The organism is Novosphingobium sp. Sphag1I (assembly GCF_056279125.1).
This window is the reverse complement of record NZ_JBWBQS010000009.1, coordinates 57200-114090: the sequence shown is the minus strand read 5'-3', so window position 1 is coordinate 114090 and position 56891 is coordinate 57200. Positions and strand designations below refer to the sequence as shown.

The 56891-nt window shown below is 62.2% G+C and carries 54 protein-coding genes (2 of these 54 running past the window's edge); 33 read left to right on the top strand and 21 right to left on the bottom strand.

The annotated features are described in order from the left end of the window. Window positions 1-715: the 5' portion of a 4-hydroxy-tetrahydrodipicolinate reductase gene (gene dapB, locus ACZ9HU_RS12220; RefSeq protein ID WP_476105287.1), read on the bottom strand. The gene continues 14 nt to the left of window position 1, outside the view; the window shows 715 of its 729 coding nt (coding positions 1-715); its start codon is at window positions 713-715; its stop codon lies beyond the left edge, outside the window. 66 nt (window positions 716-781) lie between these two features. Next, entirely contained in the window at window positions 782-1669 is an 888-nt protein-coding gene (locus tag ACZ9HU_RS12215; protein ID WP_476105286.1) for a bestrophin family protein, read from the bottom strand. Window positions 1670-2176: 507 nt separating this feature from the next. Between ACZ9HU_RS12215 and ACZ9HU_RS12210 the strand changes: the two genes are divergently transcribed. The 3 genes from ACZ9HU_RS12210 to ACZ9HU_RS12200 are packed head-to-tail and all read left to right on the top strand — an operon-like array spanning window position 2177 to window position 4406. Continuing rightward, window positions 2177-2884 (top strand): NAD-dependent deacylase, encoded by a 708-nt coding sequence (locus ACZ9HU_RS12210; protein WP_476105284.1) that lies wholly within the window; start codon window positions 2177-2179, stop codon window positions 2882-2884. Continuing rightward, on the top strand, window positions 2884-3543 hold the full coding sequence (locus ACZ9HU_RS12205; RefSeq protein WP_476105282.1) for an N-6 DNA methylase: 660 nt from the start codon (window positions 2884-2886) through the stop codon (window positions 3541-3543). The genes ACZ9HU_RS12210 and ACZ9HU_RS12205 overlap by 1 nt, the downstream gene beginning before the upstream one ends. Beyond that, on the top strand, window positions 3540-4406 hold the full coding sequence (locus ACZ9HU_RS12200; protein ID WP_476105281.1) for a hypothetical protein: 867 nt from the start codon (window positions 3540-3542) through the stop codon (window positions 4404-4406). The genes ACZ9HU_RS12205 and ACZ9HU_RS12200 overlap by 4 nt, the downstream gene beginning before the upstream one ends. Here ACZ9HU_RS12200 and ACZ9HU_RS12195 read toward each other — a convergent pair. Then, window positions 4403-6868, bottom strand: coding sequence for a zinc-dependent metalloprotease (locus ACZ9HU_RS12195; protein ID WP_476105279.1), 2466 nt, complete (start codon window positions 6866-6868; stop codon window positions 4403-4405). The two genes, ACZ9HU_RS12200 and ACZ9HU_RS12195, sit on opposite strands and share 4 nt — an antisense overlap. Before the next feature lie 126 nt (window positions 6869-6994). Here ACZ9HU_RS12195 and ACZ9HU_RS12190 point away from each other — a divergent pair, with 126 nt between their 5' ends. The 3 genes from ACZ9HU_RS12190 to ACZ9HU_RS12180 all read left to right on the top strand — a co-directional run bounded on the left by ACZ9HU_RS12190 (window position 6995) and on the right by ACZ9HU_RS12180 (window position 12464). Then, on the top strand, window positions 6995-7489 hold the full coding sequence (locus ACZ9HU_RS12190; protein ID WP_476105277.1) for an Lrp/AsnC family transcriptional regulator: 495 nt from the start codon (window positions 6995-6997) through the stop codon (window positions 7487-7489). 430 nt (window positions 7490-7919) lie between these two features. Next, window positions 7920-10859: a TonB-dependent receptor domain-containing protein gene (locus ACZ9HU_RS12185; RefSeq protein ID WP_476105275.1), complete on the top strand. Its 2940-nt coding sequence runs from the start codon at window positions 7920-7922 to the stop codon at window positions 10857-10859. 18 nt (window positions 10860-10877) lie between these two features. Beyond that, on the top strand, window positions 10878-12464 hold the full coding sequence (locus ACZ9HU_RS12180) for an amidohydrolase (RefSeq protein ID WP_476105274.1): 1587 nt from the start codon (window positions 10878-10880) through the stop codon (window positions 12462-12464). 114 nt (window positions 12465-12578) lie between these two features. On the opposite strand, the gene ACZ9HU_RS12175 is transcribed toward ACZ9HU_RS12180, so the two are convergent. The 5 genes from ACZ9HU_RS12175 to ACZ9HU_RS12155 form a co-directional block, all read right to left on the bottom strand. Further along, the gene (locus ACZ9HU_RS12175; RefSeq protein ID WP_476105272.1) at window positions 12579-13343 is read right to left on the bottom strand and encodes a HesA/MoeB/ThiF family protein; all 765 of its coding nucleotides are present in this window, start codon (window positions 13341-13343) and stop codon (window positions 12579-12581) included. Between the two features lie 305 nt (window positions 13344-13648). Continuing rightward, complete coding sequence (gene dnaA, locus ACZ9HU_RS12170) at window positions 13649-15076, bottom strand: chromosomal replication initiator protein DnaA (RefSeq protein WP_476105435.1); 1428 nt, start codon at window positions 15074-15076, stop codon at window positions 13649-13651. A 537-nt stretch (window positions 15077-15613) separates the two neighbouring features. After that, a complete protein-coding gene (gene rpsT, locus ACZ9HU_RS12165; protein ID WP_172341756.1) occupies window positions 15614-15874 on the bottom strand; it encodes a 30S ribosomal protein S20 in 261 nt (86 codons plus the stop codon). Window positions 15875-16095: 221 nt separating this feature from the next. After that, on the bottom strand, window positions 16096-16911 hold the full coding sequence (gene mutM / locus ACZ9HU_RS12160; protein WP_476105270.1) for a bifunctional DNA-formamidopyrimidine glycosylase/DNA-(apurinic or apyrimidinic site) lyase: 816 nt from the start codon (window positions 16909-16911) through the stop codon (window positions 16096-16098). Window positions 16912-16964: 53 nt separating this feature from the next. Next, window positions 16965-17585 (bottom strand): glutathione S-transferase family protein, encoded by a 621-nt coding sequence (locus ACZ9HU_RS12155; RefSeq protein WP_476105268.1) that lies wholly within the window; start codon window positions 17583-17585, stop codon window positions 16965-16967. A 181-nt stretch (window positions 17586-17766) separates the two neighbouring features. Here ACZ9HU_RS12155 and ACZ9HU_RS12150 point away from each other — a divergent pair, with 181 nt between their 5' ends. The 6 genes from ACZ9HU_RS12150 (at window position 17767) to ACZ9HU_RS12125 (ending at window position 23803) form a co-directional block, all read left to right on the top strand. After that, a complete protein-coding gene (locus tag ACZ9HU_RS12150; RefSeq protein ID WP_476105266.1) occupies window positions 17767-18516 on the top strand; it encodes a class I SAM-dependent methyltransferase in 750 nt (249 codons plus the stop codon). A 5-nt stretch (window positions 18517-18521) separates the two neighbouring features. Then, a complete protein-coding gene (gene ubiB / locus ACZ9HU_RS12145) occupies window positions 18522-20078 on the top strand; it encodes a 2-polyprenylphenol 6-hydroxylase (RefSeq protein ID WP_476105264.1) in 1557 nt (518 codons plus the stop codon). Then, on the top strand, window positions 20045-21205 hold the full coding sequence (locus tag ACZ9HU_RS12140; protein WP_476105262.1) for a hypothetical protein: 1161 nt from the start codon (window positions 20045-20047) through the stop codon (window positions 21203-21205). The genes ubiB and ACZ9HU_RS12140 overlap by 34 nt, the downstream gene beginning before the upstream one ends. A 253-nt stretch (window positions 21206-21458) precedes the next feature. Continuing rightward, window positions 21459-22646 (top strand): bifunctional phosphopantothenoylcysteine decarboxylase/phosphopantothenate--cysteine ligase CoaBC, encoded by a 1188-nt coding sequence (coaBC, locus tag ACZ9HU_RS12135; protein WP_476105260.1) that lies wholly within the window; start codon window positions 21459-21461, stop codon window positions 22644-22646. Continuing rightward, a complete protein-coding gene (gene dut / locus ACZ9HU_RS12130) occupies window positions 22633-23103 on the top strand; it encodes a dUTP diphosphatase (protein WP_476105259.1) in 471 nt (156 codons plus the stop codon). The genes coaBC and dut overlap by 14 nt, the downstream gene beginning before the upstream one ends. Window positions 23104-23107: 4 nt before the next feature. After that, window positions 23108-23803 (top strand): thermonuclease family protein, encoded by a 696-nt coding sequence (locus tag ACZ9HU_RS12125; protein WP_476105258.1) that lies wholly within the window; start codon window positions 23108-23110, stop codon window positions 23801-23803. Between the two features lie 82 nt (window positions 23804-23885). Here ACZ9HU_RS12125 and ACZ9HU_RS12120 read toward each other — a convergent pair whose 3' ends face one another. The 4 genes from ACZ9HU_RS12120 to secB all read right to left on the bottom strand — a co-directional run bounded on the left by ACZ9HU_RS12120 (window position 23886) and on the right by secB (window position 27952). Next, window positions 23886-24599: a DUF4136 domain-containing protein gene (locus ACZ9HU_RS12120; protein ID WP_476105256.1), complete on the bottom strand. Its 714-nt coding sequence runs from the start codon at window positions 24597-24599 to the stop codon at window positions 23886-23888. 162 nt (window positions 24600-24761) lie between these two features. After that, complete coding sequence (gene trpS, locus ACZ9HU_RS12115) at window positions 24762-25778, bottom strand: tryptophan--tRNA ligase (RefSeq protein ID WP_476105254.1); 1017 nt, start codon at window positions 25776-25778, stop codon at window positions 24762-24764. Between the two features lie 5 nt (window positions 25779-25783). Further along, window positions 25784-27361, bottom strand: a complete 1578-nt coding sequence (murJ, locus tag ACZ9HU_RS12110; protein ID WP_476105252.1) for a murein biosynthesis integral membrane protein MurJ — start codon at window positions 27359-27361, stop codon at window positions 25784-25786. Between the two features lie 72 nt (window positions 27362-27433). Beyond that, window positions 27434-27952, bottom strand: a complete 519-nt coding sequence (gene secB / locus ACZ9HU_RS12105) for a protein-export chaperone SecB (protein ID WP_476105250.1) — start codon at window positions 27950-27952, stop codon at window positions 27434-27436. 250 nt (window positions 27953-28202) lie between these two features. On the opposite strand from secB, the gene ACZ9HU_RS12100 reads away from it, so the two are divergent. The 3 genes from ACZ9HU_RS12100 (at window position 28203) to ACZ9HU_RS12090 (ending at window position 30787) form a co-directional block, all read left to right on the top strand. After that, window positions 28203-28874, top strand: coding sequence for a Tim44/TimA family putative adaptor protein (locus ACZ9HU_RS12100; protein WP_476105248.1), 672 nt, complete (start codon window positions 28203-28205; stop codon window positions 28872-28874). 78 nt (window positions 28875-28952) lie between these two features. Then, the gene (gene mltA / locus ACZ9HU_RS12095; RefSeq protein WP_476105246.1) at window positions 28953-30203 is read left to right on the top strand and encodes a murein transglycosylase A; all 1251 of its coding nucleotides are present in this window, start codon (window positions 28953-28955) and stop codon (window positions 30201-30203) included. After that, window positions 30200-30787: a Smr/MutS family protein gene (locus ACZ9HU_RS12090; RefSeq protein ID WP_476105244.1), complete on the top strand. Its 588-nt coding sequence runs from the start codon at window positions 30200-30202 to the stop codon at window positions 30785-30787. Before mltA ends, ACZ9HU_RS12090 begins: the two co-directional genes overlap by 4 nt. A gap of 245 nt (window positions 30788-31032) precedes the next feature. Here ACZ9HU_RS12090 and ahpF read toward each other — a convergent pair whose 3' ends face one another. From ahpF to aroC, 3 genes are all read right to left on the bottom strand, one after another. Further along, complete coding sequence (gene ahpF, locus ACZ9HU_RS12085; protein ID WP_476105241.1) at window positions 31033-32616, bottom strand: alkyl hydroperoxide reductase subunit F; 1584 nt, start codon at window positions 32614-32616, stop codon at window positions 31033-31035. Window positions 32617-32803: 187 nt separating this feature from the next. After that, window positions 32804-33367 (bottom strand): alkyl hydroperoxide reductase subunit C, encoded by a 564-nt coding sequence (ahpC, locus tag ACZ9HU_RS12080; RefSeq protein ID WP_168605044.1) that lies wholly within the window; start codon window positions 33365-33367, stop codon window positions 32804-32806. A 272-nt stretch (window positions 33368-33639) separates the two neighbouring features. Continuing rightward, entirely contained in the window at window positions 33640-34722 is a 1083-nt protein-coding gene (aroC, locus tag ACZ9HU_RS12075) for a chorismate synthase (RefSeq protein WP_476105238.1), read from the bottom strand. A gap of 60 nt (window positions 34723-34782) precedes the next feature. Between aroC and ACZ9HU_RS12070 the strand changes: the two genes are divergently transcribed. The 4 genes from ACZ9HU_RS12070 to ACZ9HU_RS12055 all read left to right on the top strand — a co-directional run bounded on the left by ACZ9HU_RS12070 (window position 34783) and on the right by ACZ9HU_RS12055 (window position 36627). Next, entirely contained in the window at window positions 34783-35076 is a 294-nt protein-coding gene (locus ACZ9HU_RS12070) for an antibiotic biosynthesis monooxygenase family protein (RefSeq protein ID WP_476105236.1), read from the top strand. Window positions 35077-35164: 88 nt separating this feature from the next. Then, window positions 35165-35512 carry an arsenate reductase gene (locus tag ACZ9HU_RS12065; RefSeq protein ID WP_476105234.1) on the top strand — a complete coding sequence of 116 codons (348 nt, stop codon included), beginning with the start codon at window positions 35165-35167 and terminating at the stop codon, window positions 35510-35512. Window positions 35513-35530: 18 nt separating this feature from the next. Further along, complete coding sequence (gene pnuC, locus ACZ9HU_RS12060; RefSeq protein ID WP_476105233.1) at window positions 35531-36103, top strand: nicotinamide riboside transporter PnuC; 573 nt, start codon at window positions 35531-35533, stop codon at window positions 36101-36103. Then, window positions 36100-36627 (top strand): AAA family ATPase, encoded by a 528-nt coding sequence (locus ACZ9HU_RS12055; protein WP_476105231.1) that lies wholly within the window; start codon window positions 36100-36102, stop codon window positions 36625-36627. The genes pnuC and ACZ9HU_RS12055 overlap by 4 nt, the downstream gene beginning before the upstream one ends. Before the next feature lie 185 nt (window positions 36628-36812). Here ACZ9HU_RS12055 and ubiG read toward each other — a convergent pair whose 3' ends face one another. Further along, the gene (gene ubiG, locus ACZ9HU_RS12050; protein WP_476105230.1) at window positions 36813-37538 is read right to left on the bottom strand and encodes a bifunctional 2-polyprenyl-6-hydroxyphenol methylase/3-demethylubiquinol 3-O-methyltransferase UbiG; all 726 of its coding nucleotides are present in this window, start codon (window positions 37536-37538) and stop codon (window positions 36813-36815) included. A 79-nt stretch (window positions 37539-37617) separates the two neighbouring features. Between ubiG and ACZ9HU_RS12045 the strand changes: the two genes are divergently transcribed. Further along, on the top strand, window positions 37618-38871 hold the full coding sequence (locus ACZ9HU_RS12045; protein ID WP_476105228.1) for an aspartate kinase: 1254 nt from the start codon (window positions 37618-37620) through the stop codon (window positions 38869-38871). 245 nt (window positions 38872-39116) lie between these two features. Here the strand turns inward: ACZ9HU_RS12045 and rnhA are convergent, their stop codons facing one another. The 3 genes from rnhA to ispH are packed head-to-tail and all read right to left on the bottom strand — an operon-like array spanning window position 39117 to window position 41518. Next, a complete protein-coding gene (gene rnhA, locus ACZ9HU_RS12040; RefSeq protein WP_476105226.1) occupies window positions 39117-39560 on the bottom strand; it encodes a ribonuclease HI in 444 nt (147 codons plus the stop codon). After that, window positions 39557-40531 carry a homoserine kinase gene (thrB, locus tag ACZ9HU_RS12035; RefSeq protein ID WP_476105224.1) on the bottom strand — a complete coding sequence of 325 codons (975 nt, stop codon included), beginning with the start codon at window positions 40529-40531 and terminating at the stop codon, window positions 39557-39559. Before thrB ends, rnhA begins: the two co-directional genes overlap by 4 nt. A gap of 12 nt (window positions 40532-40543) precedes the next feature. Next, window positions 40544-41518 carry a 4-hydroxy-3-methylbut-2-enyl diphosphate reductase gene (gene ispH, locus ACZ9HU_RS12030; protein ID WP_476105223.1) on the bottom strand — a complete coding sequence of 325 codons (975 nt, stop codon included), beginning with the start codon at window positions 41516-41518 and terminating at the stop codon, window positions 40544-40546. A gap of 94 nt (window positions 41519-41612) precedes the next feature. On the opposite strand from ispH, the gene ACZ9HU_RS12025 reads away from it, so the two are divergent. The 9 genes from ACZ9HU_RS12025 (at window position 41613) to tatC (ending at window position 49258) form a co-directional block, all read left to right on the top strand. Further along, window positions 41613-42266, top strand: a complete 654-nt coding sequence (locus tag ACZ9HU_RS12025) for a hypothetical protein (protein WP_476105221.1) — start codon at window positions 41613-41615, stop codon at window positions 42264-42266. 63 nt (window positions 42267-42329) lie between these two features. After that, window positions 42330-44102: an arginine--tRNA ligase gene (argS, locus tag ACZ9HU_RS12020; protein ID WP_476105219.1), complete on the top strand. Its 1773-nt coding sequence runs from the start codon at window positions 42330-42332 to the stop codon at window positions 44100-44102. 3 nt (window positions 44103-44105) lie between these two features. Then, window positions 44106-45164: a hypothetical protein gene (locus ACZ9HU_RS12015; RefSeq protein ID WP_476105217.1), complete on the top strand. Its 1059-nt coding sequence runs from the start codon at window positions 44106-44108 to the stop codon at window positions 45162-45164. A gap of 44 nt (window positions 45165-45208) precedes the next feature. Continuing rightward, complete coding sequence (gene nagZ, locus ACZ9HU_RS12010; RefSeq protein WP_476105215.1) at window positions 45209-46225, top strand: beta-N-acetylhexosaminidase; 1017 nt, start codon at window positions 45209-45211, stop codon at window positions 46223-46225. Window positions 46226-46274: 49 nt separating this feature from the next. Then, window positions 46275-47045, top strand: a complete 771-nt coding sequence (locus ACZ9HU_RS12005; protein WP_476105434.1) for a segregation and condensation protein A — start codon at window positions 46275-46277, stop codon at window positions 47043-47045. Continuing rightward, window positions 47042-47671 (top strand): SMC-Scp complex subunit ScpB, encoded by a 630-nt coding sequence (scpB, locus tag ACZ9HU_RS12000; RefSeq protein WP_476105213.1) that lies wholly within the window; start codon window positions 47042-47044, stop codon window positions 47669-47671. The genes ACZ9HU_RS12005 and scpB overlap by 4 nt, the downstream gene beginning before the upstream one ends. Window positions 47672-47737: 66 nt before the next feature. Next, window positions 47738-47971 carry a twin-arginine translocase TatA/TatE family subunit gene (locus ACZ9HU_RS11995; RefSeq protein WP_476105211.1) on the top strand — a complete coding sequence of 78 codons (234 nt, stop codon included), beginning with the start codon at window positions 47738-47740 and terminating at the stop codon, window positions 47969-47971. A 43-nt stretch (window positions 47972-48014) separates the two neighbouring features. Further along, entirely contained in the window at window positions 48015-48452 is a 438-nt protein-coding gene (gene tatB / locus ACZ9HU_RS11990) for a Sec-independent protein translocase protein TatB (protein WP_476105209.1), read from the top strand. Window positions 48453-48454: 2 nt separating this feature from the next. Next, a complete protein-coding gene (gene tatC / locus ACZ9HU_RS11985; RefSeq protein ID WP_476105207.1) occupies window positions 48455-49258 on the top strand; it encodes a twin-arginine translocase subunit TatC in 804 nt (267 codons plus the stop codon). Window positions 49259-49496: 238 nt separating this feature from the next. Here tatC and ACZ9HU_RS11980 read toward each other — a convergent pair whose 3' ends face one another. Further along, entirely contained in the window at window positions 49497-51203 is a 1707-nt protein-coding gene (locus ACZ9HU_RS11980; RefSeq protein WP_476105205.1) for an amidohydrolase, read from the bottom strand. After that, window positions 51200-52108: an NAD(P)-dependent oxidoreductase gene (locus ACZ9HU_RS11975; RefSeq protein ID WP_476105204.1), complete on the bottom strand. Its 909-nt coding sequence runs from the start codon at window positions 52106-52108 to the stop codon at window positions 51200-51202. The genes ACZ9HU_RS11980 and ACZ9HU_RS11975 overlap by 4 nt, the downstream gene beginning before the upstream one ends. 140 nt (window positions 52109-52248) lie before the next feature. Here ACZ9HU_RS11975 and ACZ9HU_RS11970 point away from each other — a divergent pair, with 140 nt between their 5' ends. From ACZ9HU_RS11970 to ACZ9HU_RS11955, 4 genes are all read left to right on the top strand, one after another. Continuing rightward, window positions 52249-53499: a threonine ammonia-lyase gene (locus ACZ9HU_RS11970; RefSeq protein ID WP_476105202.1), complete on the top strand. Its 1251-nt coding sequence runs from the start codon at window positions 52249-52251 to the stop codon at window positions 53497-53499. A 215-nt stretch (window positions 53500-53714) separates the two neighbouring features. Next, window positions 53715-54575 carry an arginyltransferase gene (locus tag ACZ9HU_RS11965; protein WP_476105201.1) on the top strand — a complete coding sequence of 287 codons (861 nt, stop codon included), beginning with the start codon at window positions 53715-53717 and terminating at the stop codon, window positions 54573-54575. Then, window positions 54535-56871: an autotransporter assembly complex protein TamA gene (locus ACZ9HU_RS11960; protein WP_476105199.1), complete on the top strand. Its 2337-nt coding sequence runs from the start codon at window positions 54535-54537 to the stop codon at window positions 56869-56871. The genes ACZ9HU_RS11965 and ACZ9HU_RS11960 overlap by 41 nt, the downstream gene beginning before the upstream one ends. Beyond that, a protein-coding gene (locus tag ACZ9HU_RS11955) for a translocation/assembly module TamB domain-containing protein (RefSeq protein ID WP_476105197.1) crosses the window boundary here: on the top strand, window positions 56871-56891 show its beginning. The gene runs 4185 nt beyond the window's last position; only the first 21 of its 4206 coding nucleotides appear in the window; the start codon lies at window positions 56871-56873; the stop codon falls past the right edge of the window. The genes ACZ9HU_RS11960 and ACZ9HU_RS11955 overlap by 1 nt, the downstream gene beginning before the upstream one ends.

Sequence of the window (56891 nt, the reverse complement as noted above, 5' to 3'; positions counted from 1 at the left end):
CTTCCCGCATCCCATACCGCCCCGCAGGCTTGCCCACGAGCCAGAGCGCGCCCTTGACCGCCCCGCGTGCAAAGATGCCGCGATTTTCGGCAATATGGCTGAGCGACAGACGTTCGTTATCGGCGAGGAAGTGGACCGTGTGATCTCCCGCCACGCTGCCCCCGCGCAGAGCTGCGAAACCGATGGTGCCGGATTCGCGCGCGCCGGTGATGCCATCGCGCCCGCGTACGGCGACGTTCGACAGGCCCACTTCGCGTCCCCGCGCCGCCGCTTCGCCCAGCAGGAGGGCGGTGCCGGAGGGGGCGTCGACCTTCATCCGGTGGTGGGTTTCGACGATCTCGATGTCCCAGTCCTCGCCAAGGCGCTTGGCCGCTTCCTCGACAAGGAAGGCCAGCATGTTGACGCCCAGCGACGTGTTGCCGGTTTGCAGGACGGGGATTTTGTCGGCGGCCTGATCCAGCAGCCAGTGGTGGCGTTCCTCAAGCCCGGTGGTGCCGACAAGGATGGGGACGCCAGCGGCAACCGCCGCATCCAGATTGCCTTCGAGCGCGGCGGGCGAGGAGAAGTCGATCAGCACATCGGACGCCGCCACCAGTGGCGAGACATCCTCGTCCCGATCCACGCCGCCGGCCAGTTCGTGGCCCGCATCCGTGATGGCTTGGGCAATGGCGCGACCCATGCGTCCGCCGCTGCCGATAATTCCCAGTCTGGTCATGGGGTAATTCCTTTCGGCGGGCTTCATGGGCGAGGCCCGCACAAATCGCAATCACCCAAATCGCATTTACCAGAGCACGCCATCCTCATCGACGGTGATTGCGCTCGGCGCGCTTTCACCCAGCCCTTGCAGCAGGTCGATTTCGATGGTCCGGCACATCGTGTCCAGCGGCAGGTCGTGGCGCGTATTGGCAAACGGATCGACCAGATCATCGCCAATGGCCAGCACCGCCATGAACATCATGCCCGCCACGGTCGAACCCAGCGGGGTTGCCGGGCCAAGCGCCTCGACCAGACCGAAGGGCAGCAGGACACAGAACAGATGCGTAAAATAGGTGGGAAACAGCCGGAATTGTGACGGCAGGGGCGTGTTCTTCAACCGCTCCATCCCGCCTTGTGAATTGGCGATATCGACCAGAATCTGTTCGATCTGGGTCTGCTGAATCGTATCGATGATGCCTTGTTCACGGGCCTGCGCCACCTGCGCGCCGGTGGCGTCCAACAGCGCATTGGCCGTGTTGGTCCGGCCCAGCGCCACTTCCGCCTCGGCGGTTGGAATATAGGGCAGGCTGTCGCTGGTCATCGGGACGCGGCGCAACTGATGGTTCAGCGCGTTGACATAGGCGATCTGGCGCAAAACGATGGCGCGGGCCATGGATTGCCCTTGCGCGCCGGTCATGAAATTGCGCGATGCGCGCGCCAGGTTGCGGCTTGCGTTGATCATCAGGCCCCACAGCCCGCGCCCTTCCCACCAGCGTTGATAGGCCGATGTGGAGCGGAAACCCAAAATCAGCGCCAGAACGCTGCCGAACAGGGTCAGCGGCAGGCCGGGAGCCGGAAAGGGCACCACATAATAGGTGATCGTGACGATCACGTCCCAGATAAAGAGCAATACCAAAGGCGTCTTGATCGCGCGGGCAATGCTGCGAAGGGTATGCGGTGTGTGGACGATCATAGGCTGGATCAGTTCCCTGGGGTTTTGGGGGCTGCGGTTTGCGATGCGTTATACATGGCCACCGACGAGCCTGTGGCGGGCCGCAATTCAAACCATTCGGGCCGCCCGATGGCTATCATAAATACCAGGAGCGCCAAGCAAAAGGCGACCAGTTCAAAGCGGCCGCGAAATTCGTTGCGCTGATTGGTGGGGGTGGTGCGTTTTTCGGCCGCAATAGGGCGATGACGGAGCGGGCGGTGTGTGGTGGTCGCGCGCTGGGCGTGGCGACGCATGGGGTTTGAGGAAGGCATGGTAACTCCTAAATCCATGATTCGGAAATTGGTTGCCTCAACAATCTGTTTTCGCCGCCTATCTGTTGAATGGCCGTTTCGTTACAAATCTTTGCTGCGTTGCAATATGTCGTTGTGCGGTGCGTCATCCGCGATGGGCAGAGTTTTTTTGGGGCCCAGTATTTTGGGGCTGAGCCTTTGGCTTGGCGTTGCGCCCGCTTTACGGCATAGGGATGTCATGGATTTGACTGGCAATATCGTGATCCTGACCGGGGCAGGATGCAGCGCGGAAAGCGGCATAGACACATTTCGTGATGGCGGCGGATTGTGGGAACAGCACCGCGTCGAAGATGTCGCCACGCCCGAAGCGTTTGAGCGCGATCCCGATCTGGTCCATCGTTTCTATGACATGCGCCGCGCCGCGATCCAGACCAAGGCGCCCAATGCGGCCCATTATGCTCTGGCCCGGTTGGAGCGGGAATGGGACCATGGCCATGTGACGCTGGTGACGCAGAATGTCGATGATCTGCACGACCGGGCCGGGTCGAAAAACCTGATCCATATGCATGGTGAACATCTTTCGGTGTGGTGCACCGATTGCGACACACGGATGGGGTGGACGGACGGCTTGATTCATCGCCCCGCGTGCCCGTCCTGCGGCAGCCCCGCCTTGCGCCCCGACATCGTGTGGTTCGGCGAAATGCCCTATCGCATGGACGAGATCCACGATGCGCTGCGTCAATGCGATATCTTTGTGTCGATCGGCACATCGGGTGCGGTCTATCCGGCGGCGGGTTTTGTCCGTCTGGCGCGGGAAATGGGCGCGCATTGCCTCGAACTCAATCTGGAACGCAGCCAGGGTTCGGCATGGTTCCATGAAACGCGGCTCGGCCCGGCGGGAGAGATCGTTCCGGCCTGGGTGGAGGAACTTGTCGGGCCGGATTGATGGCGGCCCTGATCCCTGATGGCCGGGCCGAGGCTGACTATGCGGCGCAGGCTTTGCCGCAACATCGCAAGGCTTTGGGACAATTCTTTACACCTCCGCGATTGGCCGCCTTGATGGCCGATTGGGTGGCGGGGGCTGATCCGGCGCTGATCCTTGATCCGGCAATGGGGGCGGGCGTGTTGACGCGGGCGGCGCAGGCGCGTTGTCCGGCGGCGCGGGTCATCGCCTATGAACGGGACGAGGCGATCCTGCGCCATGCCGATGCGGGCGGGGCCGATGTGCGGCATGCGGATTTTCTGAGCGCGGATTGGGAAATGGTCGATGGTGTGGTGATGAACCCGCCCTATATCCGCCACCGCGAATTGCGCGATCACGCCGATCTGCGGGCCGCGATCAGCGCGCGGGCGGGCTTTGTCATTCCAAAATCGGCCAATCTTTATGTCGATTTCGTGGTCAAGGCGGCGTGCCAATTGCGTCCCGGCGGACGAGGAGCCTTCCTGATTCCAGGCGAATGGATGAATGCCAATTTCGCGCGTGGGTTGAAGCAATTCCTGCTGGGCGCGGGGGGATTGCAACAGGTGGTGATGTTTTCCGGCGGGCCGGTGTTTGACGATGCGCTGACCACGGCTTCGATCCTCCTGCTGGAGAAAGGCGCATGATCAACGGATGGAATTGGCAGGGAGAGGGCGATTGGCCCGCCTCGATGGAGGAATTGGAAGCGGGCGGCAATCGGGTCGATCTGCCCCGCGCCACTTTGGCCAAGGAGGCGAAATGGGAGCCTTTGCTGCGCGGGCAGAGGCGCGAGGATCGCCCCGGCTTTGTGCCTCTGTCGCAATTGGCGCGGTTTCGGCGGGGGATCGCGACGGGGGCGAATGAATTTTTCCTGCTCTCTGCGGACAGGCTTGCGGAATTGGGGATCGATCCGGCGCGCTGCCTGCCCTGTGTCGGGCGGGCGACGATGGTGCGGGGGCTGATTTGGCGCGGGAATGGGGATGGGCTTCTGCTCAACCTTTCCGATCCATTGACCCCGGCGGAGGCCGCCTATGTCGCCCAAGGGGCGGCGCAGGGGTTGCCGTCCCGCTATATCCTGGCCCATCGCAGCCCGTGGTATGGGATGGAGCAGCGGCCGGTCGCGCCTATCTGGGGCGCGGTCTTTGCGCGCGGGGATCTGCGTTTCATCCATAATGCCGCGGGGTGGAGCAGCCTCACCTGTTTCCACGGCATCTATCCCTTTTCGGATGATCCGCTGCTGCATCAGGCGCTGGTGCTTTGCCTGAACAGCCCGTCTGTGCGGGCGGCCTCGCGCCTGCATGGGCGGGTCTATGGCGGGGGCCTCAATAAATTTGAGCCCAATGATTTGAAGGGATTGTCCGTGCCCGACCTGTCGCGGGTGGGCGTCGATCTGATCGCGGACATGGCGGCTTTTCTGCCGCTTCTCGACGCCGCGCCCGATGATGAGGCGCGGCGCCGGAAGGCTGATGATCTGTGCCGCCTCGCGGGCGAAGCGGCGGTCAGCGGTTAATTGTCGAACCAGCCGGTGTCGCCACCGATCGGCATACCCGGCGGGATGACGGGCTCCTTGCGGCCCATTTTGCCGATTTCCGTTTCCAGCGCCGCGCCATTCTTGAGCAGCGCCGCCACGGTTTTGCCCCAGCCCGAGCCTTCGGCAAGTTTGGCCGCAGCCAAATCGAGCTTTTCCTGCAAGACAGCCGCGACATCGACCGGGGTGGCCGTATCACGCCGCGCCTTTGCCACGGACAGCAGCGCGCGCAGCGCAATGCGGCGTTCCACCGGGGTGGCATTATGCTCCCATGTTGCCGCGCCGATCGCGTCGATCATTTCGCCAAGGCCCAATTGCCCCGTATCGCGCGCCTGCTGAATATAGACGCGGGTCAGGCGCGTGGGGGCCAGCAGGCTGTCGAGCGTAACCTGTGCCGCAACATCGGTGGCGACCAGCGGGTCAAAGGCCGCCGCGCCCGCATTGTTGAACACTTCGGTGTCGAATTGCGCGTCATTGCGCCCGTTCACGCCCGACGACAGCCAGCCCACCAGATTGTCCGGCACGGTCAGTTCCGCAGGCGACAGCGTCTTGAGCATGGCGGCCAGAGCAGCACGCTGCTTGGCGGCGGCGACGGGCAGGGCGGGTTTGTTGGCGTCGCCCGCCACGGCATAGGCATAATCGACGCCCCCTACCCACTTGCCGGTGGCCGCCACTTCATAACGGGCCAAGAGCCAGACCGGCACGAATTTGCGGCGCAGGTCCGACAAAGCCTCACCCTTGCGCAGAACGCCGGGGCCAAAATTGTTCAACGCCACGCGGCGCACGGCCAACATATGGGCCAGTTCAGCAGGCTTGTCCTCGCCATTGTCCCACATGCTGTCATGCGGGGCGGGGCCATCGTCGGCGCGACCGTCAATGTCGGTCATGTAACGCGTGCCCTTGGCAAATTCCGCGTCGGCCAGAGCAAAGGCCCATTTGTCCGCGTCCACCCCCGGCTTGGGCTGGCCATAGAGCCATTGCACGGTGAATTTGTCCCACGATCCGATGCCCTTGGCATAGGCGTCGGACAGGTCGATCTTACCACCCTTCAGCCCGATCAGCGGACCGGGGTAATCCATGACCGAGGTGCGCCCCTGGGTCGATCCGGCGAAATTGTGAACAAATCCGATGGCGTGGCCCACCTCATGCGCGCCCAACTGGCTGATGCGGTCAAGCGAGACCTTGACCGGATCATTGCCGGTGCCGGTGTTGTCCTGCGCCGCCCCGACCAGCGCTTCGAAAATCTGCATGTCCTGTCGCACGCGCAGCGCGCCCAGCACGACATTGCCCTTGATGATTTCGCCCGTGCGCGGGTCGATGATGCCTCCGCCATAGGACCAGCTGCGCGTCAGGCGGTCGCCCCAATTGACGATGGAATAGCGCGCGTCCTGCGGATCGATATCGGGGGTCAGGGTTTTGACCTGAAACGCGTCAATATAGCCTGCGCTCTCGAACGCCTGATTCCACCACGCCACGCCCTTGGCCAAAGCGCCGCGGATCGGTTCGGGGGCGGCATTGTCGATATAGAAGACAATCGGCTTCTTCACCTTCGACTTGGCCGCATTGGGATCGACCTTGTCGAGGCGGAAATGGTTGGCGAGCTGATATTGCACATCTTCGCCCAGAGGGGTGCCAAAGTCATAGACCTGCGAACCGTGGCTGCCCGAACGAATGTCGAATTTGCGGACGTTAAATCCGGGGCCGGGCAGGCGGATCAACGAATGGCGAATCGTAAAGCTGATCTGGCGTCCGTCGGCGGCAATATTGCCCACTTCGCGGCCCGGCGTTTCCGAGGTGAAGGTCTGAACCGCGTCCATTTCGATGTTGTCGGGGAACACCTTGACCGAAGTCGGGTCGGCGGCGGAGAGATTATCCGACAGGCGGAACCCCTTGGCTTCCTGATTCAACGCATCGGCAAGGCGCATCGTGTCGCGGGTCAGGAAGGGGCTGATATCGACCACCGTGCCTTTGGCGTCGGATGAAACCACATCGAGCATGGCGATGGTGCTGAAGGGAAAGCTGGTCTTGGCGCCGTTCTGGACTGCGGCTTCGCCCGTGGCGCGGAAACGGGGGTTTTCGTAAACCACGGCCACCTTTTTGCCGATGCGGCGGAAGGCAAGAATCTGCGTCGGGCCAAGCATGCCGCGGTCAATGCGGATTGGCGCGGAACCAAGCCCGCTGCGGATGGCGGTCGAATAGAGGAAGCGGCCCATCGTGCCGTCGGCATCGGCTTTGGGCAGGGTAATCAGGATCTTGCCGGCATCGGCGTCAACCTTGACCGGCAACAGATCGCCGTCCTTGGTACTGGAAACGGTAACCGGGTCGGCCATCGCCATTTGCGGCACCAGCAGCGCGACCAATGCCGCGCCCGCCAGACTCCATGCCCTTGCCTGCTTCATCGTGTGACCCTTTTCGATTGTGGTGAAGGATGTTCTAGCCAGCACTGGCTGGGGGCAAAGGTGCCAGTTTGACGTATTTCCAAAGCTATCACACTCGGCGCACTCTATCTGACGAAATACGGGGCAATTTTACCTGCTTCTTCTGGAAATCCGTTACTTCAAGGGGCCAGCGTGACGGAAAACACTCTCACTGAATTTGATGCCACAGACTTTCGCATCATGAACGCACTGGTCGAAGATGGCCGGATGTCGGACGTGATGCTGGGGGAAAGGGTGCATCTGTCCGCCACGGCGGCGGCGCGTCGGCGCAAGCTTTTGGAAGAGCAGGGGGCGATCAAGGGCTATACGGCCGAACTTGATCTGCCGATGCTGGGCCTTGGCATTGTGGTGATCGTGGCCATCGAATTGCTGTCACAATCCGATTCCGTGCTGACCGAATTTGAAGAGGCGGTCGTGCGCTGTCCTTCGGTCACATTCTGCAGCTTTGTTTCGGGCGACACGGACTTTCTGATGATGGTCCATGTCAAAAGTTTTGAAGATTACGACCGGATTTATCGCAGCGAACTGGCCACGCTGCCGCATGTGGCCAAGATCCGTTCCAGCTTTGTCATGCGCCGCGTGACGCAGCGCAACGTTCCGCCTGCGGTTTTTTGCCGGGGCAAGTGAGCGTTGCGCATTGCTGCCTTGCGGCAAAGCGCGGGGGTGAAACGGGGTGATTCGTCCGGATTGGAAATCGGGCAAGACTTTATGAACAGGGTTGGTAATATTCACTAAAATTTGTCAATTGCGCATGATTGCGTCGATATTAATGAGATTATCAGTGATATTTATTGGAAAAAATCGGGCGTAATCATGTAGCATTTGCTGCATTGCAATGATCAATTGGGCATCTTGTAAGGCAGGCGCAAGTCTGTGTGGTCGCAACCGTTCTGAATTTAAATAGGGGGTCGTTGAAGCGGCCAAAAGAGGTTGTGGCAATACAGGGCCGGCCTGTCGTCATGACTTGGAAAAAATCGGGGCGTCCGCATGGCGTGGACAGCATCGGCAAGGGAACAGGGTCGCCGGATAGAAGCAAGATAAGCAATAGGGGGTTTTCATGGCGATTGATCGAACGATGAGGGAAATGGTGCAATCGGCTGGCCGCAGGGCATGGCTTGGTGGAACCGCCGTTTCGGTGCTGGCCATGTTGGTTGCCACGCCGGCACTGGCCGCTGATGAACCGGCGCCGGCGGCGGAAGAAGCCGCACCGGCCAATGACATTGTCGTGACCGGCACGCGTATTGTGAAAGACGGTTTTGCCGCGCCGACGCCGGTGGCCGTGCTGTCCTCGGCCGATATCAAGGCGCAGGCACCCGCCAACCTTTCCAACTTCGTCAACCAATTGCCCGCCGTGACGACGGGTTCGACCTCGGCCAATTCATCGGGTAGCCTGTCGAATGGTCTGGCCGGTATCAACAGCGTCAACCTGCGGGGCCTTGGCGCTTCGCGTACGCTGGTTCTGATCGATGGTCAGCGTTCGGTGGCCAGCGCCATCAACGGCGTGGTCGACGTCAACACCGTGCCGCAGGATCTGGTTGAACGCGTCGAAGTCGTTACCGGCGGCGCATCGGCCCAGTATGGTTCGGACGCTGTGGGCGGCGTGGTCAACTTCATCCTGAACAAGAAGTACAAGGGCTTCAAGATCGGGATGGATCAGGGCATCACCACCTATGGCGATGGTCGCAATTACAGGATTTCCGCTTCGGCCGGTTTTGGCGCGTTTGATGATCGCCTGCATGTCTTGCTGAACACCGAATATGCAAAGCAGGACGGCGTTTCGACCATCGCGCGCGATTGGAACAAAAACGGCTATTTCACCATCGCCAACCCCAACACCGCAGCGGGCCAGCCCAGCTGGATTGTGGGCAGCGGCTTTGGCCCGTCCACCTATACGGCGGGCGGTTTGATCACCGGCACCAACCTGTCGAGCGCCAACGGTCTGATCGGTCGGTATTTCCTGGGCGCGGGGCAAATGGGAACGCTCAATTTCGGCGCCCGCAGCAGCTCTGGCTATATGGTGGGCGGTGATTACCAGACCACCTTGGCCGGTCATGTCGGCACCAACTCGCTTATGCCCGATGAAGCGCGTTTCAGCGCCTTTGGCCGCGCCAGCTATGACCTGACCAATAACATCGAGATTTTTGCCCAGTTCGGCTGGAACCGCTATATCGGCGAAAGCTACTATCAGCAGACGCCAAGCACCGGCGTGACGATCCGCGGCGACAATGCCTATCTCCAATCGATGTATCCCACGGTTGCGGCGGCGTTGGGCAATTCGTCGGCCAACACCATCACGATCGGGACCAGCAATGCCGGTTATCCTGTGCCCGGCAGCCATAACACGCGCGACGTCTATCGCTATGTCGTCGGGACAAAGGGCAAATTTGACCTGTTGGGCCGTGAGTGGAAATTTGACGCTTATTTCCAGCATGGCGAAACCAAGTCGCATGAACAGCTGACCAACACCTGGAATCTGAGCCGTATGGCTCTGGCTCAGGACGCTGTCTATGCGCCTGCGGGCAATGCGCTGGGGGTTGCGGCCGGCACGATCGTTTGCCGCTCCAGCCTGACCAATACGACCAATGGCTGCGTGCCGATCAACCGTGTGGGCACCTCGGGGCCGTCGGCGGCGGGTCTGGCCTATATCTATGGCAATCAGCCCTGGCGCGATCAGACGCTCAAGCAGGATGTGGCCTCGGTGGCGTTGAACGGCGATCTGTTCAAGCTGCCCGGCGGCACGGCGGCCATCGCCTTTGGTGGTGAATGGCGCCGTGAAGGCATCACCGGCTATGTTCCGACGGAATTCCAGCCGCTCGTCAATGCCAATGGCACCACCACCAGCCAATGGCTTTACGGCAACTATCTGCCCAACACCGGCCATTACTATGTGAAGGAAGGTTTCGTCGAAATCGACCTGCCGCTGATCAAGGGCGTGAATGTCAATGCGGCGGCGCGCGCGACCGATTATTCGACCAGCGGCAGCGTCGTGACCTATAAGGCGGGCGCGACGTGGCAGGCCAATTCGATGTTCAAACTGCGCGGCACCTATTCGCGTGACATCCGTGCGCCCAATCTTCAGGAACTCTTTGCTTCGCCGACCGCCCGTACCAACACGGTGGTTTTGGCAACGGGTTCGACCGGTTTTGTGGAAAGCACAATCGGCAACACCAATTTGAAGCCTGAAAAGGCCAATACTTGGACGATGGGTGCGGTTGTCACACCGCCCTTCATCCCCGGTTTCACGGCCAGCTTTGACTATTACGACATCAACATCAAGGACTCGATCGGTTCGATCACGGCCCAGAACACCGTTGATTTCTGCGCCGCGGGTCAGACCGCTTATTGCTCGAACATCATCTATTCGGGCGGCACGCTTCAATCGATCGTCATTCAGCCGTTTAACTTTGCCAGCCAGCATGCCAAGGGTTTTGACATCGAGGCAAGCTATCGCGCGCCCTTGTCCAAGATCAGCGCCAGCCTGCCCGGTACATTGACGGTGCGCGGCACGACGACGCATTACATTGCCAACGTCGTCGATAATAAGATCTTCCCGGTTGACTATGCCGGTGTGAACGGCGGCAGCCTTTCGGGCGGCTTCAGCTCGCCCAGCTGGGTTTATCGCATCAGCGCGTTTTATGAAGTCGGTCAGGTCAACTTCAACCTGGTCTATCGCGGCTTCTCGGATGGTGTTTACGGCAACGACTATATTGAATGCACCAGCTCGTGCCCGGTTTCGAATAACCAGTATCGCACGATCAACAATAACAAGATCAAGGGCACCAGCTATATGGACGCCTCGGTTCAGTTCAAGATCCTGACCCAAAAGGTCAAGGACGCGTCGCTGACCTTTGTGGTCAGCAACCTGTTCGACAAGGATCCCGTGCTGATCGGCAACGGCCCCAGCGGCAATAACGTGCCCGCTTATGCCCAGACCAACCGCAGCATTTATGACGTCATGGGACGCACCGTCCGCGTCTCGGCCAAGATCGGCTTCTGATCGGAAGAAGGATCAATCATGCGCTTTGTTAAACATTGCACTCTGGCATTGATGGCAACGGCCGCCGTGCTGACCAGCACACAGGCCAATGCCGCCGCTTCGCCCAAGATGAAGGCCGAGGCTGTGGCCGGGGTCGAGGCCCAGAAGAAAGATATCCAGGTGATGGTGGATACCGTGTTCAGCTATGCTGAACCCGGTTTTCAGGAATTCCGCACGATGGAATATCTGACCGGCATTCTGGAAAAGAACGGTTTCAAGGTGACCAAGGGCGTGGCGGGTATCCCGACCGCCTTCACCGCCACCTGGGGCGAGGGCGGTCCGGTCCTCGCGCTGGGCAGCGATATCGACAATCTGCTGGGCACCTCGCAAACGCCGGGCCTGCCGTATAAGAAACCGATGGTCGAAGGCGCGCCGGGGCATGGCGAAGGCCATAATTCGGGCATGCCGCTGGTCGTGGCCGCCGCGATTGCGGCCAAACAGGTGATGGAAAAGAACCACATTCCCGGCCGCCTGATGATCTGGCCGGGTGTTGCCGAAGAACTGTTGGCGACCAAGGCCTATTATGTCCGCGAAGGCATGTTCAAGGACGTTGACCTTTGCATCTTCAACCACGTCAGTTCCGATTTCGGCACCGCCTATGGCGAATTGGGCATGAACGGCATGGTGTCGGTCGAATATACGTTCAAGGGCAAGACCGCCCATGCCGCGGGCGATCCGTGGGATGGCTTCTCGGCGCTGGACGGCGTTGAAATCATGGACAGCGCGTGGAATTTCCGCCGCGAGCATCTGCCCATCACCCAGCGTTCGCATTACGTGATCACCAATGGCGGCGGCCAGCCCAACGTGGTGCCCGAAACGGCCAGCGTGTGGTATTATTTCCGCGAGCGCAGCTTTGCGGGCGTGCGCAACCTGTACAACACCGGCAATGAAATCGCGCAGGCCGCCGCCAAGGCGACCGGCACGACGGTGACCTCGCAGATCCTTGGCTATGCCGCGCCCAATTTCGGCAACAAGCCGCTGGCCGAAGCCGCCTATGCCAATATCAAGGCCGTGGGCATGCCCAAGTGGACCGCCGACGATCAGGCCTTTGCCAAGGCGGTGCAGACGATCAACCACCGCACGGTCAAGCCGTTGCAGGACAAGATCGGTGATTTGTCGTCGCCGGAAAATCGGCCCCGTTCGATCGGCGGCGGTTCGGACGACATTGGCGACATCATGTGGACCGTGCCGACCATCACGATCCGCTATCCCGCCAATATTCCCAACATGATCGGCCACAACGTGCTGTCGGCCATGGCGATGGCCACGCCGATCGCGCATAAGGGCGTTGAAGCGGGCGCCAAGGCTTTGGCGCTGACCATTCTGGACGTGATGACCACGCCCAAGCTGGTGGCGGACGCCAAGGCATACTTCACCGACGTTCAGCTCAAGACCGACAAGTATGACCCGATTCTGGGGCCGAAGGCGGCAACTTGGCTGAATGAAAAGACGATGAAGGAATATCGTCCGCAGATGGAAAAATATTACTACGACGCGGCGAAATACCCGACCTATCTCGACCAGTTGGGCATTAAATATCCCACGCTGGAAGAACCCAAGTCGTAGATTGTTGAGTTTGTGAAAAGCACCGGGCGGGCATGGACCCGTCCGGGCTTTTCTCGCAGGAGGAAGCAGGGCCGTCCGGCTGGGACGGCCCTGCTTTTTTGGTGTGCGGCGCGTTTAATGGGCAGCGCAGGCCGGATCGGCGGGAATGGTGATCGTGCGCAACGACGGCGCCAGACCGTCGAGCAAATGCAACCGCCCCCATTGCGGATCGGCCAGAGACCCCGTCATCCCGGCGCCATGCAGGATCACGCGAACGGCCGATTGCACCGCCATCAGTGCCACCATGCCGACAAAGGCCCCCAGCACCCCGTCGGCCGCGCAAGTGTCGCAATCGGCCGCGTCAAAGGCCTCGCCCACGAAGCAGCGATAGCAGGCATGGCCCGGCAGGTGGCCCGCGAAATTGGCGATCTGGCCCTGAAAACGGCCTACGGCGGCCGTGGTCAGCGGAATGCATGCGGTCAGGCAGGCATCGGATACGGCAAGGCGGGTGGCGAAATTATCGCAGCCATCCAGCACCAGCGTGGCGCCAGCGATCAGTCCTGCCGCGTTCTGCGCCGTGATGCGTGTCTGGTGATGGGTGACGGTGATGTCCGGGTCGAACCGCGCCACCCATGCGGCGGCGGCCTGTGCCTTTGGGGTGCCGATATCGCCCGTTGTAAAGATCGTCTGGCGTTGCAGGTTGCTGGCCTCGACATGATCATCATCGATCAGCGTGAGCCGCCCCACGCCCGCTGCTGCCAGATATTGCAGAGCAGGGCTGCCGATGCCCCCGCAACCGATCATTACCACATGGGCATCGTTGAGCGCCATTTGGCCCACGCCGCCTACTTCGGGAAGGACAATGTGGCGGGCGAAGCGGGACAGGCGTTCAGGGGTCATGCGCGGGATTTAGGGGAGGCAGAGGGGGAGGGCAAGAAGGAGGATGCCTGCGGAGCTGGGCGTTTGTGCTATTTGGCGCCGCAGGCTTTAAATCCATGGTGGCGATTAATGCTGCCGGCTGAAGCCCAAACGCAACGCAGATATTAACTGGATTGCAAAGGGATAAGTCCCTTTGCCCGCCGGAGGCATAAAGTCCCAACCCACAACCTATGAACAGCTTATCCACAGGCAGGGCAACAGGCGATGCACAGGCTTGTCCAGCCTATATGCACCGCCCGTCAACAGCTTTTACCGGGGTTTTAAGATCAGCTTTCCAGCTGACGCAGCAGCGAACGAACGTCGCCGTCAATATCGGCATCGCGCGTGCGCAGATCCTCGATCAGGCGCACCGCATGGATCACCGTCGAGTGGTCACGCCCGCCGAACTTGCGTCCGATTTCCGGGTAAGAGCGCGGGGTCAGCACCTTGGACAGGTACATGGCCACCTGGCGCGGGCGCACGACGGCACGGGCGCGGCGCTTGGAGGACATTTCCTGACGGTCCACGCGATAGAACTGGCAGACCGTGCGCTGGATCTCGTCGATGGTGATGCGCTTGCGGTTGGCCGAAAGGATATCGGTCAACTGTTCCTCGGCCAGTTGCAGGCAGACGGCCTGTCCGGTCAGCTGCGCATAGGCAATTAGCTTGTTGAGGCCGCCGACCAGCTCGCGCACATTGCGGTTGATCGTGCGGGCCAGAAATTCGATCACATCGCCCGGCACATCGACCGAGGTAAAGCGCGCAAGGCGATGTTCCAGAACCGAGCGGCGAAGCTCGATATCGGCCGGGATGATGTCGGCGACCAGACCCATCGACAGGCGCGAGAGGAGGCGCTGTTCGACGCCATCCAGAGCCTGCGGGCTGCGGTCGGCGGCGAAGACCAGACGCTTGCCTTCGGCCAGCAGCGCGTCGATCGTGTAGAGCAGCTCTTCCTGTGCCGAAGCCTTGCCGATGATGAACTGGATATCATCCACCAGCAGCAGGTCGAAGCCACGCAGGCGCGATTTGAACTCGATCATCTGGTTCTGGCGCAGGGCCTGAACGAACTCGACCATGAAGCGTTCGGCGCTGCAATAGAAGATGCGCGCACGCGGATGGTTGGCCAGAAACGCATGGCCGATGGCATGCATCAGGTGGGTCTTGCCCTGACCCGTGGCGGCCTTGAGATAGAGCGGCGAGAACTGCGGCGCTTCTTGTGCGGCCATACGCTGGGCCGCGTTGAAGGCCAGCACGTTGCTGGTGCCGGTGACAAAGGTGGCAAAGGTCAGCGAGGGGTCAAGCCCGATCGAGGCCAGAGCCAGCGTGTCGGTCGCCGCGCTTGCGCCTTCGACCGGGTGGGTCATGGCGCGGCTTGCCTCGTTCAGAACGGGGGCAGGGCGTGCGGGCGTGTTGTCGCGGGCCAGACGCAGATCGGGCATGGCGCGGCGGCCGGGCTGGGCGCTGATTCGCACATGGCGCACATCGCGGGCGATTTTCCACGCCAGCGTCAGGCGATCGGCAAAGCGATCCGCCACCCAGTTGGCCGAAAATTCGGTGGGCAGGAAAAGTTCGAGCGTGCCCGAGTCCTTGTTGAAGGCGCCCAGCTGGATCGGGCGAATCCACTGGTTGAACAGCTGCGGTCCCAGATCTTTTTTCAGGCCCTGACAAATGTCCGCCCAATCGGCGGCCAGATCCAGCGCATCCTGATCTTCCACGGCGTGCCCGGATTTGCCCTTTGCAGGGCTAGCCTCGGCTCGCTTGCCGCCCCAAACGGTTCCCGTCACCCCAAATGCTCCTGATCCGCTATTAAGCCCCAACCATCGGCAAGATTGCCAATGGCCCTCATCTTTACACACAAAAACGGGCCCACCCCTGCGTGCCTGATGGGGCATGCGAGTGCGACAGGTAAGCCATGTTTCTGTGAAGTCCGAAGGCGGCAAGCGCCCCGAACGATCCTGTTTTAGGGACGATCGAGGGGCCGACGCAAGGGCGTTATCTGCAAAAATTTTGAAATAATTGGCTTGACAGCGCAACTCCAGCAATTCCGCCAAATGCGATAAAGTTATTGGATTTTAAGCATAAAATCACAACCAATTTCGCGAATCATTGGAAACGCTGGATTTCTTGAGTCCAAGTCAATCCGGTACAAAAAGGCAAAGCAAAAGCCGACGGGAATCCCCATCGGCTTTGCTTACGGGCTCTTGCTTAGCCACGATTAGGTACGACCGGAATTCGGCCGACCGAGTCGCGAATCAGAGAGCGGCGACGGCCTTGGTCAGGCGCGAGAACTTGCGCGAGGCAGTGTTCTTGTGCAGCACGCCACGAGCAACACCGCGAGCCAGTTCAGGCTGGGCTTCATGCAGGGCGGCGGCGGCGGCGGTCTTGTCACCACCGGCAATGGCCGCTTCGACCTTCTTCACGAAGGTGCGGATGCGGCTGATGCGGGCGCCATTGATTTCGGCGCGGCGCTCGTTGCGGCGGATGCGCTTGCGGGCTTGCGGCGTATTGGCCATGTGTGTCCTCGTATCGGGCCGATGCGGCCGGAAATTGCTAGCGAAAATCGGTATAGCGGGGCCTGTTGGTCCCGCCAGAAGCGGCGCCCTTAACCAGCCGGAGCCGAATCGTCAAGGGAATTGGAGTCTGAATTGCTCACCCTGGGCCATTCCTGCCCCTTGGCGATTGCGGGCTGCCTAACCTGTTGCGGCTTTCTCGTCCATACCCTGCTTTACAGGGCCTATTTCTGACATGCCGGGCACCAGAAGCTGGAGCGTCCGCCTTGTGTCACGCGGGCAATCGGCGCGGCGCAGGCGTGGCATGGCTGGCTCTCGCGGCCATAGACGCGCCAGTTGGCGGCGAAATAGCCCAGTTCGCCATTGGGCTGGGCATAGTCGCGAATCGTGCTGCCTCCCGCCGCAATGCTTTCCGACAGGACATCGACAATGGCCGGGACCAGCAGCGCCAGTTCCCGCTTCTTCACATCGCGCCCCAACCGCAACGGGCTGATTCCCGCCCGGTGCAGCGCCTCGCAGACATAGATATTGCCCAGCCCCGCTACGACCGCCTGATCCAGCAGCAATTGTTTGACCGGAGTGGTACGCCCCTTCATCCGCGCCGCCAGCAGCGACGCGGTCAATTCAGGCCCCAGAGGTTCCGGCCCCATCGCGGCAAAGGGCGCCCAAGCGGCCAGGGCGTCGTCGGCCACCAGATCAACAGAACCGAACCGGCGCGCGTCATTCAACGCCAACCGGCTGCCAGCCTCTGTGGTCAACACCAGATGGTCGTGCTTTTCCAGATCATCCGGGTCGATCCGCCACCGCCCCGACATGCCCAGATGGAACACCATCACAACGCCCCGGTCGGTGTGCAGCAGGCCATATTTGGCCCGCCGCGACAGGGCCGTGATCGTGGCCCCGGTCATCACCTGCACCAGATCGGCGGGAAAGGGGCGGCGCAGCCCCTCGCGGCGGGTTTCGACACGGGCGATCCGCTGCCCGTCCAGATAGGTGGCAAGGCCGCGCAGGGTGGTTTCAACTTCGGGAAGTTCCGGCATCTTGGGTGTGTATCCGTGAATGGGCCGCGTGACGAGAGTGTGCCGCCGCCAGCCTAATAGTCGTAAGGACCGCCAACTTCGAGCGCACGGCGATAGGCAGGGCGGGCCTGCACTTTGTCCAACCATGCCATCGAATGGGGGTAACGTTCGTCCAATCCGCCGCGTGCGCGGGCGGCTTCCAATGGAAAGCTCATCATGATGTCTGCCGCCGTCATCGCATCTCCGGCAAACCACGGACGGCGGGCCAGCTCGTCTTCGACAAAGGCCAGATGGGTGTCGATCATCGGCTGAAAACGCGAAATGGCCAAACGCCCCATGATCGGCACGCGCATAAGCACCAGTTTGACCAGCAGCGGCGGCATCATCGAACCTTCGGCATAATGCAGGAACTGGCGATAGAGCAGCGCATCCCCGCGTGCGGATGGCGGGCCCAGCCGTCCGCTCTTTTCGGCCAGATATTCGACAATCGCGGCGCTCTCGATGATGATATGGCCGTCATCCTCCAGCACCGGCGATTTGCCCAGCGGATGCACCGCGCGCAGGGCCGGTGGCGCCAGCATGGTTTTGGGGTCGCGCTGATAGCGTTTTATCTCATAGGGCAGTTCCAGTTCCTCGAGCATCCACAAGATGCGTTGCGAACGGGAATTGTTGAGGTGATGCAGGATCGTCATCATGCAGGCTCCGATAGAGGATTGAATTGCGGTCCATTTGCAACCTAGGAACGCGTCATAGGCGATCAAGGGTCACAAGCCCGACCGAAAAATCTGCCCGAGATGGCCTCTCGCGCGATTTCAATCGCACATACGTCCGATAACCGGCTTTTCGCAGGCGCGAAACCGTCCTAAAGCGGCGCCCATGACTCAGAGCGATCAACAGCCCGACACCGTCTCCTTTGGCTATGAGGAGGTCAGCCCCGAAGAGAAAACCGCCAAGGTGGGCGAGGTCTTTTCCTCTGTGGCCAAGAAATATGACATCATGAACGATGCCATGTCGGTGGGCCTGCATCGCCTTTGGAAGGACAAGTTCGTGCGCCGGGTCAAGCCTCAGCCGGGCGAGATGATCCTTGATATGGCGGGGGGCACGGGCGACATCGCGTTCCGCATGCACGAACGCGGCGCCTCGATCACCGTGTCGGACATCAATCAGGACATGCTGGACGTGGGCATTGAACGGGCGATGGAACGCGGCCTCGACGGTCTGGTCTGGAGCCGTCAGAATGCTGAGGAACTGAGCTTTGAGAGCCGGGTGTTCGACGCCTATACGATCGCTTTCGGCATCCGCAACGTCACCCGCATCGACAAGGCGTTGAAGGAAGCACACCGCGTGTTGAAATTCGGCGGGCGTTTCTTCTGCCTCGAATTTTCGACCACGCAATGGCCCGGCTTCAAGGAAGTCTATGACGCCTATTCGCACAAGCTGGTGCCGCAATTGGGCCAGATGATTGCGGGGGACGCCGATTCCTACCGCTATCTGATCGAATCGATCCGTCGTTTCCCGCCCATGCCCCAGTTCGAATCCATGATCCGCGAGGCCGGTTTCGTGAACACCCGCGTCGAACCGATCCTTGGCGGTCTGGTGGCGATCCATTCGGGCTGGAAGGTCTGAACCTCTTGTCACCTCGCAAACATATCTGGCGCCTGCTCAGCTGGGGCCGCATTCTGGCGTCGCATGGGGCTTTGCGCGGGATTGAGCAGGACCCGCATACGCCCGCCCCGGTGGCGCGCCTGTGCCGCATCGCCCGTTTTGGCGCGCGGGTTCCCGATGCGCCCGATTACGCCGGGGCCTTTCGCGCGATTGGCCCCGCCGCGATCAAACTGGGCCAGACATTGGCCACTCGCCCCGATCTGGTGGGCGAGGAGGCGGCGAACAACCTGCTGGAATTGCAGGACAGCCTGCCGCCCGTGCCGTTCAGCGCCATCAAGGCCGAGGTGGAGAGCGCCTTTGGCCGCCCGCTCCACGAACTCTATGCCGAGTTTGAGGAACAGCCCGTAGGCGCGGCCTCGATTGCCCAGGTTCACCGCGCGGTCACGGTCGATGGCCGCCGCGTTGCGGTCAAGGTCCTGCGCCCCGGCATCCGGGAAAAATTCACGCAGGATATTGAGACCTATGAATGGGCCGCGGCCCATCTCGAGGCTCTGGGCGGCGAAGCCACCCGCCTGCGCCCGCGTCTCATCATCGCCAATTTCAAGCGCTGGTCGATGCGCGAACTCGACCTGCGCCGCGAGGCCGCCTCGGCGTCCGAACTGGCCGAGATGATGAAGGGGGTTCACGGCTATCGCATTCCCGCCATCGACTGGGACCGCACATGCGGCCGGGTGATGACGCTGGAATGGATCGACGGGATCAAGGTCAGCGACAAGGCCGCCCTGCTGGCCGCCGGGATCAATCTGGAATCTCTGGCCAAGCGTCTGGTCATCGCCTTTCTGACGCAGGCGGTGCATCTGGGCTATTTCCACGCCGACATGCATCAGGGCAACCTGTTCATCGAACCCGATGGCACGATCGTCGCCATCGATTTCGGCATCATGGGCCGCATCAACCGTCAGGCGCGCATCTGGCTGGGCGAGATTCTGCACGGGCTGACCACCGGCAATTACCGCCGCGTGGCCGAAATCCATTTCGAGGCGCAATATGTGCCCTCGTACCATTCGGTCGATGAATTCACGACCGCCCTGCGCGCCGTCGGCGAACCGATGCGGGGCAAGCCGGTGAAGGACCTGTCCGTGGGCCAGATGCTGGACGGATTGTTCGCCATCACCCGCGATTTCGACATGGCGACCCAGCCCCACCTGCTGCTCTTGCAAAAGACGATGGTGATGGTCGAAGGTCTGGCGACGCAACTGCATCCCGACATCAACATGTGGGATGTTTCGGGGCCTTTCGTGTCGGAATGGATGCGCGACGAACTGGGGCCGGAGGCGGCAATTGCCCATGGCATCCATCGCGGATTGCGCCGTCTCATGCGCCTGCCCGGTCTGGTCGAGCGGATCGAGGAAAAATTCCCCATGAAGGGCGCGGCCCCCGAACCGCCGCCATTGCCCGACATTCCCCTGATCTGGGAAAAACAGGGTAAACCGAATGCTAACCGCTGGTCAGGATATATAGCAGCCTTCCTGTTAGGGGGCGCAAGCGTATGGACGGCCTGGCATTTCGGCTGGACGATGTGATGAAGTCGGGCCGCCCCGGCGCGGCCTATGACCGGTTCGCCACGTGGGGGGCGTGGCCCGCGCGGCTGGTTCTGGCTGTTCTGGCGCTGTTGCTGGCGGCTTCGGCGTGGGTGCCGCTGACCGTCGGTCGGGGCGAGGAAGCCAAGGCGCCCAGCATCATCGTGGCCGGAAATAAAGGCGCTGATCGTCCGCGCGATGATGACCTGAAGCTCTACGACCGGGCTATCGAGCGCATTCTGCATGGCGAAAATTATTACGACTTCATTGTCAGCGAGCATCGTCGCGCCGACTATCCGGTGCGGCCCGGTGCCGCAGTGCGGATGCCGACGCTGGCCTATCTGGATGCGGCGATGGGGGTGGATGGCGATGGATCGGCCCCCGTTGCCATGACGGCCGCTGTGGCGTTGATGATCGGCGTGATCGCGGCATGGTGGGGGCGGTTGGGGGATCTGGGCGTTGATCCTTCGATCCGGCGGATGGGGACGGCGCTGGTGTTTTTTGGCGCGTCGCTGGGGCTCAATCGCTATTATTTCGTGCTGCATGAACTTTGGGCCGGGATGCTGATCGCGCTCTCGCTGGGGCTGCATCGGCCCGATCGTGGGAGATGGATAGGCGCGGTGTTGGCCGCCGGATTGGCGCTGTCGATCCGCGAACATGTGCTGCCCTATGTCCTTTTGATGGGCGTCATGGCCGGTTGGCGCGGAGCGTGGAAAGAGGCCGCGGCGTGGGGTGGTCTGGTTGGGATGTTTTGCGCCTTCTATGCCTGGCACCTGCACATGGTCGCGCTGCACACTTTGCCCAGCGATCCGATCGGACCAAGCTGGCTGGCGTTGCGAGGGCTGGGTGGGTTTTTGTCGAATACGGTGCTGTCCTCCAACCTGCGGTTCCTGCCGCATGAAATCGCCGGGCCTTTGACCATCCTGATGATCTTTGGCTGGGCTTCCTGGCGGTCCAGCGCGGGGGTGACGGGGCTGTTGTTCTACGTCGGCTATGCGCTGCTGTTCGGCATCGCGGGGCGGAACGACAATTTCTACTGGGGGGCGGTGATTACGCCGGTCATGGCTTTGGGGCTGGCCTTTGTGCCCATGGGGGCGGGGTCTTTACTCAGGGCGGCTTTTCGGGGGTAGGTGTTGCCTCCGGCGGGTTAAGGGCGGGGGCCCTTAACAATCCCGGTTTGGGGTGGTGGTAGGTTCGCGCGTTGTGTCTGGGGGATTGATAGCCTGCGGCGCGGAGCGGTTGTGTTGCATGGCGCCGAAGGCTCTATCATTCGAACATCGCGTCCGACACCCATTGGCCGAACCCATGCGCAACACCGACAGTAATGGGAGCGCGAGGGTCTAGACCCTCGCATTATCTCTTTCCTTCCTCTAAACCCCACCCATGCTTGGCAAACGCATCCTTCTCATCATCGGCGGCGGCATCGCGGCCTATAAGTCCTGCGAACTGATCCGCCTGATCCGCAAGGCGGGCGGCGAGGTCACCTGCGTCCTGACCAAGGGCGGGGCGCAATTCGTGACGCCCATGACGCTGGCGGCTTTGTCGGAAAATCCGGTCCATACCAACCTGTTCGATTTGAAGAACGAGGTCGAGATGGGCCATATCCAGCTTAGCCGTCAGGCCGATCTGGTGGTGGTGTGCCCGGCGACGGCCGATCTGATGGCCAAGATGGCCTGCGGCATTGCCGATGATTTGGCCACGACGCTGTTGCTGGCAACGGACAAGCCGGTGCTGGCGGTGCCGGCGATGAATGTGCGGATGTGGCAGCATGGCGCAACGGTGGCCAATGTCGCGACGCTGCGTTCACGCGGTGTGACCGTGGTGGACCCGGATGAGGGCATGATGGCCTGCGGCGAATATGGGCCGGGGCGTTTGCCTCAACCCGACGCGGTGATGGGGGCGATTGAGGCGGCTTTAGGGCCGCATCGCCCCTTGGCGGGCCGCCATGTGCTGATCACCGCTGGTCCCACGCATGAACCGATTGACCCGGTGCGCTACATCGCCAACCGTTCCAGCGGGCGACAGGGTTTCGCCATTGCGCAGGCCGCCGCCCGTGCGGGCGCGCAGGTCACGTTGATCTCTGGCCCGGTCGATCTGCCCACACCCTATGGCGTGGCCCGCGTGAATGTTGAAACCGCGCGCGACATGGCGGCGGCGGTCGAGGCTGCGTTGCCCGCCGACATTGCCGTGATGGTGGCCGCTGTGGCCGACTGGCGCGTGGCCGATGCGGGGGCGCAAAAGATCAAGAAGGATGGTAGTGGAACGGTTCCTCCCCTCGCTCTGATTGAAAATCCCGATATTCTGGCGGGCCTATGCGCCTCGCCCCGCCGCCCGCGCCTTGTCGTGGGCTTTGCCGCCGAGACGCAGGATGTCATCGCCCATGCCAAGGCCAAGCTGGCCCGCAAGGGCGCAGACTGGATCGTGGGCAATGATGTGTCCGGTGACGTGATGGGCGGCCTGCGCAACAGCGTGCATATTGTCAGCGCCGATGGGGTGGACAGCCTGCCCGATCTGCCCAAGGAAGCGGTGGCTGCCGCTCTGGTTGAAAGGATTTCCCGTGTCTTTGCCTGAACCCATCCCCGTCCGTTTGAAGCGTCTGCCCCATGGGCTGGACCTGCCTTTGCCCGCCTATGCCACCAGCGGGGCGGCGGGCATGGATGTGGTTTCGGCCGAGGATGTGGTGATTGCGCCGGGCGCGCGCCATGCGGTGGCGACGGGCCTCGCCATGGCGATCCCGCATGGGTTTGAAATTCAGGTCCGCCCGCGCAGCGGTCTGGCGCTCAAGCATGGCATCACCGTGCCCAACACGCCGGGCACCATCGATTCGGACTATCGCGGCGAATTGAAGGTGATCCTGATCAACCACGGCACCGAACCCTTTGCCATCGTGCGCGGCGACCGCGTGGCACAGCTCGTGCTGGCCCCGGTGGTGCAGGGCGGCTGGATCGAGGTCGATGAACTGGACGAAACCGCGCGCGGCGAAGGCGGGTTTGGTTCGACGGGCGGCGTGGTCGCGCTGGGGAATTGAGGTGATGCGCAAGTTCTTGCTGGCGATGGTTCTGGCCTTTCCCGGCTTTGCCATGGCACAGCAAGTGACTGGCCCTGCGCGCGCGATTGATGGCGATTCGCTGGAAATGACAGGCTATCGCATTCGCCTGTTCGGCATTGATGCGCCAGAGGGCCGCCAGACCTGTCAGCGCGATGGCGCGTCATGGGAATGCGGCAAACAGGCTGCCAACCGCCTTGCCGAATTGGTTGCGGGCGCGCAGGTGCAATGCGAGGGTCGGGACGTTGACCGCTATCAACGGCTGGTGGCGGTTTGCCGGGCAGGCGGGCTGGATATTGGACGTGCCATGGTGGAATCAGGTTTGGCGATTGTCCTTCCCAATGGCGTAGACGATTACGGCGCGCTGGAGACCAATGTCCAAAAGGCGCGTTGGGGACTATGGGCGGGCGAGTTCGAGCGCCCGTCGCAATGGCGCGCGGCAAACAAGGTGGACGAGCCGGTCGTGAAAACGCCCCCGCTGCGCGCCGCGGCCTCCGCGCGTGAGGCGATCTATCGCAATTCTCTTGGTATCTGTTCGATCAAGGGAAATCACAGCTGGCACGGCGATTGGATCTATCATTTGCCCGGAACCAAGCATTATGCCGAAACCCGTGCAGAGGCTTTGTTTTGTACCGAAAGTCAGGCACAGGCAGCAGGCTATCGGCGGGCGCGTAACGACTGATTGGCCCAAAAGAGGTCCAGACACAAAATGGCCCGGTCTTCCTTTGGGGAAGCCGGGCCATTTTGTGTTGAGGTATCGCCGCTTATCGCGCCGGGCCCTTCACCGTGGTCTTTTCAGGGGCCACCGTGATGCGCAGGGTTTCGCCCGAATTGCCGGGGAAGCCGGTGAAGAAAGCTTCGACCAGATTGGGCACCAGCCAAGTCAGCTTGTTCGAGGAGGAGGCCGCCTCGGCCTTGCCTTCAAACACGCGCTTGTTGGCGGTCTTGTCGTCGATCTTCACGCTGATGCCGCTGGTGTAAACGGTATAGCTTTCAACGCCCTGATCGAACCAGGGGTCATACCAGCCATAGCCCCAGCCGCCCATGCCGCGACCATAGAAACCGCCGCCCCAGCCGCCGCCGTAAAATCCGCCCCGACGGAAGCCCGGCCCGTACCACGGACCCCAGAAGGGATCGCGCATGCCGGTCGAGCGGACATGGACGCGGCCCTTGTCGACGCCATAGGAAAAGCGGACGATCAGGTTGGCCGCATCCGGGTTGACCGACTCGGTATAGCCCTTCTTGGTCAGTTCGCCCGCGACCAGCTTGGCATATTGGCCAAATTCGATGCCGCCGGCCAGCGACGGGTCATCGGCCACAACCGCAAAGGTTTGACCCTGCGGCGCGGGAAGCTGGGATTGGAACCGGGTAACGCGCGTATCGAGCGATTCGGCACAGGCAGACAGGCCCAGAATCAGCAGGCCAGCCATGGCCCCCTTCATGCTGCGCGACAGCCATTGAGAATTAGCGCCACTCATTCGTTTTCTCCTCTGCATGCCGCTCTGGCCGACTATCCCTCCCCGGTTAGGGCGCAGCAGTGGTATGGTGTTGTGATGCTAGGCTGGCAAGGCTGAATATTGGTTGAATGGTGCAGGAAAAGCGACGGGCGCAAAGGGGGTTAGCCTTTGCGCCCGCAGATTTTATCGCACCAGACCCAATGCGTCATAGGTGGCCGCCAGCGTCGGGGCCGAGGCGGCGCGGGCCTTTTCCGCACCCTTGCGCAGGATGGCGTTCAATGCCTCACGGTCGCCGCGCAATTCATTGAAGCGCGCGTTGATGGGCGCCAGTTGCTCGACCAGCAATTCGCCCAGCGCAGGCTTGAACGAACCAAAGCCCTTGCCGCCGAAATCTGCCAGAATCTGCGCCACCGATTGGCCCGACATGGCCGAATAGATGCCCACCAGATTGCGCGCTTCGGGGCGGCCTTCCAGACCTTCGGCCTCGCTGGGCAGGGGTTCGGGGTCGGTCTTGGCCTTCTTGATCTTGCCCATGATGGCGTCGGCATCATCGGTCAGGTTGATGCGGCTCATGTCGCTGGGGTCGGACTTGCTCATCTTGTTCGTGCCATCGCGCAAGGACATGATGCGCGCGGCGGCGGGCGGGATGATCGGTTCGGGCAGGGTGAAGAGAGGCGCATCCTCGGCGCAGAAGTCATTGTTGAACTTCTGCGCGATGTCGCGGGCCAGTTCGAGATGCTGCTTCTGATCCTCGCCCACCGGGACGTGGGTGGCGTTATAGATCAGCACGTCGGCAGCCTGAAGCACGGGATAGGTGAAAAGCGCGACCGACTGGCCATCGCGGTTCTTGCCCGCCTTGTCCTTCCACTGGGTCATGCGGTTCAGCCAGCCCACGCGGGCCGTGCCATTGAGCAGCCATTGCAGTTCGGCATGGGCAGGCACCTGCGTCTGGTTGAACAGGGTCGATTTGTCCGGGTCCACCCCGCAGGCGACCAGCGCGGCGGTCATCTCACGCGTGTTCTCGCCCAAAGCCTTGGGATCATGCGGCATCGAAATCGCGTGGAGGTCGGCGAGGAAGTAGAAACATTCCCCGCCCTTGGCCGTCCACTCGTCCTGCATTGCCACCCAATTGCGGATCGCACCAAGGTAATTGCCAAGGTGGAGATTGCCGGTGGGCTGAATGCCAGAAACGATACGCATGTGTTTCACTTCTCTGCTGAAACGCGGCGACGCCGCAAAAGTTTAAGATCCTCGACGCCAAAGGCGCCCAGGGCAAAGCTGGCGAGGCCATAGACAAAAACCCCGCTGCCCACCAGCGCCCCCATGGCGACAAGGCGAACAAACCACGAGCCATGCGTATAGGGCATCAGCCATGGCTGGGCGATCCACAGGACAATCCCCATGGTCAGCGCGGCCACGCCAAGGCGCCATGCCCGGAAGCGCAATTGCGCGTCGATTTCGAAATGCCCCCGCTTGACCAGCGTGGAATAGAGCAACCAGACATTGACGGTGGAGGCAATCGCGGTGGCCAGCGGCGGCCCCATATGGCGCAGCGGCAGGATCAGGATCAGGTTGAGAGCAAGGTTCACCCCCATGCTGATCGTGGCGAAGCGCACCGGGGTCTTGGTGTCATGGCGGGCGTAATAGCCCGGCGTCAGCACCTTGACCAGAATATAGCTGGGCAGGCCGATGGAGAAGGCGGCCAAAGCCTGCGCCGTATTGGCCGTGTCGAGCGCGGTATAGCGGCCATAGCCGAACAGCGCGGCGGCAATCGGTTCGCCGCAGAACACCAGGCCGACCGTCGCGGGCAGGGTCAGCAGCAGGGCGATTTCCATGCCCCGGTTCTGCGTCTCCATCGCGCCCGCCTGATCGCCCGCGCCCAGCAAGCGGCTGATCGTGGGCAGCAGGACCGTGCCCAGCGCAATGCCAATCAGGCCCAGCGGCAACTGGTTCAGCCGGTCGGCCATATATATATACGTCACGCTGCCATGGTCCAGCAGGCTGGCGGCAAGAGCGGTCGAGATGACAAGGTTGATCTGCACCGCGCCCGCGCCGGCGGCCGCCGGCCAGATCAGCGCGAGGAGGCGTTTGACCTCTGGCGTGAAGCGCGGCAGGTGGGGGCGCAGCGACACGCCATTGCGCCACGCCGCATGGGCCAGCCACGCCAGTTGCAGCGCGCCCGATACCGTGACCGCCAGCGCCTGATTGCGCGCGGTTTCAAACGGATCGGAGGCATGGAAAAACAGCAGCGCAAAGATCAGCGTCAGGTTCAGCAGGATTGGCGCGGCCGCATTGACCCAGAACTGGTTGAGCGAATTAAGGATTCCGCCCAGCAAGGACACCAGCGAGATCAGCATCAGATAGGGAATCGTCAGGCGCGACAATTTGACCGCAAAGGCAAACTGGTCCGGCGATGCGCCGTTGAACTGCCCCGACAGCGCCCATGTCACCGGCCATGCAAAGATCTCCAGCAGGATCGTCATCACGATCAGCACCGGCAGCAGGACCGAGAGCGCGGCCTCGGCAAAGGCGATGCCATCGGGTAATCCGCGACCCTTGGAATCGGCGACCTTCTGATTGAACATCGGCACAAAGGCGCTGGCAAAGGCGCCTTCGGCAAACAGTGCGCGGAACATGTTGGGCAGGCGGAAGGCCACCAGAAAGGCGTCCGAGGCAAAGCCTGCGCCCACCATGCGCGCAAAAAGCGAATCGCGCACCAGACCCAGCACGCGGCTGAGCAGAGTGAGGCCGCCGATCGTCCCCGTGGCTTTAAGAAGGTTCATCGGATGGGCGGTCTTACATTTGGCATAAAGAAATTGGCCCGGCCCTTTGGCGTCAAAGGGCCGGGCAGGCAATCAGGCGTGGCCGGCGGGCTCATCGCTGGCCGAGGGGCCCTGCTGGGCTTCGGCCTGCGCGGCGAGCTGCTGGATATACAGGCCATTGAAATCAATGGGTTCCAGCATGACAGGGGTAAAGCCTGCATCGCGCGTGGCGTCGGCAATGACGCGGCGGGCAAACGGGAAGAGGATGCGCGGCGCTTCGGCAAACATGAAGGCGTGCATCTGGGCTTCTTCCAGATTGCGCATGCCGATCAGGCCCGCATAGGTCAGGTCGACAATATAGGCGACACCCGCTTCGCTGCGGGCGTTGATCTGGATCTTCAGCTCGACCTCATGCACTTCGCCTTCGATGGCGCGGGCCTGAATGTTGAACTGGATGTCGAGCTGGGGCGAATCCTGCCACGAAAAGCTTTCGGGCGCATTCGGGTTTTCGACCGACAAATCCTTCACATATTGCGAAATAACGCCCGCGCTGGGGGCGGTGTCTTCGCCATCAAGACGAAGCGAGGAAGTGACGGTGCCATCATCGGCCATCTTTGATACTTTCCAAATGTGGCCCGAACGCGCGGGCGCTTGTTTGTGGTCAAGGTTTGGGTTGAGCGCCTAGCATCACGGCCCGCGCCACACAAGGACAGGCGCAGTCTTGGGTGTTTGCGACTTCTGCGCCGCAGTGCGGCAATTTTTTATGCTTCTAATCCCCATCCATGCGTTGTTCATTTGTCAATCGTCACTATGTAAGGCACTATCAAGGGTGAAGCCTGCATGTCGCGGGACTCACCAAGAGGTGAAAGCAAACGAAGTGACCGTTTCGATCGTCATCCTGGCCATGATCGCTGCCTTTCTGGGCATGCGCCTCTATTCGGTGCTGGGGCGCCGCGCCGAACATGGCGAGGAACCGGTGCAAAGCCGTCTGGACGCCCAGGCTGCGGCTGCACCTGCCGCTCTTCTGCCTGAACGCGCTGTTGCCGGCGGTGCCCGTCCGCGTGAACTGGGCGCTGTGCTTCCCGGCGTAGAACGCGGCCTGCGTGAGATCATTTCGGTCGACCGTCGCTTTGACCCTGTGACCTTTGTCGATGGCGCCCGTTCGGCCTATCGCATGGTGCTCGAAGCGTTCTGGCGCGGGGATCGCGCTGAACTCTCGCATCTGTGCGATGCCGAAGTCGCGCGCAGCTTTATCGACGCCATCGATGCCCGCGAGGCGGCTGGCGAAACTTTCAACAACAGCCTTGTCCGTATCGAAGAAACGCAGGTTGTCGGCGCCAGTTACAATGCCCCCTTTGCCCGCGTGTCGATCCGCTTTGTTGCCGATGTCGCCGCCGTCACCCGCGACCGCGATGGCAAGGTGATTGCCGGTTCGCTCAATGACGCGGTCGAGGTGCGCGATGTCTGGACATTCCGTCGCGATATAAACTCGGCCGATCCCGATTGGCTTCTCGAAGAAACAGACGAAGGCTAAGACCTTCGAGCGGGGCGACGCAAGGAGCGTTCGCCCCGTTTGCTTTCTGATGAAAGCGTTTTGGTGATTCTGGTGGGGATGGCTATGAATTTGAAGCAGTCGCGATTGGGCGCGGCGCTTGTGGGTCTGCTCTTGCTTGAGGCTTGCGCCCGCGTCATTCCCGGCCCCCGGCCTCCTGTTCATCGCCCGCCGCCACCGCGTCCGGCACCATCCACGCCCGTTCAACCGCCCAAGCCGGTGGTCACGGCAATCAACCTCGGCGTGCGTCCGGGGCCAAGTCTGTCCTCTTACCGGATCACCGAATCCGGGGCGCAGATGGCGCTCTATTCCTTCCGGGAAAGCTGTCCGCGCATGTTGGCCCGCACAGACACCAGCGGCCTGACCGTGCGCAGCGATTGGCAGAATGTCTGTGCCGCGGCGGCCACATGGCCTGTGGGTGATGCTCTGCGCTTCTTCGAAACACGATTTGAACTGGCCCGCGTGGGCGAGGGGACAACCTATGTCACTGGTTATTACGAGCCGGAAATTTCGGGCAGCCGCACCCACTTGCCCGGCTTTGACGTGCCGGTCTATGGCGTCCCTCGCGATCTGATCCACGCGCGTCTTGGCGACGCGCCGGTTAAGCCCAATGGCCAGACGCCCTTTGGCCGCTATGACGAAAATGGCCAGTTCGTGCCCTATTACGAACGCGGCGAAATCGAGGATGGAAAGCTGCTGGGCAAGGGGCTGGAGATTGCCTGGGCGGCTGATCCGGTCGAATTCTTCTTTCTTCAGATTCAGGGTTCGGGCCGCCTGCGCGCGCCCGACGGCACGGTCATGCGCATTGGCTATGCCGCCGACAATGGCCAGAACTATACCGGCATCGGCACGGTGATGCGCCAGCAGGGGCTGTTGGGCAACGGCCCCGGCCAATATGCCGGATCGATGCAGGGCATCATGCAATATATCCGCGAACATCCGCAGGATGGCATGTCGCTGATGCGGCAAAACAAGAGCTGGGTGTTTTTCCGCGAGTTGACCGGTGACGGACCGATTGGCGCGATGGGCGTGCCGGTACGCCCGCATGTCAGCGTGGCCGCTGATCCGCTGTTTACGCCGCTGGGCGCGCCGGTGCTGATCGCGGCTGATCCATCGTTGGCCAATGCCAGCAAGGTCAACGGCCTGTGGATTGCGCAGGATACGGGCGGCGCCATCAAGGGCGCGAATCGCTTCGACAGTTTCTGGGGGGCGGGCGATGAGGCGCGTCGGATCGCGGGCGGAATGCTGGCGCGCGGCAACGCCTTTATCCTGTTGCCCAAGGGAACGCTGGCGCGGCTTGGCGTAAAATGAAGGCGCCCTTTGCGCTGCGCGGCGGGCGTCGGCTGACGCCGGAGGAAGAAGAATTGTGGCGCCGCGTGGCCGATACGATCGAGCCATTAGAGCCGCGCCGCAAGGTTGAACCGAACATTCCGCCGCCGCCTGTGGCTCAGACCCCGTTGTCGCCGCCCAAGCGGATCAAGGGCCGCGTGCCGCCGCCTTTGCCCCCGCCCGCTCCGCCGCCTGCGCCCACGCGCCCGCTGGATCGCCACGGGCTGGATGGCGGCTGGGACAAACGCCTTGGCAAGGGGCAGGTGGTGCCCGATTTCACGCTCGACCTCCACGGCGCCAATCTGGAAGGTGCCTATCAGCGGCTGGACCATGGTTTGGCGCTGGCGCTGGCCCAGGGGGCGCGGGTGGTGCTGCTGATCACGGGGCGCGCTCGTCCTGCGCCCGGTCCGGCGGATCGCGGGTCGCATCGTGGCGTGATCCGGGCCAAGTTCCTTGACTGGTTGGTGCATGGTTCGCATGCCTCGCGCATCGCGGCGGTTCGTGCGGCGCATCCTCGGCATGGCGGGGCGGGGGCGGTTTATATTATCCTGAAGCGGGGGAAGTAAGTTTTGCCTCCGGCGGGTTAAGGGCGGGGGCCCTTAACAATCCCTGGAATGGGGTGGCGCTTGGTGGGCAGCGTGGTGCTTTTGGGGAATAAAGCCTGCGGCGCGCTGATGGTGCGCTGATTGGCGCCGCAGGCTTTCAATTTCAAACATCGCGTCCTGTACCCAAGGCCGAACCCTGCGCACAACGATGACATTATCGGGATTGTTAAGGGCCCCCGCCCTTAACCCGCCGGAGGCATAAAACCTCAGGCAACCCCTTCCAATACCGCCACCGGCGTGCGGATCAGATAGTCAAACGCCGACAGCCCGGCCGTTGCCCCCGCACCCATCGCGATGATGATCTGCTTATAGGGCACGGTGGTGCAATCGCCCGCGGCAAAGACACCCGGAACGCTGGTTGCGCCCTTGGCGTCGATTTCGATTTCACCGCGCGGCGACAGGGCAAGCGCGCCCTTGAGCCATTCGGTGTTGGGCACCAGACCGATCTGGACGAAGATGCCTTCCAACTCGATATGGTGGACCTCGTCGGTGTTGCGATCCTTGTACGTCAGGCCGTTCACCTTGGCCCCGTCACCAGTCACCTCGGTGCTGAGCGCGCTGGTGATGATCGTGACGTTTGGCAGGCTGCGCAGCTTGTCCTGAAGCACGGCGTCGGCGCGCATCGCGCTGTCGAACTCGACCAGCGTGACGTGGGAGACGATGCCGGCCAGGTCGATGGCCGCCTCGACGCCCGAATTGCCGCCGCCGATCACCGCCACGCGCTTGCCCTTGAACAGCGGGCCGTCGCAGTGCGGGCAATAGGCCACGCCCTTGTTGGCATATTCCTTTTCGCCCGGCACATTCATGTTGCGCCAGCGCGCGCCGGTGGACAGCACGATAGAGCGCGCCTTGAGCGAAGCACCATTGGCCAGCACGATCTCATGATAGCCGCCCTCACGCTCGGCCGGGATCAGCTTTTCAGCCGTGGCGAGGTTCATGATGTCGACCTCATAATCCTTCACATGGCTTTCCAATGCCGCGGCCAGCTTGGGGCCTTCGGTATGCGAAACCGAGATGAAGTTTTCGATGCCCAGCGTGTCCAGCACTTGCCCGCCGAAACGCTGTGCGGCGACGCCCGTGCGGATACCCTTGCGCGCCGTATAGATGGCCGCCGCAGCGCCAGCAGGGCCACCGCCCACGACCAGCACTTCGAAAGGTTCCTTGGCGCTGATGGCCGCCGCCGCCTTGGCTTCGGCGCCTTCGTCCAGATCGGCGACGATTTCCTCCAGCGTCTTCTTGCCCGACAGCCACATCTTGCCGTCCTTGAACACGGCGGGCACCGCCATCACGCCGCGCTCATCGACTTCGGCCTGATAGGTGCCGCCCTCGATCAGGGTCGCGGAAAAGCGCGGGTTCTTCAGCGCGATCAGCGTCAGCGCCTGAACCACATCGGGGCAATTGTGGCAGGTGAGCGAGAAATACATCTCGAAATTGTGGGTGCTGGTCAGGCTTGTTACCTGATCCAGCACCTCTTGCGACACCTTGGGCGGGTGGCCGCCGGCCCACAGCAATGCCAAGACCAGCGAAGTAAACTCGTGCCCCATCGGCAGACCGGCAAAGCGGACGCGATCATGCGCATTGGCAACGGGGCTGATGGTGAAGGAGGGGACGCGCGCATTGGTGCCATCGTAACGCGCCGTAACCTTGTCGGAGAGCGCGGCGATGGCCTCGATCAATTCGCGGGTCTGGGCCGATTTCGCATCATCGCCAAGGCTGGCGACAAGCTCAATCGGTTCACGCAGCATGGCGAGATATTGTTTGAGTTGGGCGGACAGGTTGGCGTCGAGCATCGGATGATCCTTCGGATTGGTATTCGCAACCGGGCGGGCCGTAACGTCCTGTGACGATAAGGCGGGGCAAAGGTTACGCTATTTCAGATATACCGGCAAAGTGGGCGCGGCGCTGGAAGTGCGGAATTGCGCGAAATGGGCCGGTGGGGTGCAGGGGAGGGCAAGCCCCCCCTGCGGCATTTCAAAATCAGATCTTGCCGACCAGATCGATCGAGGGAGCCAGCGTTTCGGCGCCTTCTTCCCACTTGGCGGGGCAAACCTGACCGGGGTGTTCCTGCCAGTACTTGGCGGCCTTGATCTTGCGGACCAGTTCGGCAGCGTTGCGGCCCACGCCTTCGGGGGTCACTTCGACCAGCTGCACCACGCCTTCGGGATCGGTCACGAAGGTGCCGCGGTCGGCCAGGCCCACGCCTTCGCGCAGGTTGTTGAACTGCTTGGTCAGGTCATGGTTCTGATCGCCAACCAGGAAATATTCGATCTTGCCGATGGCGGGCGAGGTGTCGGCCCAGGCCTTGTGGCTGAAGTGGGTGTCGGTCGACACGCCGTACACTTCGACGCCCATGGCCTTGAGGTTGGCATATTCGTTCTGGAGGTCTTCCAGTTCGGTCGGGCACACAAAGGTGAAGTCGGCCGGATAGAAGAAGAACACCGACCACTTGCCCTTGATGTCGGCGTCGGTCACGTCGACGAAAGCGCCGGCCTTATAGGCGGTGGCGGTGAAGGGTTGGATCGAATAGCCGATAAGCGACATGGGATAAGCTCCGTAGTTTGCTTTGGTGTTTAAACCGGGGTGTTGAACTCTTGAGGCAGGAGATAGGCACTCATTGCGCAAATGCGAAGTGCGGATTCCCGATTAATCACATTGGCTTTAGTGATAAGTGGGGGGTGATCGGTCGATTTTGATCGTTTTTGTCGATCACGGCGTTCCCGTCATGGATGCGGCCCATGACAAAGGCCCCGGCCCGTGGAAGGGGCCGAGGCTAAACCAAGGCAAGCTTGGAAATTGTCATGGCAATTTGCGGTTTACCCGCGCGAAAAAGGCGCCGTCCCGCGATCCATCAGCTTTTGATCGGCCAGCACCAGCGCCATCATCGCTTCGACCACTGGCACGCCGCGAATGCCCACGCAAGGGTCGTGGCGGCCCTTGGTGCGGATTTCGCTGGCTTCACCTTCACGCGTGATGGTGGGGACAGAGATCAGGATCGAGGAGGTCGGCTTGAAGGCCACGCGCACCACGACCGGCTGGCCCGTGGAAATGCCGCCTGCGATGCCGCCTGCGTGGTTGGCCTCGAACACCGGCCGCCCGTCGGGGCCGGGGCGCATCGGGTCGGCGTTCTGTTCGCCGCGCAGCGTGGCGGCGGCAAAGCCATCGCCGACTTCCACGCCCTTGACCGCATTGATGCTCATCATCGCGGCGGCCAGTTCAGAGTCGAGCTTGGCATACAGCGGCGCGCCCCAACCGGCGGGCACGCCATAGGCGATGCATTCGACCACCGCGCCGATCGACGAACCATCAAGGCGCGCCTGATCCACAATCGCTTCCCACCGCTTGGCGGCTTCGGCGTCGGGGCAGAAGAAGGGGTTCTGGCGGATCTGTTCAACGTCGAAATTGGCCATGTCGATGCGGTCATCGCCAATCTGGCTGACATAACCGACGATGGTCACTTCCGGGATCACCAGACGCGCCACGCCGCCCGCCGCCACGCGCGCGGCGGTTTCGCGCGCGCTGGAACGCCCGCCGCCGCGATAGTCGCGGAAACCATATTTGGCGTCATAGGCGTAATCGGCATGGCCGGGGCGATAGGATTTGGCGACCTCGGAATAGTCCTTGGAGCGCTGATCGGTGTTTTCGATCATCAGGCTGATCGGCGTGCCGGTCGTCTTGCCTTCGAACACGCCGGACAGGATCTTGACCTGATCGGGTTCGTTGCGCTGGGTGGTGAACTTGCTTTGCCCCGGACGGCGCGCGTCCAGAAAGGGCTGGATCATGCTTTCATCAATCGCCAGCCCGGCCGGGCAGCCATCGACAACAGCGCCAAGCGCCGGCCCGTGACTTTCGCCCCAGGTGGTGAATCGGAAAAGACGACCAAAGGTGTTCCAGCTCATAGGCGCGCTCTTTGGCGATTGTGGGGGCAAAAGTCCACTGTTAGGGTTTGTGGCATGTATATGAACGTCTTTCGCAGCCGCAAGCGGGCTGATTATGATGCCGCCGCCTATGCCGCCGATGCGGCGCGCATGAGCGAACTGGCACAGGCGCAGCCCGGCTTTGTCGATTACAAAAGCTTTGCCGCGCCCGATGGCGAAACGGTGACAATCTCGGTCTGGGAAAGCGTCGAGGCGGCCCGCGCATGGGGTCGCCACCCCGAACACCGCGAGGCACAGGCACGCGGGCGCGACCAGTATTACGAGCAATTCACCATGTATGCCTGTGACGATGCGCGGATGCGGGTGTTTCCTTGAGCCGCAGGCCGTAATTCGCGGTTATAGGGGGTGACAGTGTTGTCGCTTCGTCTATGGGGGCCTTTAACTTCCGGAATTAGGATATCCCATGACCATCACCCTCTACGGCATCGCCAATTGCGACACGGTCGCCAAAGCTCGCAAATGGCTGGAGGGTAATGGCTATAACTATACCTTCTTTGATTACAAAAAGGGCGGCGCGGATGCGGGCAAGCTGGCTGGCTGGATCGCCACGGCGGGGCTGGACAAGGTGCTGAATAAAGCGGGCACTACGTTCAAGAAACTGCCCGAAGCCACCCGCTCGATGATGGATGAAAGCCTTGCCATCGCGTTGATGGTGGAACAACCATCGATGATCAAGCGCCCGATCGTGGAACATGATGGCGGCCTGCTGGTCGGTTTCAAGGCCAGCGAATGGGAAACCGCCCTGCGTTAAAGGCAATGGAGGGGCGCGATGGACGCCAGTTGGTTTCCAATCCTTGAATGGGTGGCGGCCGGGCTTGGTCTGGTCAATATCGCGCTGCTCGTGCGGCGGTCGGTCTGGAACTATGCTTTTGGCATGGCGATGGTCGCGATCTATGTTTTTGTTTTCTATGAATCGCGCCTCTATGCCGAAAGCGGGCTTCAGGTGTTCTTCTTTGCCGCGCAGGGCTGGGGCTGGTGGCTCTGGGCGCGCAGCAAGGGTGGCGGGGACGAGGTTCCGGTCGGCTGGCTCAGCCCGTTCAGCCGGATCGTCTGGACGGTCGTCACCGCCGCGCTCAGCATTAATCTGGGCTGGGCCTTGGCGCGCTTTACCAATGCGGCCATGCCCTTTGCCGATTCGGCGGTGACCGGGGCCAGCGTGGCCGCGCAAATCCTGCTGGGCCTGCGCCGGACCGAGAATTGGGTGTTGTGGATCGCCATCGATGTGGCCTCGGTCGCGCTCTACATCAATCGGGGGCTTTATCCGACGGCGGGGCTCTATGTCGGGTTTCTGGTGCTGTCGCTCATGGGCCTGTGTGAATGGATGAAGGCGGGGCGGGCATGATCCGCGTCTGTTTTCATGGCGCGGAAAGCACGGGCAAATCAGTATTGGCAGATAGGTTGCGCCAGCGTTACGGCTGGCCATGGGTGGCCGAATATGGCCGCGAATATGCCGAAACGCATGGCACCGATTTCACCATGGACGATCTCCTCGCCATGGCGCGGGGCCAGAACGAGGCCATGTTGCGCGCGAGTGAGGCAAGGCCCCCGGTGTTGATCCTTGACACCGATCCGTTGATGACCGCGGCATGGGCGCAGATGCTGTTTGGCCAAGCTCCGCAAGAACTCTTCGCCTATCCCAAGGCTGATCTCTACATGCTCTTTTCGCCCGATGTGCCATGGGTGGCCGATGGCACGCGCTTCTTTGGCAGTGACGAGGCGCGGGCGCGTTTCGCGGCTGTGTCAGAGGAGATGCTGGTGCGGGCGGGGGTCTGTTACGCCCGCATCGATGGGGATTGGGACGAGCGGGAGGCGCAGGTGGTGGAGGCGATTGACGCGGTTAAGGTTAAGGTGCCTCCGGCGGGTTAAGGGCGGGGGCCCTTAACAATCCCGGTTTTGGGTTGCGCTTCGTTGGCAAGGCAGCACCGTTCCGCGAAGCGGTTTAATAGCCTGCGGCGCTGCACCCTTGCGCTTTGGGCGATGGCATGCGCGACATAGACAGTAATGGGATTGTTAAGGGCCCCCGCCCTTAACCCGCCGGAGGCAAAAATCCCTCAGGCTTTCTTCGCCGTAAGAATATAATTCAACGCCATATCATTCGACAGATGCAGGCCCTTCAAAGGATTCCACGCGATCCCCATCGGCTGCCCCACCTGCATCCCCAGATCCTCCAGCATCAACGCCAGTTCGGGGGGCGTGATGAAATCCTCCCAATGGTGTGTGCCGCGCGGCACCATGCCGATGCGCTCGGCGGCCTCGATCATCAGCCATTTGGATTGGGGCGTGCGGTTGGGGGTGGACAGGATCATCAGCCCGTCATCTGCCATCGCCCCGATCAACGCCTGTAGAAAGGCGCGCTTGTCGGCGACATGTTCGATCACCTCCATGCTGGTGACCAGATCATAGCCCGACAGGCCCAGCGTCCCGACATCGCCGCAGACGTATTCGATGGACAGGCCGCCGCCTGCCGCATGCTCGCGCGCCGCCGCGATATTTTCTGCCGCCGCGTCCACGCCGGTCATGGTCGCGCCCAGACGGGCCAGAGGCTCGCACAAAAGCCCCGCGCCGCAGCCCACATCGACCGCCCGCCGCCCGGCCAAAGGCCGCACAGAGCGCGAATCGGCCCCGAAATGGGCATCCACCGCATCACGGATAAATTTCAGCCGGACCGGGTTCAAACGGTGCAGCATGGCCGAGGAACCCTTCGGATCCCACCACTCTGCGGCCAATTTGCCAAAATGGGCGGCTTCTTCGGGGCGAATAGTCGTTGCATTGCTCATAGGACCTACCTAAAGCGCCAGCCCCAAGCGGGGCAAGTGCCTCGCGTGTAATTTTGTTTCAATTAAGGAGCCTGTGACCGTGGCCCGGATCGTCATGAAATTCGGCGGCACCTCCATGGCCGGCACCGAGCGCATCCGGCGCGTGGCGGGCATTGTGCGCCGCCAGCAAGAAGCCGGGCACGAGGTGGCGGTGGTGGTGTCGGCCATGTCGGGTGAAACCGACCGACTGGTAAACTTTTGCCGTGAAGCCAACGCGCTGTATGACCCCGCCGAATATGACGTGGTGGTGGCCAGCGGCGAACAGGTGACCAGCGGCCTTTTGGCGCTGACGCTGCAATCCATTGGTGCAAAGGCGCGTTCGTGGCTGGGCTGGCAATTGCCGATCCGCACCGATGACGCCCATGCCAAGGCACGCATCGAATCGATCGACACCGACGAGATTCTGGCCAGCATGGCGCGCGGCGAAATCGCCGTGATCCCCGGTTTCCAGGGTCTGACCGCCGACAACCGCATCACCACGCTGGGTCGCGGTGGTTCGGACACTTCGGCTGTGGCGGTTGCGGCGGCGCTGAAAGCGGATCGCTGTGACATCTATACCGACGTGGACGGCGTTTACACCACCGACCCGCGCATCGTCGCCAAGGCGCGCAAGCTCAAGAATGTCACCTATGAGGAAATGCTGGAACTGGCCAGCGTCGGCTCCAAGGTGCTTCAGACCCGCTCGGTCAGCCTTGCCATGAAGGAAAAGGTGCGCGTTCAGGTGCTCTCGTCCTTCATCGACGAAAACGCTCCCGCCGCAGATACATTGCCCGGCACGATGATCGTGTCCGACGAAGAACTTGAGGGCCTCGATATGGAACGCCAACTCATCACCGGCATCGCCGCCGACAAGAATGACGCCAAGGTTATCCTGACCGCCGTGCCGGACCGCCCGGGCGCCGTGTCGTCGATCTTTGGCCCGCTGGCCGCCGCCAACATCAACGTGGATATGATTATCCAGAACGTTGGCCGCGCCGATACGGACACGGACGTGACCTTCACCGTGCCCGCCGCCGATCTCGACCGCACGGTGGCCGTGCTGGAAGAAAACCGTGAGGTTATTGGCTATCAGAAGCTGTCCACCGATCCCAAGGTCGCCAAGATCTCGGTCGTGGGCGTGGGCATGCGCAGCCATGCTGGCGTGGCCGCGATGATGTTCAAGGCGCTGGCCGACCGCGGGATCAACATTCAGGCGATCTCGACCTCGGAAATCAAGGTTTCGGTGCTGATCGATTCGGACGAAACCGAACTGGCTGTGCGTTTGCTGCACACGGCTTATGGGTTGGATGGGTAATCATCGGGGGTTTTGATGCCTCCGGTGGGCAAAGGGGCTTGCCCCTTTGCGATCCCGTTAATGGAATGCGCTCCTGCGGAAACGTGGGGGCGTTTTTCGTTTGGGGACAAGCCGCTTCGCGAGGAGAGAAGGGGCGCAGCAAGCTTTAAAAATCCCAAAGCCGCGTCCGACACAAAACGCCTAACTCCCTGGCGCATCGCAGACAGTAGTGGGAGCGCGAGGGTCTAGATCCTCGCATCCATCACTTACTTCTTCTTTCCGACCTCAACCGCCGCATCACTGGCCAGTTTGTCCACGCGCTCGTTTTCCGCATGGCCATTATGGCCGCGCACCCATTGCCAGTCGATCTTGTGCGGCTTGGCCACGATCAGCATCTGCCGCCACAGGTCTTCATTAGCGACGGGCTCTTTCTTCGCATTGACCCAGCCGCGCTTTTGCCAACCGAACACCCATTGGGTGATGCCGTCGATCACATATTTGCTGTCGGTGCAGAGCTTAACCTCGCACGGCTGGTTGAGGGCCGCCAGCGCGCGGATCACGGCGGTCATTTCCATGCGGTTGTTGGTGGTCTGCGCCTCGGCCCCGACCAGTTCCTTTTCCCGCGCGCCCATGCGCAACAAAGCCGCCCAGCCGCCGGGGCCGGGGTTTCCCTTGCAGGCCCCATCGGTGAAAATCTCGACCTGTTTCACGCGCCAAACACGCCCGGATTGGCGGCGTAAAATTCCAGACGGCGGGCAAAGGCCATCGGGTCTTTTTTGACCACCAGCGCATCGGGCGGGGTGTTGATCCAGTCATAGGCGCGGGTGGACAGAAACCGCATCGCCGCCCCGCGCGCCAGCACCGGCAGGGCCGCCGTTTCGGCATAGGAAAGCGGGCGCACCGATTCGTAGCCGCCCAGCAGCGCCTCGGAAATTTCCGAATTGAACACGCGCCCGTCGCCCGAAAAGCACCATGCCGCATGGGTTACGGCCACGTCATAGGCGATGATGTCATGGCACGAGAAATAGAAATCGATCAGGCCCGTCACAGACTCGCCCAGCATCAGCACATTGTCGGGGAACAGATCGGCATGGATGATCGAGCGAGGCAGGTCAGTCGGCCATTCGGCCTCAATAACCGCCATTTCACGCGCCACAAGGCCCGCCAGCGCCGGATCGATCGAGGCCAGTCCCTCGGCCCCGCAACCATCGATCAGCCCCCGCCATCCGGCAAGGCTGAGGTCATTGGCGCGGCTCTGCGGGAAATCGGCGGCGGCCAGATGCAGGCCCGCCAGCGCCGCGCCCACTGAGCGCGCTTGCCCCGCCGTGGGTTCGGACACCGAAACGCCGGGCAAAAATTCGATCAACGTCACCGCCTTGTCGTCGATCCAGCGGAAACTGGCGCCTGTCCGGTCGTGGATCGTGCGCGGCACCGGACATTTCTTGTCGGCCAGATGATCGAGCAGGCCAAGGAAGAAGGGCAACTCGGCCACTTCCGTCCGGCCCTCGAACATGGTCAGGATGAAGCGTTGCGGCCCCGATCCGGTGCCCGTGGTTTCGATCAGCCAGTTTGAATTGGACACGCCCTCGGCAATGCCCTTGGCCGAAACGAGGTCGCCGACCGAAAACTCACCGATCAGCGCGGCCAGCGCTTCGGCACCCAATTGTGTATAAACCGCCATTGCCGCCTCGATTTAGCCAGCCAGTTGGCGCGGCAGTTTGAAGATCATGTTTTCTTCGGTGGTGACGACCGTCTCTTCTTCGACCTTGCGCCATTGGCCCAGACGGGCGATGACTTCGCGCACCAGTTCTTCGGGTGCGCTGGCACCGGCGGTCAGGCCCAAAGTGGACACGCCCTCCAACCAGGTTTCGTCAATCTCATCGGCGCGTTGCACCAGACGCGAGGGGGTGCCGCCGCGCTCCGACACTTCGACCAGACGCATCGAATTGGACGAATTGGGCGCGCCGATCACCAGAACCATGTCGCATTGCGGGGCAATTGCCTTGACCGCCGCCTGCCGGTTTGATGTCGCATAACAGATATCCTCGGCGCGAGGCGCGTGGATCTGGGGATAGCGTGCCTTGAGCGCCTCGATAATTTCGTGGGTATCGTCAACCGACAGCGTGGTCTGGGTCAGGAAGCCCAGCGAATCATCGGTGGTGAAGGGCAGGGTGGCCACGTCCTCGACCGTTTCGACCAAGGTCATATGGCCTTCGGGCACCTGACCGAATGTGCCGATCACTTCGGGGTGGCCCTTGTGGCCGATGAAGATGATGTGGCGGCCGGCCTCGATCTGACGCTCGGCCTGACGGTGGACTTTGGACACCAGCGGGCATGTGGCGTCGAGCCATTCCAGCCCGCGCGCGTCGGCCGCCGCCGGAACCGCCTTGGGCACGCCGTGGGCTGAAAAAATCACCGGAACGCCATCGGGAACCTCGTCCAGTTCCTCGACAAAGATCGCGCCCTTGGCTTTCAGCCCATCGACCACATAGCGGTTGTGGACAATTTCGTGCCGCACATAGACGGGGGCGCCATATTTGCGAATCGCGCGTTCAACAATTTCAATGGCTCGATCGACGCCGGCGCAAAAACCGCGCGGCGCGGCAATCAACAGCTTGAGCGGTTGCAAAGAAATGGAATCGGCGGGGGCGGGAAAGGCGGTGTTCATACACCCGCCTCTAGCGCTTTGCGCCGCGCGCCGCTAGGGCAGCGAACAGGAATGTTGAAGGAACGAGTCTGTCATGCCCTTTCGTACACGCCGAATGAATGCCAAAGTTGCTTGCGGGGCGGGACTGTTGGGTGCCATGGCTTTGCTGGCCGGGTGCAAATCGACCGGTGAACTGGTGGTTCAGGACGGCGTCGGCATCACGGCGGTGCGCTCGACCTGCCCTGCGGTGGGCATTGCCGATTATACCGGCGATATCACCACGTTCCGCCTTGGCGGTGGTCAGGTGGCCAGTGCGCTCGATTTGACCGGCGCGATCACCGATGTGCGCAGCCAGTGCGACCCCAAAGCCAACCCGGTTCAGGCCAATTTGACGTTCAAGGTTTTGGCCACGCGTGTCGATACGCGCGGGGAACGCGTTGTGAACCTGCCCTATTTCATCACGGTGATGCGCGGCGGCAATGTCGTGATTGCAAAGCGTCTTGGCACCGCGACCGTGCGTTTCGCCGATGGCCAGACCCGCGCCGAAGTGACGGCATCGGGCGGTGCGACGATCAACAAGGCCGACGCGACGCTGGACACGGCGGTCCGCGATCGCCTGTTGAAACAGCGCAAGGCGGGCGAGGCCGATGCGGCGGTTGACCCTCTGACCGATCCGGAAGTGCGAGCCGCCATTGCCAAGGCTTCGTTCGAGGTTCTGGTCGGGTTTCAGCTGACCCCGGAACAGCTTCAATATAACGCGACGCGGTGAATGTATCGGGGGGCTTAGCGGCCCCCCTTTCGTTTATGGCGTAAATTCGCTAGGCGCGCGGTCATGACACAGCAAGCCGACAAGACCGCCCCGATCTTTCACGCCTTTGCAGGCCATGTTGCCGATGCGCTCGACGCGCTGGTGGCGGCTGGGCAATTGCCCGAAGGTTTGAACCGAGGCGCGGTGACGGTCGAAAGCCCGCGCGATCCCAGCCATGGCGATCTGGCCACCAATGCCGCGATGGTTCTGGCCAAGGCGGCGGGCACCAATCCGCGCGCGCTGGCAACGCTGCTGGTGGCAGAGCTGGAAAAGCTGCCGCAGGTTTCCAAGGCCGAGATTGCCGGGCCGGGCTTTATCAACCTGCGCCTGTCGGATGCGGCATGGCTGGGCGAACTGGCGCTGATCGGGACGCTGGGCGGTGATTATGGCCGTTCGGGCGTGGGTGCGGGCACGACCGTCAACGTTGAATATGTTTCGGCCAACCCGACCGGCCCCATGCATATGGGCCATTGCCGCGGCGCGGTGGTGGGCGATGCGCTGGCCTCCTTGCTGGAATGGGCCGGGCATAAGGTCATCCGCGAATATTACGTCAACGATGCAGGCGCGCAGGTGCAGGTTCTGGCCCGCAGCGCTCATGTCCGTTACCTTGAAGCGCTGGGCCATCAGGTGGGCGAGATCCCCGAAGGTCTCTATCCGGGCGACTATCTGGTGCCGGTGGGGCAGGCCCTGGCGGCCGAGTTTGGCGACAAATATGTCGATGCGCCCGAGGCTGAATGGCTGGCGCTGTTCCGCGTGCGCGCTGTTGCCAAGATGATGGACATGATCCGCGACGATCTGGCGTTGTTGGGCATCAACCATGACCTGTTCTCGTCCGAAGCAGAGCTTCAGGCGGCGGGCAAGCCGGAAGAAGCCGAGGCATGGCTGCGCTCGGTCGATCTGGTCTATGATGGCGAATTGGAAGCGCCCAAAGGCAAGCTGCCCGATGATTGGGAGCCTGTGGCGCTGCCGCTGTTCCGCAGCACCAAGTTTGGCGACGATCAGGACCGTCCGATCAAGAAGTCGGATGGCAACTGGACCTATTTCGGCGCCGATTTGGCCTATCACTATCAGAAAGCGCAGACCGCCGACGCCTTGGTCGACATCTGGGGCGCGGACCATGCCGGCACCGTCAAGCGCATCAAGGCGGCTGTGGCGGCCATGACCGGGCGCGATGGCGAAGGCAATGGCAAGGGGGGCAAGCCCTTCGAGGTCAAGCTGGTGCAGATGGTTCAGCTTCTGCGCGATGGCGAGCCGGTGAAAATGTCCAAGCGTTCGGGCAATTTCGTCACCCTGCGCGAAGTGGTGGAGGAAGTGGGCAAGGAAGTCGTGCGCTTCACCATGCTGACCCGCAAGCCCGAAGCACAGATGGACTTTGACTTTGCCAAGGTGGTCGAGGCCAGCAAGGACAATCCGGTCTTCTATCTGCAATATGCTCATGCGCGTATCTGCTCGACCCTGCGCAAGGGCGCGGCGGAAGGCTTTGCGCCTTCGGCTGAAGGGCTGGAACTGCTTGGCGAAGAAGAATTGGCACTGGTGCGCACGGGCGCGCAATTCCCGCGTCTGGTCGAAGCCGCTGCTGCTGCGCGTGAACCGCATCGCGTGGCTTTCTTCCTTGCCGATCTGGCCGCAGCCTTCCATGCCTATTGGAATGTCGGCAATGATCGCCCGGACAAGCGTTTCATCGTGTCCGAAAACGGTACACTGACGGGGGCAAGGCTTTTCTTGGCCTCGCAAATCGGGCAGATTATCCGCAACGGCCTTGCCATCCTCGGCGTGACCGCCGTGGAGGAGATGTAAGCCATGTCGAATGGTCTGGGTGGATTTGGGCCGGGTGGTCTGGACGACGGCCGTGGCAACATGGGCAACGGACCCGCTCAGCCATTCGGCAATGGTATCAACCCGGCGGCCAATGACGCGGAAACGCGGGCGCGTGACCTGATTGGCCGCGCCCGCGACGCCGCCTTGGGCAGCGCGGCGACCCTGGCGGACAAGGCCAGCGTTTTGTCGCAGGAAACCACCGCCTATGTTCAGGGCGCGGATGAACGCGCCCACCAATGGTATCAGGACGCCCGCGAGGCTTTGCCCGGTCAGGATGATGGCGCGCTGCACGGCGTGGGCGACGTGCTGGGCCATGGCGGGATCAAATTTGATGAACAGGATCGCCTGCCCTGGCTCGAATCGGATGATGACGAGGAATATGAGGGCATCGACAACAAGCGCGTTGCGGTGGCGGTGCTGGGCGGTCTGGCGCTGACGGCGGCGGCGGTCGGCGGTTTCTGGTATTTCACGCATCGTTCGGACAACAGCGTCCCCGTCGCCGATGGCAGCGTGGTGGCCGCGCCCGCCGAAAGTTACAAGGAAGCGCCCAAGGATCCGGGCGGCAAGCAGTTTGCCGGAACCGGCGATTCCAGCTTTGCCGTTTCGCAGGGGCAGGAACGTCCCGCGCAACTGGCCGGCAGCGATGCCCAAGCCGCCGGGGCCAATGCAGCCGAGGTTGCCGCATCAACGGCGGCGGCGGCAGGCGCCAGTTTTGCCGGTGGCGCGCCGGTGGCGGCCAAGCCCGAAGCGGCGCCTGCGGCCAAGCCCGCGGCTGCGCCCAAAGCGGCGGTTGTGGAAAGCGGCCCGGCCGGCGGCGTGGTCCAGATCGCGGCCTATACCAGCGAAAGCGCGGCGGTGGCAGGGTGGAACCGTTTGGTGCAGGGGCATGAAATGCTTAAAGGCATGAACCACCGCATCGTTTCGGCCAAGATTGATCTGGGCACGGTCTATCGCCTGCAACTGGTGACCAATGCCGGGGGCGGGGCGGGCTTGTGCGAGCGGTTGAAGGCTGATGGTCTGCCCTGTCAGGTTAAGCATTAAGCGGATCTTGCGTAAGCCATCGGTTACGTGCAACGGATGGCCGTATGATACCGGCGATTTTCGGCCTTTCGGGCCTGACCCTTACAGATGAAGAACGCGCATTCTTTCGCGATTGCGACCCGGCGGGGTACATCCTGTTCGGCCGTAATGTTGAAAATCGTGAGCAACTGCGGGCGCTGACCGACCAATTGCGCGGCCTGCACGGGCGCGACGATCTGTTCATCAGCATCGATCAGGAAGGCGGGCGCGTCGCCCGGATGAAGCCGCCGGTATGGCCCAAATATCCGGCGGGTGAACCTTTTGCGCGCCTCTATGATCTGGCTCCGTCCAGCGCGATTGCCGCAGCCCGCGCCAATGCCGAGGCGCTGGGGCTGGATCTGGCGGCGGCGGGGATTACGGTCGATTGCTGGCCCTGTGTCGATGTGCGTGAACCGGGCACCCATGACGTGATCGGCGACCGCGCTCTGGGCGAGGAGCCGATGCGGGTGGCCGCTCTTGGCCGCGCCATCCTTGAAGGTCTGGAGGCCGCAGGCGTTGCGGGTGTGATTAAACATATGCCCGGGCACGGCCGCGCCGGGGCCGACAGCCACAAGGAATTGCCCACGGTCCATGCCGATGCCGATGCGCTGGAACGCGATCTGGCGCCGTTCCGCGCTTTGGCTGCGAGGGCGAAGATCGGCATGACGGGGCATATCCTTTTCACCGCGTGGGATGCCGATGCGCCTGCCACCCAATCGCCGCGCATTGTTTCGGACATTATTCGCGGGGCGATTGGGTTTGACGGCCTGCTGCTGACCGATGACATCGATATGCAGGCGCTGTCGGGCACGATCCCGGAACGGTCGGCGCGGGCGCTGGCGGCGGGCTGCGATCTTGTGCTCAATTGCTGGGCGCGGATGGAGGATATGGTGGGCATTGCGCAGGCCTGCCCGACCATCAGCGAGGCAAGCGCCGCGCGTCTGGCGCGGGCCATGGCGGGCACTTTCCTGTCGTCGGAACTGGCGCTGGATCGTCAGGCGGAATGTATCGCCACGCGTGACGCGCTGCTGGCGCTGGCATGAGTTTTGCGGTGTGAGCGAAGCGGCGCATCCTGCCGGGCAAGGCGCGGATCTGTTTACCGCGCCCCTTGCTGCCGGGACTGCCCGCGATGCGCTGATGCTGGAAATCGAGGGGTGGGAAGGGCCGCTTGACCTGCTGCTCGATCTGGCGCGGCGGCAAAAGGTGGATTTGCGACGTATCTCGATCCTTGAACTGGTCGATCAATATATCGCCTATGTCGAACAGGCCGAGGCGCTCAAGCTGGAACTTGCCGCCGATTATCTGGTGATGGCGGCGTGGCTGGCTTATCTCAAATCCTCGCTCCTGTTGCCCAAGGAGGAGCAGGAGCAGCCTTCGCCCGAAGAGCTGGCGCTGCGTCTGCAATTGCGCCTGCAACGTCTGGCCGCGATGCGAGAGGCGGCAGCAAGACTCTTGGCGCGTGATCGTCTGGGGCGCGACGTCTTTATGCGAGGCGCGCCCGAAGGGCTGCGCATCGGCAAAAAGGCGGTGTGGCAAAGCGACCTCTATGACCTCATTTCTGCCTATGGTCAGGTCAAGGCACGCAATGCCCCGGTCGTCCATATTGTGCGTGATCGCAAGGTGATGACGCTGGAATCGGCGCTATCGCGTATGTCCGCGATGCTGGGGGTGACGCTGGACTGGGTGGAGTTGCGCGAATTCCTGCCCCCGGCCTCGCAGGTCGAATGGAGCGATGAGAGGTTGCGCCGTTCTGCGCTTGCTTCCAGCTTTGTCGCCGCGCTCGAACTGGCGCGACAGGGGCGGGTGGAGATTATGCAGGACCATGTGTTCGGCCCGCTGCGCCTGCGGAGCCTGAACGCATGAGCCCGCTTGTCCGCGCGCTGGAGGCCACGCTCTTTGCCGCCACCCAGCCGATGAGCGTGGAGGGCATCGCCCGTCATCTGGGGCAGGGCGAATGGCCGGTGCGCGATGCCTTGCGCGAATTGGCGCAGCATTACGCGGGGCGCGGGGTTGAATTGGTCGAACGCGGCGGGCGCTGGCATTTCCAGACCGCGCCTGATCTGGCCCATCTTTTGCGCCCCATGCATGAGGAACCGCGCCGCCTGACGCGGGCGGCCACCGAATGTCTTGCCATCATCGCCTATCACGAACCCGTCAGCCGCGCCGAGATCGAGGCGATTCGCGGGGTTCAAACCGCCAAGGGCACGATCGATGTGTTGATGGAGGCCGGATGGGTGCGCATAGCGGGGCGGCGAGAGGTGCCAGGCCGTCCGGTCATCTATGCCACGACGCCCGCTTTCCTCGCCCACTTTGGTCTGGGCAGCCGCCGCGACCTGCCCGGAATCGAGGAATTGCGCGCCACGGGCCTGCTCGATCCGGTCGATGAAGCCTATGATGCGCTGATGGGGGAAACGCCCGAGGTTCCGAACAGTGATGATCCACTACGTCAATCAGCGGATGGGCTGGCGTCGGGCGAGGAAAGTGCCTAGATAGGATCAAAATGCGCGTGATGGTGGATGAAACGGTCGTCATCACGGCTTCAAGGAGTTGGTATCATGGGTTTTGGGTCTGTCTGGCACTGGGTCATCGTTCTGCTGGTCGTGCTGGTGCTGTTCGGGCGCGGTCGCGTGTCGGATATCATGGGCGATTTCGGCAAGGGCATCAAAAGCTTTAAAGAAGGCATGGCGGATGAAACCGACCGCCCCGCAACGCCCCCCCCGGCCCAGATCGAAGCCAAGGGTGAACCGGTTGCGCCTGCGGCCACCGAAGAAAAGACCGGCCATAACTGAGCCTTTCTTTCCATTCCTCGCATGATTGGCCTGACGCACTGTGTTGTTTGACATTGCTCCATCGGAATTTCTGCTGACGGCGGTGGTCGCCGTGGTGGTGATCGGCCCCAAGGATATGCCTCGCGCCATGCGGACCATGGGCAAGTGGATGGGGACGGTGCGCCGTGTCTCGGGCCATTTCCGTTCCGGCATCGAAACCATGATCCGCGAGGCGGAGATGGAGGAGATGGAAAAGAAATGGCGCGAGCAGAATGAGGCCATCATGAAGGCCAGCCCGCCTGAGGCTTTGCCTGCGCCGGAATTGGCCGAACATGCACCGACCCAGCCCTATGTTGCGGCCGAAGCGCCGGCTGCGGGCCATCATGGCGGCGATTTGCCGGTCGATCCGCATTCGGCCAGCGCCCATGAACATGCGGCCCATGAACAGGCCCCCCATGAACAGATCGGGGCTGTCGATACGACAAAGGCCAAGGGCGAATAAAGATGGCTTTTGAAATCAAGGATATCGACGAATCGCAGGCGCCGCTGCTTGAACATCTGGTGGAATTGCGGGCGCGTCTGCTCAAATCCATCGCGGCTTTGTTCGTGGCCTTTGGCATCTGCCTTTATTTCGTGAACCCCATCATGGCCTTTCTGGTCCAGCCGCTGCGCACCGCGTCGGGGCTGGGGGGTAAACTGATCTATACCAAGCTCTATGAAGCATTCTTTGTCGATTTGAAGGTGGCGCTCTTTGCGGCCTTTATGTTGGCCTTTCCGGTGATCGCGAACCAGATGTGGGCCTTTATCGCGCCGGGCCTCTATGCGAAGGAAAAGAAGGCGTTTCTGCCCTTTATTCTGGCAACGCCCGTGCTGTTCCTGTCGGGGGCGGCGCTGGCCTATTACGTGGTGATGCCGACCGCCTTTGCATGGATGCTGGGTTTTCAGGGCAATCGCGGCGGGATCCAGATGGAGGCTCTGCCCAGCGTCGGTGATTACCTTGGGCTGGTGATGCAATTCATCCTCGCCTTTGGCATCAGCTTTCTGCTGCCGGTGCTGCTGCTGTTGCTCAACCGCGCAGGGATCGTCACGCGCCAGCAGCTTTCCAGCGCGCGCCGCTATGTCATCGTCGGGATTACCGTTCTGGCCGCTGTGCTGACCCCGCCGGACGTGGGTTCGCAATTGATGCTGGCCGTGCCGCTGATGATCCTGTTCGAAGGGTCGCTGGTGGTGATGTGGTTTGGTGAAAAGCGTGCCGCCAAGGGTGAGGCGCAGGGTGAGGCGCAGGGTGAGGTTCAGGTCGAGGCTTGAAGTTTGACGTAAGATGCCTCCGGCGGGCAAAGGGCGGGGGCCCTTTGCAATCCCGGTAATGGGGGGCGTGTCACACAGAACAGGTTTGATGTTGAAAGCCTGCGGCGCGGATAGGGCAGCCTTTTCCGCGCCGCAGGCTTTGATTTGTGAAGATGCGTCATTCAGCCAACGCTGAACCCGCCCTACAACGCAGACAGTAACGGGAGCGCGAGGGGCTAGACCCTCGCACCTAATCCCTTCACTTCTTCCCCGCTTCCCAAACCAACTTTCCGCCCACCCAAGTCTGCATGACCTTGGCGGCGCGGATCTTTTCAGGCGTCGCGCTCAACGGATCGACATCGACCAGCACGAAATCGGCGCGCCAACCGGGGCGCAATTGACCAAGGCGGGTTTCGGCAAAACCGGCATAGGCCGCGCCCGTGGTATAGGCGGCCAGCGCCTGCATGCGGGTCAGCTTTTCCTGCGGCTGCCATCCACCGGCGGGCTGGCCATCGGGGCCTTCGCGGGTGATGGCGGCGGCGATCCCGGCAAAGGGATCGGAAACCTCCACCGGCGCGTCCGATCCGAAAGCCAGCCCCGCCCCCGCCTTGAGCATTGACGCCCAGGCATAGGCGCCGGTCAACCGGTTCGGGCCCAGCCGCGCTTCGGCCATGGTGCGGTCGCTGGTTTGGTGGATGGGCTGCATGCTGGCGATGATGCCGTTTTTGCCAAAGCGGGCGATGTCAGCCGGATCGACGATCTGCGCATGCTCAATGCGCCAACGCCGGTCGCCCTTATAGGTCTGCGCCTCATCCTCGATGGCGGACAGCAGCGTCGCATTGGCCGCATCGCCAATCGCATGGACGGCCACCTGAAAATGGTCCATCGCCGCGCGGCTCATCAGGTTTTTGAGCTGCGTTTCGTTCAAAAATGGCAAACCGCTGGTTGCCGCATCGGCATAGGGCGCCTTGAGCCAAGCCCCGCGTGAGCCGAGCGCGCCATCCAGATAAAGCTTGACCCCATTCAGCCGCAGCCGGTCGTCATACAGCCATGGAGAAGGCCCCGGCCCGCCAATCAGCACCGTGTTCGCAATGCCGTCGCCATAGGCCATGACCCGCATTTTTAGCGTGCCTTCGTCACCGGCACGACGCATCGCCTGCCAGTCGTCGATGGATGTGCCCATGTCGGCCGCCGCCGTTACCCCGCGCGACAGGAAAATCTCCTGCGCCTTGGCCAGAGCCGCGTCGCGGTCCTCCGGGCGGGGCGGGGGCACGATCTTGGTGATCAAACCCATCGCCCCATCGATCAGTACGCCAGCAGGCTTGCCCGCAACCGGCGCTTTGCCCGCAACCTTGGGCGCGGGCAGGCGGTCGATCTTGCCTCCGCTGGGGTCTTTGGTAGCCGCCGTCACGCCTGCTGCGGCCAGAGCTTTCGAATTGGCCCAGCCGGCGTGACCGTCAACCCGTTCCAGCCAGACCGGACGATCGGCCACAACCGCGTCCAGTTCCGCCGCCGTCGGAAAACGGCCCAGTTTCCACGTTTCCTGATTCCATCCACGCCCGATAATCCACGGACGGTCGGGGAATTTGGCGGCATAGGCGCGGATTTTCTCCTGCGCCTGCGCCAAAGATGTCGTGTCGGACAGGTCGAGGGTGAGCGCCGCAATCCCCACGCCCATCACATGCGCATGGGCATCGATCAGGCCTGGCAGCAGCACCGCCCCATGCCCATCGGCCGCAAAGTCCAGCTTGGCCGGTCGCGGATCGCCTTCGCGCAGCAATTGAATGACGCGGCCTTCGCGGTCGATGACGATGCCGTTGAACCGCTCGACATTGCCCAGGGAATTGAGCGTCAGGCCCGCAACATGGTCCACCAGAGTGTCGGCCATAGCCGAAGAACCGGCCAGCGACGCCCCGGCGCCACACAGCAACGCCGCGAGCTGCGCGGCGGCAAATTTCACTGTCATCGAACCCCTCGTTTGGGCAGGCGGCGAAGAATGGCGCTGGTATCCTGACGCCCGCCGCCCATGGATTGAATATCGGCGTAAAGCTGGTCGATCAGCGCGGCCACGGGGAAGGACAGGCCAAGCCCGCGCCCTTCATCCAGCGCAAGACCCAGATCCTTGCGCATCCAGTCGATGGCAAAGCCGAAGTCGAATTTTTCCTGCGCCATCGTGTGCCAGCGATTGTCCATCTGCCAGCTTTGCGCGGCGCCCCCGCTGATCGCCTCATAGACCTTTTCGAGATCAAGATGCTCGGCCTGTGCCAGACGAAAGGCTTCGGCAAGAGCGGCGGTGACGCCCGCCAATGCGATCTGGTTGACCATCTTGGTCGCCTGTCCGGTGCCCGCCTTGCCGATATGCACGATGCGGCGCGCATAGGCGCGCATGACCGGCGTTGCCGCCGTCACCGCATCGGCCCGTCCGCCACACATCAGTGTCAAGGTGCCTGCTTCGGCGCCCGCCTGCGCGCCGGTCATGGGCGCATCGACGCATCGGATTTCCTTGTCGCGCGCCTCGACCGCGATCTGGCGGGCGATGCGCGCCGAAACGGTCGTATGGTCGATGAACAATCCGCCCGGATGCAGCGTGGAAAACACGCCCTGCGGCCCCAGAACCACCTCGGCCAGATCATCGTCATTGCCAACGCATGTGATGACCACATCGGCCCCGTCGGCGGCGTCGGCGGCATTGTTGGCCTCGCGCACCTCGATATCGGGGTTGGCCTCGCGCCAATGTTCGATCCGCTTGGGGCTGCGGTTATACAGCGTCATGCTGTGTCCGGCATGGCCCAGATGGCGGGCAATCGGCCCTCCCATCACACCAAGTCCGATAACGGCAACGCGGCGAGGAGCAGAAGCTGGGTCTGTCATGCAGGCCGTATTAGCCGGTTTGCGCGCGAAGGGAATAAGGGATGTGGCGAGGCGAAAGATAAACCCGCAAGGCTTGCGTGCAATCCTGCGCATAAACGCGGTTTCTTGCGAAAGCTTTTTCCGCTAGGGGGCCAAGCATTATGACCGAGGCAAACATCACGCAAATCGGCGCCGTTGCGCCCACGCTCACCATCGATGATATCCGCGCCGCCGCCGGGCGAATTGCGGGCCATGTGGTGCGCACCGACATGGACCATTCGCGGACCCTGTCGAAGATTTGCGGCTGTGAAGTCTATCTCAAGTTCGAAAACCTGCAATTCACCGCCGCCTATAAGGAACGCGGCGCGCTCAATGCCCTTTTGCATCTGACCCAGGAACAGCGCGAACGCGGCGTCATCGCGGCCAGCGCGGGCAACCATGCCCAGGGCCTGTCCTATCACGGCAGCCGCCTTGGCGTGCCCGTGACGATCGTCATGCCCAAGACCACGCCCACCGTTAAGGTGATGCAAACCGAGAGTGTGGGCGGCAAGGTGGTGCTGGAGGGTGAAACGTTCGACGAAGCCTATGCTTATGCCCGCAGCATGGAAAAGCAGCTGGGCCTGACCTTTGTTCACCCGTTCGACGACCCGCTGGTGGCGGCTGGACAGGGGACGGTCGCGCTCGAAATGCTGGAGGATCATCCCGATCTCGACATGCTGGTGATCCCGGTGGGCGGGGGCGGTCTGTCGACCGGCATGGGCACGGCGGCGCGCGCCATCAAGCCCGGCATCGGCCTGATCGGTGTCGAGGCGGAATTGTACCCTTCGATGTACAACCTGCTCAAGGGTACCAATTATCCCATCGGCGGCGACACGCTGGCCGAAGGGATTGCGGTCAAGGAGCCGGGTGAGTTCACCTCGAAAATGCTCGCCAACTTGCTCGACGATTTCGTGCTGGTGTCGGAAAGCGAGCTGGAACATGCGCTCTGCCTGTTGCTCAACATCGAAAAAACGGTGGTCGAAGGCGCGGGTGCTGCGGGTCTGGCGGCTTTGCTGGCCCATCGCCATCTGTTCAAGGGCAAGAAGGTGGGCATCGTCCTGTCGGGCGGCAATATCGACCAGCGCCTGTTGGCCAATGTGCTGTTGCGCGATCTGGCGCGTTCGGGGCGTCTGGCGCGTCTGAAGCTGACCTTGCAGGACCGTCCCGGCGCTTTGTTCAAGGTGATGGAGGAATTCAACCGCCATCAGGTCAATATCATCGAGATCTATCACCAGCGCATCTTCACCCATCTGCCCGCCAAGGGGCTGACGGCGGACATTGAATGCGAAGCGCGGGACGGCGAACAGATCGACGCTTTGGTTAACGCCCTGCGCGCCAAGGGTTACGAGGTTGTGCAGGCCGAAGTGAGCTGATCGATCCATCCGTTATGGCACAGGGGGCTGATTAACCTGATCTTGGCCCCCTGTGCCCATTTGGGGCATGGGATGAAAAGGCGGCGTGTTTCACCCGAAATCAGGGTTAAAACGCTTTGACGATCTGAACCAGCGGGGCATAAAGTTGCCCACGGCGCGAGAGGGCCGGACATGGGGCATGGCCCCCAAGGTTAACTTCAAGGATCGCAACACCAGTGACGGCCCCTGTTCGCTTCCCCCGGTTTTTTGTGACGGCCCCTGCGCCTTGCCCCTATCTTGAGGGCAAGACCGAGCGGAAGGTGTTTACCGAACTGAAGGGGCCGCATGCGGACGCCTTGAATGATGCGCTGGGCCGGATTGGTTTCAGGCGCAGTCAGACGGTGGCCTATCGCCCGTCCTGCGTCGATTGCACGGCCTGTGTTTCGGTCCGGGTGCTGTCGGGCGAATTCGTGCCCAATTCGGCGCAGAAGAAAAATCTCAAGCGCAACAGCGATCTGGTCGCCTCGGTCTGTCATCCTTGGTCCACCGCTGAACAGTTCGCCTTGCTCCAGCGCTATCTTGCCGCACGGCACCCCGGTGGGGGCATGGCCACCATGGACGAGGTGGATTATGCGGATATGGTGGAACATACGCCGGTCACCAGCTATGTGATCGAGTATAGGGAGCCTTCGACCGGTTCTCAGCCGGGCCGACTTGTGGGGGCCTGTCTGACGGATCGGCAGGGCGACGGGTTGTCGATGATCTATTCATTCTACGACCCTGAACATGCAACACGGACCGGGCTTGGCAATTATATCATCCTTGATCACATCCGCAGAGCGGCCAGCGAAGGGCTGCCCTACGTGTATCTCGGCTATTGGGTCGACGGTTCCGAGCGGATGCAGTACAAAGTGCGCTATCGTCCATTGGAAAAGCTGGGGCGCGATGGATGGCAACGCCTTTCCGATGGTGAACAGGACGCTCTTATACGGGCTGCGGCCGGACGCGGTGGCGCGCGCGAACAGGCTTGCGGCGACAAGAGCCAGTTTGTCGAGCGTGATCCGCAAGATTCATGGAACCGCAGCGGCGGGTTCTAAATCCGAAACATGGTTGACCGGGGCGGCGATGGCTCTGGTTCTGGCGGGGGGCGCGCCATTGGCGGCCCAGCAGCGCGAGGCCGATGCAGATCTGCGCGCGCTGATCCCGGATTCGGCGGTGGGCGATCCCGAAGGCTGGGCCAAGGCGCAGGCGGCCAAGGCGCAGGAGGCCAAGGATCAGGCCGCCAAGGTCGCGGCGGCCAATGCCGTGGCCACCAATGCGACGGCTGGACAGGTGGCCGCTGCAAAAACGGCGGCGGTCGCGCCTTTGGGCGATTTGAGTGCGCTGGTCCCCGATTCGCCGCTGGCCGAGATTGCCGGGCTGGACCTGCCATGGCCCGAACCGGGGCAGGAAGAGGCGCTGATCCCTATTCCCGAAGGTTTGGCGGCGGAGGATGGCGGCGAAACTCTGGCTGCGGCGATGGAGCGTTTGCCGCCGCCGACAAGCGGCCGGACCGGCAACCGGCGCGCCGATGGTGCCGCGCGCAACAATCAGGATCGCGAGACTTTGCTGGCATCGGGGCGGGCGCGGTTGCGATGGCCTGCGGACCCGGCCGCCATGCCCGAGCGTGAAGCGTTCGAGCGGCGGTTCAAGGAATTGTCGGCGTTGCAAACCCTTGGCGCGCATGAGGCTGATGCTCTGGCGCAATTGGTGGTGCGGGCCAGCACGGATCGCAAGCTGCTGGAAAAGCTGCTCAAGGTTTATGGCTATTACGATGGCGAAGTGACCCAGACGCTGATCGGGCCGCAACCGGGCGAGGATCAGACCAGCGCGCCGCCCAGCGGGGTGCGTTTCGACATCGATCCCGACACGCGCTATCACATTGGCGCGATCACCACCGGGCGGCTGGATGACATTGGCAAGGATGCGGAAAAGATGCATGCCGCGCTGGGGATCAAGAGCGGTGATCCGCTGAATATGGACACGATTTCGGCCGCGACGGGCGATCTGGCCAAGGCACTGGGCGAAGGGGGCTATCCCTTTGCCAAGGTGCCGGCGGCATCCTTGACGGTCGATCATGCCCGTGACGAGGGCGACATCGATGTGGCGGTCGAACCGGGCGGGCTGTACCGCTATGGCGCGATCAATTCGGCCTTGCCGCGGGTAATGTCGTCCAACCACCTTGGCGATATTGCGCGGTTCAAACCGGGTCAGGTCTATAATCAGAAGGATGTCGAAGACCTGCGCCGGGCGGTTCTGGCCACGGGGTTGGCGGCAGGGGTCAATGTGACGCCGCGCGAAACCGCTCCGCCCAAGGATGGTCAACCAGGCATCGTCGCGTTGGATGTGGCGATGAGCAAGGCGCCCACGCGCACCGTATCGGGCGAAATCGGTTACGATACCGGGCAGGGGGCGCGCATCGGTGCAAGCTGGGAAAACCGCAACATGTTCCCGCCCGAAGGCGCCTTCAAGGTGCGCGGCGTGTTGGGTACCAATGAACAATTGGCGGGCACGACGTTCAAGCGATCCAATTTCCTTGGCCGTGACCGGACGCTGACGGTCGATGTTTACGCCACCAACACCACGCTGACATCCTATGCCGCGCGCAAGGTGGCCTTTGCCGCCAGTTATGAGCGGTTGAGCAATCTGTTGTTTCAAAAGCCGTGGACATGGTCGATGGGCTTTGAAGCCGAAGCCTCGGAAGAGCGCGAGGGCGTGCCCAGCGGGGTTACGACCGGGCGTATCCTTTACGTCACCACGGCTTTGCCGCTGCGCGGCGGGATCGACACGACGGATAATCTGCTGGACCCGACCAAGGGGCATCGCGGATCGCTGCGCATGTCGCCCGAATATAGCTGGGCACGCGGCGCACAATCGCAATATGCCCGCATTCAGGCCGATGCCAGCTTCTATCGCCCCTTTGGCAAGACCGTTCTGGCCACGCGTGTCCGGTTGGGCACGATGCCGGGGGTGGATATCGACCACGTCGCGCCATCACGGCGTTTCTATGCGGGCGGTGGGGCGTCGATCCGTGGTTTTGGCTATAACCTTGTCGGTCCGCGCAACAATCTGGGCGAACCCAAGGGGGGACGCTCGCTCTATGAATTCTCGCTGGAGGCGCGGGTGAACACGCGCTTCTTTGGCGGGGCGCTGCAACTGGTGCCCTTCTTTGACGCGGGTGGGGTTGAGGCTGACGTCATGCCCAAATTCAATGACTGGCGTTATGGCGCGGGGCTGGGCATTCGCTATCGCACCGGCTTTGGCCCGATCCGCATTGACGTTGGCACCCCGCTCAACCCGCGGGCAGGGGACAGCCGGATCGGCGTCTATGTCGCGCTGGGACAGGCATTCTGATGACGCAGGGGGCGGACATT

Bases quoted from the DNA above. Each gene is read 5' to 3' on its own strand.
- ACZ9HU_RS11970 (WP_476105202.1), top strand. From the start codon at position 52,249: ATGACCGAGGCAAACATCACGCAAATCGGCGCCGTTGCGCCCACGCTC.
- ahpF (WP_476105241.1), bottom strand. From the start codon at position 32,616: ATGCTCGACGCCAACCTGTCCGCCCAACTCAAACAATATCTCGCCATG.
- rpsT (WP_172341756.1), bottom strand. From the start codon at position 15,874: ATGGCCAATACGCCGCAAGCCCGCAAGCGCATCCGCCGCAACGAGCGC.
- aroC (WP_476105238.1), bottom strand. From the start codon at position 34,722: ATGAGCTGGAACACCTTTGGTCGTCTTTTCCGATTCACCACCTGGGGC.
- ubiG (WP_476105230.1), bottom strand. From the start codon at position 37,538: ATGAGCAATGCAACGACTATTCGCCCCGAAGAAGCCGCCCATTTTGGC.
- ACZ9HU_RS12210 (WP_476105284.1), top strand. From the start codon at position 2,177: ATGGATTTGACTGGCAATATCGTGATCCTGACCGGGGCAGGATGCAGC.
- ACZ9HU_RS12155 (WP_476105268.1), bottom strand. From the start codon at position 17,585: ATGATGACGATCCTGCATCACCTCAACAATTCCCGTTCGCAACGCATC.
- mltA (WP_476105246.1), top strand. From the start codon at position 28,953: ATGGCTATGAATTTGAAGCAGTCGCGATTGGGCGCGGCGCTTGTGGGT.
- ACZ9HU_RS12205 (WP_476105282.1), top strand. From the start codon at position 2,884: ATGGCGGCCCTGATCCCTGATGGCCGGGCCGAGGCTGACTATGCGGCG.
- tatC (WP_476105207.1), top strand. From the start codon at position 48,455: ATGGCTTTTGAAATCAAGGATATCGACGAATCGCAGGCGCCGCTGCTT.
- ACZ9HU_RS11975 (WP_476105204.1), bottom strand. From the start codon at position 52,108: ATGACAGACCCAGCTTCTGCTCCTCGCCGCGTTGCCGTTATCGGACTT.
- ACZ9HU_RS12140 (WP_476105262.1), top strand. From the start codon at position 20,045: ATGGACGGCCTGGCATTTCGGCTGGACGATGTGATGAAGTCGGGCCGC.
- ACZ9HU_RS12015 (WP_476105217.1), top strand. From the start codon at position 44,106: ATGTCGAATGGTCTGGGTGGATTTGGGCCGGGTGGTCTGGACGACGGC.
- ACZ9HU_RS12150 (WP_476105266.1), top strand. From the start codon at position 17,767: ATGACTCAGAGCGATCAACAGCCCGACACCGTCTCCTTTGGCTATGAG.
- ahpC (WP_168605044.1), bottom strand. From the start codon at position 33,367: ATGTCGCTTATCGGCTATTCGATCCAACCCTTCACCGCCACCGCCTAT.
- ACZ9HU_RS12090 (WP_476105244.1), top strand. From the start codon at position 30,200: ATGAAGGCGCCCTTTGCGCTGCGCGGCGGGCGTCGGCTGACGCCGGAG.
- ACZ9HU_RS12125 (WP_476105258.1), top strand. From the start codon at position 23,108: ATGCGCAAGTTCTTGCTGGCGATGGTTCTGGCCTTTCCCGGCTTTGCC.
- ACZ9HU_RS12180 (WP_476105274.1), top strand. From the start codon at position 10,878: ATGCGCTTTGTTAAACATTGCACTCTGGCATTGATGGCAACGGCCGCC.
- secB (WP_476105250.1), bottom strand. From the start codon at position 27,952: ATGGCCGATGATGGCACCGTCACTTCCTCGCTTCGTCTTGATGGCGAA.
- ACZ9HU_RS12055 (WP_476105231.1), top strand. From the start codon at position 36,100: ATGATCCGCGTCTGTTTTCATGGCGCGGAAAGCACGGGCAAATCAGTA.
- ACZ9HU_RS12070 (WP_476105236.1), top strand. From the start codon at position 34,783: ATGAACGTCTTTCGCAGCCGCAAGCGGGCTGATTATGATGCCGCCGCC.
- ACZ9HU_RS12200 (WP_476105281.1), top strand. From the start codon at position 3,540: ATGATCAACGGATGGAATTGGCAGGGAGAGGGCGATTGGCCCGCCTCG.
- coaBC (WP_476105260.1), top strand. From the start codon at position 21,459: ATGCTTGGCAAACGCATCCTTCTCATCATCGGCGGCGGCATCGCGGCC.
- ACZ9HU_RS11980 (WP_476105205.1), bottom strand. From the start codon at position 51,203: ATGACAGTGAAATTTGCCGCCGCGCAGCTCGCGGCGTTGCTGTGTGGC.
- ACZ9HU_RS12175 (WP_476105272.1), bottom strand. From the start codon at position 13,343: ATGACCCCTGAACGCCTGTCCCGCTTCGCCCGCCACATTGTCCTTCCC.
- ACZ9HU_RS12025 (WP_476105221.1), top strand. From the start codon at position 41,613: ATGAATGCCAAAGTTGCTTGCGGGGCGGGACTGTTGGGTGCCATGGCT.
- mutM (WP_476105270.1), bottom strand. From the start codon at position 16,911: ATGCCGGAACTTCCCGAAGTTGAAACCACCCTGCGCGGCCTTGCCACC.
- ACZ9HU_RS12065 (WP_476105234.1), top strand. From the start codon at position 35,165: ATGACCATCACCCTCTACGGCATCGCCAATTGCGACACGGTCGCCAAA.
- ACZ9HU_RS11995 (WP_476105211.1), top strand. From the start codon at position 47,738: ATGGGTTTTGGGTCTGTCTGGCACTGGGTCATCGTTCTGCTGGTCGTG.
- scpB (WP_476105213.1), top strand. From the start codon at position 47,042: ATGAGCCCGCTTGTCCGCGCGCTGGAGGCCACGCTCTTTGCCGCCACC.
- nagZ (WP_476105215.1), top strand. From the start codon at position 45,209: ATGATACCGGCGATTTTCGGCCTTTCGGGCCTGACCCTTACAGATGAA.
- ACZ9HU_RS12120 (WP_476105256.1), bottom strand. From the start codon at position 24,599: ATGAGTGGCGCTAATTCTCAATGGCTGTCGCGCAGCATGAAGGGGGCC.
- trpS (WP_476105254.1), bottom strand. From the start codon at position 25,778: ATGCGTATCGTTTCTGGCATTCAGCCCACCGGCAATCTCCACCTTGGC.
- argS (WP_476105219.1), top strand. From the start codon at position 42,330: ATGACACAGCAAGCCGACAAGACCGCCCCGATCTTTCACGCCTTTGCA.
- ACZ9HU_RS12215 (WP_476105286.1), bottom strand. From the start codon at position 1,669: ATGATCGTCCACACACCGCATACCCTTCGCAGCATTGCCCGCGCGATC.
- ACZ9HU_RS12185 (WP_476105275.1), top strand. From the start codon at position 7,920: ATGGCGATTGATCGAACGATGAGGGAAATGGTGCAATCGGCTGGCCGC.
- ispH (WP_476105223.1), bottom strand. From the start codon at position 41,518: ATGAACACCGCCTTTCCCGCCCCCGCCGATTCCATTTCTTTGCAACCG.
- murJ (WP_476105252.1), bottom strand. From the start codon at position 27,361: ATGAACCTTCTTAAAGCCACGGGGACGATCGGCGGCCTCACTCTGCTC.
- pnuC (WP_476105233.1), top strand. From the start codon at position 35,531: ATGGACGCCAGTTGGTTTCCAATCCTTGAATGGGTGGCGGCCGGGCTT.
- thrB (WP_476105224.1), bottom strand. From the start codon at position 40,531: ATGGCGGTTTATACACAATTGGGTGCCGAAGCGCTGGCCGCGCTGATC.